This is a genomic window from Nonomuraea turkmeniaca (genome assembly GCF_005889735.1).
Classification (GTDB): Bacteria; Actinomycetota; Actinomycetes; order Streptosporangiales; family Streptosporangiaceae; genus Nonomuraea; species Nonomuraea turkmeniaca.
This window is the reverse complement of sequence record NZ_VCKY01000079.1, coordinates 1-41426: the sequence shown is the minus strand read 5'-3', so window position 1 is coordinate 41426 and position 41426 is coordinate 1. Positions and strand designations below refer to the sequence as shown.

Below are 41426 nucleotides of genomic sequence, written 5' to 3'. Positions count from 1 at the left end.
CCGGCAACGTGACCAGCAGGTTCATCTCCATCCCGACCACGTTGTAGAAGATCGCGGTGTTGAGCCCGGCGAGCACGCCGACCGCCGCCGTGATCCTGAGCGGGCCGACGCCCCGCCGTACGGCCCAGGCCACCGCCCCTCCGGCCAGCAACGCGATCAGCGGGAAGGTCGCCGGGTGCGCGATCAGGGCCTGCGGCGCGTTCGCGGCGTAGTCGCGCATCGGCTGGCCGATCGCCTCGGCGTACCAGCGGGTGGCGGCCGGTGCGAACAACGCGAGCGCGCCCTGCACGACGAGGAACGCCAGACCCGCCGCGGCCGGCCACTGCCAGCCCCGGGTCAGGCCGATAATGAGGCTCAGGGTCAGCGCTCCCACCGCGCCGAGCCCGAGCACCCGCGGCGCCACCCCCGGCAGCCAGCTGAAAACGAGCTCCGACACCAGGCCGAACGCCGACGTGGAGCCGAAGGTGGCCACGCCGACGGCCAGCGCCAGCCCCCACCGCTCGGCCCGGGTCCGGCGCAGCACGGCGAACGCCATCACCATGGCGAAGACCTCGACCTGGATCGACAACCCCAGCCCCAGGTGCGAGGGCGTCGCCCCGGCCGCGATGTCGAAGCCGTACAGCTCGTGCCACCACAGGTCGGAGCCCGCGTACACCAGGTTGCCCGACGCGCCGAGCCCGCCCACCAGGAACGGCCACGGCGCCCGGAACGTCCGCCACACCGTCACCGACGGGGTGCCGGTGACCGGCCCCCGCGCCCACGTCGACAGCAGCACCACCGCCAGGCAGGTCAGCCCGATGATCGCGGTCCCGGTGTAGAGCAGCAGGTGCGGCGCGGTCCAGAAGTTGTCGGGACCCACGTCCCCGTGCCACTGGCCGTCCCACACCATGCCGGTCAGCAGCACGGTGTAGCCGAACAGCAGGAACCAGGCGCCGGTCACCTCCCGGCGCGGGACCTCCCGCACATCGGGTGGGCTGGGTCTCGCGTACATCGCCGTCATGGCGTCTCCTCTTCTCCGTGTCCGACCAATGTGGTGACTTTGACGATCTCGGTGCCCGAGGGTCCGCGGACGCGGACGGCGATCTCCCAGGCGCCGGTCATGGTGAACAGCTCGCCGCGCGCCACGTACCGGCCTGGGCCGTCGGGCGCGGCGACGATCTCCGGGGTCGTGTGACCCATGTGGGGCATCACCGCGAACAGCGACACCTCCGCCGGTGCGGGGTCGACCTCGACCCGCGCCTCCACCGGCCCGGTGCTCGGCTCCAGCGCCACCGTGACCGCGTAGTGCGCGCCCCGCGCCGACAACTCGACGGGGCCGGTGCCGGTGCCGCCGCCCAGGATCCAGGCGATCCCGGCCGCGATCAACAGCAAGGGCAGGGTGAGGTACGTCCACCGTCTCATCGGGGGCTCGTTTCCGCCGTGACCTCGATGAGGTGCGGCACGGTGACGATCTCGTAGTTCCTGGCGTACTGGATCCAGGCCAGGTAGCGGCCCGGGCGGGGAAAGCTGAAGGTGAACTCCAGCCTCGGCCCGAAGCGGGCGACGGACTCGTCGGGCGGGTTCTCCGCGGCCATGGAGCCGGCTTCGTGTATGTGCCCGAGGTAGCCGCCGTCCTGGCTGCGGACGATCAGGTGGCCCGCCATGCCGAGCCACGGCTGCAGATCGGCCGTCCCGGCGTCGAGCGTGATCCGTACCGGCCGGCCGGCCACCGGCCTGGCCGGTACGGTGACCGGCGGCCCGGGACCGGCCGCCGGCCGCGCGGGCTCAGCGACCGAAGCGGACCCCCTCGGCTCACCGACCGTGAACGCGCCGGACACCAGCTGCCCGCCCGCGTCGGCCCGCTCGAACTCGGCGTACACGAGGTGGCGGCCCGCCTCCTCGGCCCGCAGCCGCACCTCGTACGTGCCCGGCCCGGTGCGGGTCGGATGTACGTGCCGGAAGTAGGCACCGTCCTGGCTGGTCACGACCATGTGGGTCAACGCCGCGTGATGCTCGACCAGGTCGTCGGCCGGCCGCCCGGTCGACCCGTCGTACAACTCCACCCGCAGCACGAACTCCGACCGGCGCGCCGGCCGCTCGGGCAGCACCTCGATCACCGGCTGCGCGTTGGGCCGCCCGAGCGGCGCATCCGCCGCGGGCGCGCCCTCCGGGACGGGCGGGCCGAACCACGAGGAGAGCAGTCCCGTGGTGAACGCGACGACGACCGCCACCGCGAAGCCGCCCCCGAAGCAGGTGGCGACCACGCGCCTCGACATCGCGGCACTCACCAGCGCGCCGAGCAACGCCACCGCGGCGCAGGCGAAGGCCGCGTACACCACGACCTCCCACAGCGGCGCCCGCGGCACCAGCACCGTGAACGGCAACACCGAACGCTCCGCGCCCGCACGCAGCTCCAGCTCGTGCGGGCCCACCCGAGCCACCGACAGGACCACCGGGTACATCCCCGGCCGGCCCGCCTCGACCCGCACGCTACCGGACGAGGCGCCGCCGCCCTCGACCGAGCGGAGCGCCAGGTCGAGCCGCCCGCCCCGACCGGGCCCGTGGGCGACCACATCGACGTGCAGCGGCGACGGCACCCGCACGCTCGCCCGCACCACGACGGTGATCTCCATGCCGGCGATCGTCTGGGCGAAGCGCACATCGGCCTCCCCGCTGCGGCCATGGGCCACCGCGGGCGCCGCCCAGGCGAGCAGAGCAGCGACCGCGAGCAGAACTGCGACAACACGTTTGAGCACGTCCGAGAGCCTAGGAAGGCACGGGTGCCCGGCACATCGGGCGCCGGCACTGACCTGCCTAGTTCCCAGGAACTACGCGCCGTTGAGCAGTGGCCTCCTCCTCGGAGAGTGGCTCCGGTCTTGACGACATATCAAACTGAACAGTACGGTTTGATACATGGAGGTCCGGCAGTGATGAGTCAGGACTCGGCGCGGAGCCGGGCCAAGCGGGCGCAGATCCACCAGGGCGCCACGAGGGTGTTCCTGGCCGAGGGGTTCGCCGGCGCGACGACGGATGCCATCGCGAAGGCCGCGGGGGTGTCGAAGCAGACGTTGTACGTCTACTACCGCAGCAAAGAGCAGCTCATGGTGGACGTGCTCGATTCCCTGTTGTCGCGGCTGAACCGGGACCACGCGGTGCTGGAGAGCGACCGGCCGGTGGGCTCGCTGCCCGAGTTGCGCCAAACGTTGACGGACCTGGCATGTGAGGTGCTGGAGATCGTCGCCGGCAGCGACTATCTCGCGCTGGCGCGGGTCATCATCGCCGACGCGCCCCGCGTGCCGGAGATCGGGCGGTTGTGGGCGCAGACGATCACCAGTGGCGTCCGGCACCTGGTGGCGGAGCTGCTGGAACGGGCTCGTGACTGCGGGGTGATCGACGTCGAGGATGTGGAGGCGGCCACCCGGTTGTTCGTGGGGGGCGTCCTGACCTACATCCTGCCGGACGGGATCGTGGCGGTCGACGGGCCGGTGGCCGCCCCGTCCCGCGAGCGGGTCGAGCGGATCGTGGACCTGTTCCTGCGCGCGATCACCATCAGCTGACCGGCCATGGGGTGAGAGGCGTGAACGCTTTCGCTTTGCTCCATAATCAAACTGAACAGTTTGGTTTGATAATTGCCGAGGCATCGGCGGAAAGGAAGGACCATATGACCTTCTCCTGGGGAGGGCTGACCGAAGGGCCCACCACGTACGCCGAAGAGCACCCGCCGGCGGACGCTGTGACGCACCTCAGCTCTGTAAAGGTGCTCAGCATGGACAAACTGGACATCGGCCCGCAGGTCGAGGGCGGTCCGGCGGTGTTCGCGACGCTGATGACCGAGAAGTTCAGCGGCGGGATCGAGGGGCTCGGGCACGCCGATCACGTCCGGGTCGTCCAGCCCGACGGCTCGCAGATCGTCGCCGGAGTCGAACGCATCGTCGGCACGGTCGACGGCCGGTCCGGATCGTTCGTGCTGACCTGCTACGGCTTCGGGGACCGGCCGGGGTCGGCGCAGGGCTACTGGACGGTGGTGCCGGGATCCGGCACCGGCGAGCTGGCCGGTCTGCGTGGACGCGGCGCGTTCACCGTGCGGCAGGAGCCGGACGGCAGCTGGCGGGCCGAGGACAGCTTCACGCACTGGTTCGAGCGATGACGACGGTCATGGCGGATGGAGGAGCACGCCCGGCGTGATCGCCTTGCTGCCCGTGCCCAGCGCGCTCGCGTCCGCTCTGACGGACTCCACCGTCCCCCTTCACGTGCTGGCCAGCGCCAGTCCAGGCGACCTCGAGCCCCCGCTCCGCCATGCCTAGGGTTGGGTCGCAGACCCCGGCCGGGACCGCCGTGATGGACCTGGCCGGCGGCCACATGCCGTACGCGGTCCAACCGGAAGCGACGGCGCCTGCGCCGCGCTGTCCTTGGCCGCTTCGTCCGGCCGGCCTCCCTCGGTACCCTGACCGGCGAGGAGTTGCCCCGCATCTCTCAAGGTGCTGACCAATCATGTCAAACAACGTCTTCACTTGTCGGTGGAGCGCCGCGAGCGCAGAAGGTGAGGCTGTTGTGTAGGCGGCCTTGCTGGATGCGGTGCTGTGCAGGGTCGAGGCGCCGGTACCGGCAAGGGCACGGCCAAGCACCGAACGCGCCTTCCCGGCTGCCACGAGCAGCCTCCTGATTCCGGCTGCTTCGGATCTTTGGATCATGACGTGATGGTCGGGATCCTGCCGGAGAAGATCCACGGCAACCGTTTCCTGGGGCTGCTGCACACCCGCCCGAACCCACTGATCCGGCAGACGTGCCCGCAGCTGCGTGGCGCTCGCCCGGTGGTCCGCCACCGGTGCCTGCCGGGTCAGCCGTGGAGTTTGGCCGCCTGCATGGCGCTCAGTCTGCGCACGTACAGAGCGGTGACGATCACCGTCGGCACGACGAGCACGTGCAGGGCCAGGTTGGCCCAGACGACCGGTGTGAATTTGTACGCCTCGTACTCGCCGGCGTCGTAGGTCCGTGTACTGAGGAAGTCCGTCCACTCGACCCAGAAGAAGGGCCAAGTCAGGAAGGTGACCAGCCACAGGGCCCACCACGCGTGCAGAAGACCAGCCGGGGACATCGGCCCGCTGTGCCCGGGCGGGCTGGAGGCGTGCCAGATGTCGTCGGCGATCTGCTTGGGAAGCCACAGGTTCCCGATCGGGATGAACCAGCCGTACACGGCCATGGAGGGGCGGTAGCGCAGCCGACCGGGTGCCAGCCGTTCGGCGACGGCTCGCACCCGGAAGAACCAGAGCTGCCAGCACACCGCCAGTCCCACGCCGGAGATGATCTGGGCCACCAACATGATGACGCCGGCTTCCTCAAGGGACTCCTGGATGTCGTCGTGGGTATCCTCCGGGAACATCCGTCCTGCATCGTCGGCAACGGCGAGCTGGTGGACCGCGGTGCTCACAGCGACCAGGGCAAAGAGGGCAAGCAGTACATAGAGCGCGATCTGGTACCCGGTGGCCGGGTACAGCGGTTTGCCGCCGCGCAGGTGGCGGCGTTCGTTGACCAGTAAGGGCTGCGATGCCCGCTGCAGGTGCGGGTGGTCGGCCGGCGGTGGGGTCATCGTTCGGGGACCGCCACCGTCCACGCCTGTGGCCGGGTGTTCGACGGCGGTCAGCGCCAGGGTCCGTCGTGCGGCGATGACTTGGGTGAGTGCCTCAGGCAGCCACCGCCCCTGGACGGGGCCGGCGCCAGGCGAAGCGAGCGCGGCGAGGTGGGCCAGCACCTGCTCCAGGTCGGGCCGGGCGGCGGGGTCCTTGGCCAGGCAGGCCGCCACCAGACCGGCCAGCGAGGCGGGCACCCCTGTCAGATCGGGGTCGGCGTGCACCACGCGGAAGACGACCGCGTGGACGGGACCCTCCCCGAAGGGGCCACGGCCGGTTGCGGCGAAGGCCAGCACGCAGCCGAGTGAGAACACATCCGAGGCCGGGCCGACCATCTGGCCGGTGGCCTGTTCGGGAGACATGAACGCGGCGGTCCCCAGCACGGCGGAGGTCTGGGTGTGGCTGGTGGCGTCCAGAGCGCGGGCGATGCCGAAGTCGATCAGGCGGGGCCCGTCCTCGGCGAGTATGACGTTGGCGGGTTTGAGGTCGCGGTGCACCACCTCGCAGGCGTGCACGGCGGCGAGCCCTTCGGCCAGCCCGGCTCCCAGCACCGCGACCGACTCTGCGGGCAGCGGCCCGTGGTCATCGATGGCCTGGCGCAGGGAGGGGCCGGGGATGTAGGCGGTGGCCAGCCACGGCGGGTCGGCGTCGGTGTCAGCGTCCACCACCTGGGCGGTGTAGAACCCGCCGACCTTACGGGCGGCCTCCACCTCGGAGGCGAAGCGGCGCCGGAAGTCCACGTTGTCGGCCAGTTCGGGGCGCACCACCTTCACGGCCACCAGGCGCCCGCCGGGGGAGCGGCCCAGGAACACCTGTCCCATCCCGCCCCCGCCGAGCCGTGCGTGCAGCCGGTAGGGGCCAATGTGGGTCGGGTCACCGTCGCGTAGGGGGTTGGCCATGGCACTGCTTCCGCGTAGAGGTCTTTGCCGGTCGGCGTTCATGATTTCAAAAGATGTGCTGTCCGGGGAACAGGGTTCAGAATGGGCGACGCCTTTGCGAGGGTCTGGACCTGATGGCTGTCACAGACAGTGCTCGTCGCCTGGGGCGTAGGAGGACATGCACCTGCTGCCGGACTCCCGGGTACTGGGCTGCCGGCACGAGGGGCCGCACGTTCCGGTTCATGTCCGCGTGGTGGGCCGCTCCCGGCCAGGCCCTCGCCGAACATGACTGATCTGGTGCTTCGGGAACGCCGTTCCGGCCCGCAGAGCGCCGGCGAGGGCGAGCACGAGCACGGCGGCGGCCGCGTGCATCCAGGCCATCGCGGTCCAGTTCATCGGCATGCGTGGCACGTCAGACGAATCGCCCGCGTGCCCCCCGGTGCCGGTGACGAGCGTGCCGACCATGATGATCATCAGGCTGGTCGCCAACGCCGCGGCGGCAGCCCGTCGCAGGGCACGGCGTTCGAAGCTGACTCTCCTGGCGCGCTGGCCGAGCTCACCCCCGCAGGAGCTGACGGAGCTGGCCCGCCTGAGCCTCGAATAGGGGAACATGCCCGATACCTTCGGATGATCGCCGCTTCTACCGTCTTGACCAAGACCAAAGGGCACAAGACGAGGAGCGTGGCGGCCATGGAACTGGCCATCGAGGTGGAGGGACTGGTCAAGTCCTTCGGCCGGGCCGGGGCCCTGGACGGTCTGGACCTGACCGTACGAGCCGGGGAGGTGCACGGCTTCCTCGGCCCGAACGGGGCCGGGAAGTCGATCACCATCAGGACTCTGCTGGGCCTGTTGCGGCCCGAGGCCGGCCGGGCGACGCTGCTGGGCGGCGACCCGTGGAGCGAGGCGGCCGAGTTGCACCGGCGGTTGGCGTACGTGCCCGGCGACGTGAGCCTGTGGCCGGGCCTGACCGGCGGCGAGGTGATCGACCTGCTCGGCCGGCTGCGTGGCGGTCTGGACCGGGTCCGGCGGGCGGAGCTGTTGGAGCGGTTCGAGCTGGACCCGCGCAAGAAGGCCAAGACCTACTCCAAGGGCAACCGGCAGAAGGTGGCGCTGGTGGCGGCGTTCGTCTCCGACGCCGACCTGCTCATCCTGGACGAGCCCACCTCCGGCCTGGACCCGCTGATGGAGGCGGTCTTCCAGCAGTGCGTGGCCGAGGAGAAGGCCCGCGGCCGGACCGTGCTGCTGTCCAGCCACATCCTGTCGGAGGTCGAGGCGTTGTGCGACCGCGTCACGATCATCCGCCGGGGCCGGACGGTCGAGGCCGGCCCCCTGTCCCGGCTGCGCGGCCTGGCTCGCAGCCAGGTCACCGCCGAGCTGGCCTCCTCACCCGAGGGGCTGGCCCGGATGCCGGACCTGCACGTGGTGCGCATCGAGGGAAAGCGCTGCTGCTCAGCCTCGCCTTCACCGCCGCGACCCTCGCGCTGTCCTACCGGCTGCGCGCCCGGCGCGACCTGGGACACGGTCTGATCCCCGAACGGCCCGGCCCGGCCGCCTCCGACCGGCTGCGCAGCCCCCTGAGCATTGCCTGGCGGCTGCAGAAGGGCCTGCTCGGCGGCTGGATCGCCGGATACGCGATCGCTGGGCTGTCCTGGGCGCTCTGGCCACCTCCATCGAGGAGGTCGCCCGGCAGGGCGCCGCCGTGGAAGAGTTCTTCCGCCGCTACACTGCCTCGCCCGAGGCCACCATGACCGACGCCTACCTGTGGCTGATCGCGCTCAGCCTCGGCTACGTCTCGGCCCTCTACCCACTGCTGGCCCTGCTGCGACTGCGCAACGAGGAGATCTCCGGCCGCGCCGAACTCCTCCTGTCCGCCCCGGTCTCCCGCGTGCGCTGGGTCGCCGGCCACCTGCTCTTCGCCCTGGCCGGAAGCGTCCTGATCCTCACCGCCGCCGGGCTGACCATGGGCCTGGTGGCGGGGACGCCCGGCAAGGTGCTCGCCGGCGCCCTGGTGCAGGTGCCCGCCACCTGGATCCTGGCCGGGGTCGGCGTCCTGGCCTTCGGCCTGCTGCCCCGCGCCGCGGCCGCGATCTCCTGGGCGGCCTTCCTGTTCGTCAACCTCTTCGGCGAGGTGCTCGGCCCGATCCTCGGCATCGACTACTGGATCGCCAAGTACGCCGTGCCCTACCCCAACCTGCCCGTGGTCATCTCCGGCGAGCCCTTCACGGTCACAGCCATTCTGATCATGACAGGCGTCACCGCCGTCCTCGTTGCGGCGGCCTTGCCGCCGTCAGGCGCAGGGCGCTCAGCTGAGCCGCAGGGACTGTCACGGAGAGATCCGCCTGGTGGCCCGGGCGGATCTCTCCCCACCCAGGTGGGCTTACCGCTCGGCAGACCCCATGAGGGGCCCAAGCCACCCGCTGGTGCCAGGATGGTGCCCTGGCCTGCACCGCGGCAGCCCTCTTCCGCCGCTTCGCGAACATCGTTGCCGAGGCGGCTCAGCCGCGCAGCGCCGCCCAGGATCCGTGATCGACCAGACGCAGCAGCGACGAGAGGCCGGCGTCGTCGAACGCCGTCTCCAGCTCCGTCCGGCCCTCGGAGAAGTGCGTCCACCCGTCGTAGTGAGCCGGGATGACCACGGTGGCGCCGAGCACCGCGGCTGCGGCCGCGGTCCGGCGGCTGTCCATCGACACCGGACGCTCCCGGAACTTGCCCGTGACGCGGGCTGCTCCGGCGTTGAGTACAGCTGCGTCGATGCCCGGGACGCGGCGGGAGATCTCAGCCACAGCACGCATGGAGGCGTTGTCGCCGCTCACGTAGACGGTGGGCAGGCCCCGGCCGGACAGGACGAACCCGGTGACCTCGCAGTTGATGTTGCCCGCTGCGTCCCGCTCGCCGTCTTCAGGGCCGTGCACTGCCGGGACCGCCAGAACGGCCAGTTCCCCACCATCGTCCGGGCGCGGCACCATGAAGGTCGTCCAGGGAGCCAGGCCGACCGCCGGAGAGCCCAGCCTGTCGGCCGCGCTGGGCACGGTGAGCACCACCGGCGCCGCCATGGCGAACGCGCGCCCCCGGTCGTCGAAGTTGTCCGGATGCGCGTCGTGGCTGACCAGCACCAGATCGACCGGCCCCAGCCGGTCCTCGGGCACCGCCGGGCCGAGCGTCTTGGTCAGGTAGCCGTGAGGGCCAGGATCATCAAAGGTCGGATCCACGACGATGCGAAGCCCACCGACATCGATGACAGTCGTGGGACCGCCCAGCACCGTCGCCGCGCAATCTTGCCGGGGCAACTCTTGATTCCTCGTCGCCGCGCTCGCATGCACCGAACAGGGCCTCCTACGCTGGTGGTGTCCTTGCCATCAAGCCTGGGCAGGGAAAGACGCACGTGAAACGCCTGCGCTCACAGATTCATGCTCCCGCATGTTCGGCTGCCGTAGGAGAAGACACACCGCCGCAGTGCGAGCGGATGAGGCCTGGCTGGACGAGAGGAACTGCAGATCAGCCAGTGCTCACCGCGCTGGGCTCATCGGTGGTTAATGAGCTCGGTCGCGGGGCGGCGGCGCCGAGAAGGGCCAGGCAGTTCGTCCACAGAGCGTTGAGGCGTTGTGTGTTGTTGTAGAGCTTGGCGAAGAGTACTTGGCCTTCAAGCTGGGCGACGACGGATCGCGCGGCCTCGTGGGTGTCGGCGACCGTGACCTCGTCGCGCTCCCGGGCTTCAGCGATGACCTTTTCGACCATGTCGACCTGCGCCTCGAAGATCTGCTGCAGGCGTTCGCGGAGGGCTTCGGTCTGGTTGCTCATCTCGAGCGTCAGGTTCCCGAAAAGACAGCCCGAGACGGTCCCGCAGCTTTGCTGGCCGGCGCGCTGGTCGGCTTCGGTGGCCTCGAACAGCTGCCGTAGCCGCTGGAGGGGCGGGTCGTCATTCTGCAGGATGCGGTGCCAGTTGCCGCGTTGGCCTGCCCAGTGCTCGTCGATGACGGCCAGGGCGAGGTCCTCCTTGGAGGTGAAGAAGTAATAGAAACTGCCCTTCGGCACGCCTGCCGCCTTGCAGATCTCGGCCACGCCCAACGCGGAGTAGCCACGCAGCTCGATGAGCGTCTGAGCGGCGCTGAGGATCCTCTCCTTGGCATCACTGGTTCGTCCCATGTTGGCAGTGTATGACCGGTCGTCTATTTTTACTAGACCGGTCGACTACTAGTACACTCCCGCAGCCACTCATCATGGAAGGCAGGCAGCATGACCGATCCGATGCGCGAGATGCTGAACCGCTGGAAGACCGCTTTCGACGGCCACCAAGTGGACGCGATGGCCGACCTGTTCACCCCCGACGCCCTCTTCCAGGGCTTCGGGCCCAAGGTCGTCGCCGGCCGCGACGCGGTGCGCGCGTACTACGAGGCGGTTCCGGATGACCGCACCGCCGAGGTCACCGTCCTGAGCACCTACACCATCGGCGACGAAGTGGCCGGCGGATTCGCGGATGTCACCTTCCGTGACCCGAAGGGCTGGGAAACGGCGGTGCACCTCTCGATGGTCCTTCGGCGCGATCCGGACACGTGGCGGATCCGCCAGTACCACGTATCCCGGGTCATCCAGGAAGGCTGATCCCACTCGGGCCTCAGCTCGGGGATGGTGCCTAGCTTTGACCTTTGTCGACCGGTCGTCTACCTTTTGGTAGGCGACCGGTCGGCTAGTAGCTAGTAGCCGTCGCCGACATCCTCGAACACCAAAGAAGGTCATCATGAGCAGCCACGGTCAGAAGGTCGCGGTCATCACCGGAGCGTCGCAGGGCATCGGTGCCGGACTCCTCGCCGCCTACCGCAAGCTCGGCTATGGCGTCGTCGCCACCTCGCGTACGATCGCCCCCGCCGACGACGCCGACGTCGTGACCGTCCAGGGCGACATCGCCGACCCCGCCACCGCCGAGCGCGTCATCGCCGCCGGCATCGAGCGCTTCGGCCGCGTCGACACCCTGATCAACAACGCGGGGATCTTCATCGCCAAGCCCTTCACCGAGTACACCGCCGACGACTACGCCGCAGTGATCGCTGTGAACCTGGCCGGGTTCTTCCGCATCACCCAGCTGGCCATACCGCACATGCTCGCTCAAGGCGGCGGCCACGTCGTCAACATCACCACCAGCCTGGTCGACAACCCCGACTCCAATGTCCCCTCTGTGCTGGCCTCGCTGACGAAGGGAGGCGTGCAGTCCGCCACCAAGTCCCTCGCCATCGAATACGCGACCCGCGGCGTCCGCGTCAACGCCGTCTCGCCGGGCACGGTCAAGACCCCGATGCACCCCCAGGAGACCCACCAGGCCCTCGCCGCCTTGCACCCGGTCCGGCGGATGGGCGACGTGAGCGACATCGTCGACGCGGTGGTCTACCTCGAGAAGGCTCCGTTCGTCACCGGCGAGATCCTGCACGTCGACGGAGGCATGAGCGCCGGCCACTGAGAGCCGCACGGCGTCGGCACGGTGATGCTCCTCCGGCGATCCAGGCGCCCGGCTGCGCGACCTCATCAAGGAGTGGCGACCGGCCCCTACCCGGTAAGCACCCATCGGCCGCGGTGCCCGCCGGCGCGGAAGGCGCGGTACGCGTACGCGGCTTCGTCCAGGGGCACGGTGCCCGTCCCGCCGGCGCCCCCGGCCGTCGCGCGATCGCCGTCGCCGGTGACGATCCGGACGACGTCGAGGTCGTCGCCGCGATCGTGGACGCGCTCGGCTTCGACCCGGTGATCGGCGGGCCGCTCGCCGAGGGCGTCCACATGGAGCCGGGGACGGAGCCGGTCGGCGCGAACGTCGAGGCGGCCGAACTGCGCGCCATGCTCGGCCGGTTCCCCGAGTCGCAGCGCGGCCGCGAGGTGCTTCGCGCGCGTGGCGGGGCAACGTCGCTGCCCCCGGGGCTCTGATCCGCGAAGGAACGGCCGTCAGTCCGGTCCTGAGCGGCGCGGACGGTGGCTCCCGGCAGGTCTGCGTGGCCACCCGGCGCCGCCCGCACGATGCCGATCAACCACCGAATACGACCGGGGCGGGTCGCCGGCGCTGGGGCTGGCCGCCTACGACGTTCACCAAGCGCAGGTGATCGGACATGGCGCGGCCAAGACCGGCATCGTCCCGTTCATGACCCTCGTCGGGAAGGTCACGACCGCCGAACGCCTGCGCGGTGGCCGAGGCGCGAACTGACCCTTGAACAGTTCGCTGAGCAGGAGGGACGCCAACGACCATCTCGCGTTGCTTCTCGTGGGTGAGATCCGACCGAGCGTAGGAACGGAAGCCGTACCGAGCGCAAACCTGCCGCAGGGTCCCAACTGCCGTGCACAGATCGGACATACCACCGATATACCGCTGTCTCCTAGCATTTGTGCGTTCGAGCACGGACCTAGGAAGGGCGAGGCACTCAAGTCATGCGGAGACGGTTTGGCAAGGCACACTGGCGCACCCTCATGGTGGGAATGAGCGCCGTGCTGGCGGCGGCGATCGCGACCGTCCACGCACCCATGGCGGCGACCGCGAACGCCCAGGGATCCGCGGCGGCCCAGCCCGGGGGGCTGAGCGCCTACGACAAGCTGGTCCTGTCGCACCGGCCTGTCTCATACTGGCGGCTGTCACACCCGTCCTACGGTACGGAGACCGACCGGACCGGCAACGGGTACAAGGGCACCTTCCACAATGTCACCAGCTCGGTCCAGCTTCCCAACCGGGACGGCGCCTCGGTCTTCGACGGATCCTCCGGATACTTCGAGGTGCCCAACGCCGACAAGTTCCACATCTCCACGACCGGCAAGTTCACCGTGGAGGCCTGGATCAGGCCGCACACCCTGCAGTTCCCCAACGAGGAGCAGTCCGGCTACGTCTACTTCATGGGGAAGGGCACGAAGTCGGGCAGCGGCGGCGACCAGGAATGGGCGGGCCGGATGTACTCCAAGGTGAACGACGAGGACCGTCCCAACCGGATCTCCGGATACGCCTGGAACCTCGAGGGCGGCTACGGCGCCGGGGCGGGCATCCAGCAGGACGTGCGGGTCAACGAGTGGATCCACATCGCGTTCACCTTCGACACCTCGGAAGGCGAGTACGGCAAGGTGCGGAGCTACCGCAACGGTGTGCTCGTGAGCTCGTCGAACTTGGTCTTCCGCCCCGGCGAACCTGACGAGGTCATCGTGCGGCCCAAGCCCGGACCGGCCCCCGTCCGAGTTGGGACCCGCAGCAAGGCGTCCTGGTTCAAGGGCGCCATCGGAAAGTTCGCGATCTACAACCACGCGCTCACGAAGAAGGAGCTCGCGACACACTATGCCGCGATGACCGCGGCGAACACGCCCGACTTCAACGCTGACGGCGTGGGCGACATCTTCTCGGCCAAGACCGGATCGCTGAACCTCTGGACCGGCAAGGGTGCCAACGACTTCTGGGGCAGAACGCGCGTCGGAGACGGCTGGGACGGCTTCACCCGGCCGATCGCGGGCGACTTCAACGACGACGGGCGCACCGACCTGGTCGCCGCCGAAAAGAGCACTGGCCTGCTGCACGTCTGGAACGGCGAAGGCGGCAACGAGTTCACCACCCCGGAGAAGGTCGGTCCCGGCTGGACACCGTACGGGGATACGCTGACGTCCGTGGGCGACATCAACCAGGACGCCCACAACGACATCGCGGCCACCCTCAACGGCACGCTCTACGTCTGGAACGGTCAGGGCGGCAACAAGTTCTCCGGCAGGACCACCATCGGCGCCGGCTGGAACAACTACTCCCGGCCGATCAGCGGCGACTTCAACGGTGACGCCATCGGCGATCTGGCCGCGGTGGAGAAAGCCACCGGAGACCTCTACATCTGGAACGGCGAAGGCGGCAACAGGTTCACCACCAGGACGAGGATCGGGCCCGGCTGGACACCGTACGCGGCCACGCTGATGTCCCTCGGCGATGTCGATCGGGACGGCCACACCGACATCGCGGCCGTCCACAACGACACGCTGTACCTCTGGAACGGCCGGGGCGGCAACCAGTTCGCAAGCGCGAAGGCCATCGGTCCCGACTGGGCGCCGTACTTCTGACCCCATCTCGGCACCGCGCCGCAGGCCCCTTCCATCCCGATCACGAGACAGCGAACCCCGCCTCTGCCCATCCGCAGGCGGGGTTTTCGCCTGTCAGAGCTACAGCGGTGGAACGTCTGAGGTAGCACGGCGTGGTTGCGTGCTCGGGGCGGGGTTCGGGAGTGCTGATCGCCACTGCCTACGCCGGCGTGCCCAGCATCGATGCCGGCCCGGACCACGGGTCGCAGGGCCGCCGACCTTCAGGCCGACGATCTTCGCTCGCGCCCCGGTCCGGCAGGGATTGCTCGCGATGATGAGGCGCAGCAGCACGACGGGACAGCAAGGGGCTGATCTGCACGAGCGGCGGGGAGCCGGCAAGGCAGGAAAGCAACGATAGTTGGCAGGAAGCGATATTGCCTTCGGAAACCGACTCGTTAGAATCGTTAACGTCTTAGGCCAGCCGGGGGCTGAGGAAAGATTTATGGGAGGGTGGTCGTGCGAAGCCAGCGCGTGATCGTCCGGCTCACGGTGGCACAAAGGCACGTTTCCCCGGGCCAGGGCCGGGGCGGAAACGATGAGCGGCTCGGAGGCGATCCGCCCTGAACTTACGGGCCGCTCATCGCCTTTCTGGCGGTATTTTTTTACGGCCGCTCTTCATGGAAATCTGGAACACGCGGGGGCGACCTTATGAATGACCTTCCGGCCGCCAGGACGGCCTCGTACACCGTCCTGTACGAGGGGTACGGCAGCGACGGTGTGGCGAGCACGGTCGGATATGTCCAGGACGGCGAGGTCCGCGTGGTGACCGATCCCGGCATGGTCAAGAGCCGGTCACTCATACTCGATCCCTTGCGGGCGCTGGGTGTGGAGCCCGAGTCGGTGACCGACGTCGTCTTCAGCCATCATCATCCCGACCACACGCTGAACGCGGCGCTGTTCCCGAACGCCAGATTTCATGACCATTGGGCGATCTACTTCGGTGACCGGTGGACCTGGCGGGACGCCGAGGGCTACGAGCTCACGCCGTCGATCAAGCTGATCAGGACCCCTGGGCACACCTACGAGGACATCACCACGCTCGCCGGCACTCCGGACGGGATCGTGGCCTTCACTCACGTATGGAACGACGCCACCTCCGCAGGGGACCGGCACGCCGTCGATCTCGACGCTCTGCACCTCGGCCGTCAGCGGGTACTGGCGGTGGCCGACATCGTCGTCCCCGGTCACGGCGCTGCGTTCATCCCAGACGCCGACACGCCCCGCTAGCGCCTGTCCTTGCGGCGCCAACTGGTATGGGAGGGCACCAGGCGGTGCTCGGCCGCCGCGGTTGCCCTTCCCGGTATGAGCTTGCAGGCCCGCACCGCGTTCGCTCAGCAGCGAATCAACGCCTCGTCGCCCATCGCCATCCCCTGTTGAACCGCGCCCGCTCGGACACCGCCTGGATGCGCGGCAACAGGCTGTCCGCTCCCCAGGTGACCGTCTCCCTCTCACACCCGCATGGGGTACAGGGTCGAGCGAAGTCTGCGTACCACCATCACTCTGCCCGCCGCGCCCGCAGTGCCCGAGCCGGTGCTGGAGCCGATCCGGGGCTGCTGGAGCCGCAGCCCGACCGCGTCTATACGCCGGAGCCATGGCCGCCCGTCATGCACCTTCGACGCGATCATCGTGTACCAAGGGGCGTTGCGGTGCACCACCACGGCCAGTCGATCCCGCTCGGCGATGCCACCCGCTCCCCGGCGCCTTACTTGAACTGGATGATTTGGAGATAGTTCCCGTCGGGGTCGGCGAACGTCCCGAAGCGGCCGGATGGGCGATCCTCGACGGGAACGAGCCAGTCCACGCCTGCCGCCCGCAGTTGCGACTCGACGGCGTCGAAGTCGTCGACGTGGAAGTTGAGGATCATTCGGCCCGGCTCGTCGTTGTTCGGACCGACATCGTCGCGCTGATCGATCACCAGCAGGAAGCCGCCCAGATCGATCGGCCCTTCCCCCTTATATGCCGGTGCGAGAGCCTTGCGGTACCAGTCACGCAGTTCTTCGGGCCGGGTGGTACCAAGAAGAATGCTGCCCGGTTTGGGAGTGATCATTTCAGATCTCCTTGTCGTTGTGCATGTGAACGGCTCGAGATGAAGACGCCCCAGCCGGCCTGATCGGCTCCAGGGGCCTGCCACGCCCGCCCGGGTGTCCCCGGGACGGCCGCGCGCATCGTGTCCGACCGGGTCCACCTCCCGGGCCGTGCCGGGCCGTACGGCAGGCAGTTCGATCGAGCGGCCCTGGCTCACCACAGGTCAACGCCATACCACCTGATTCGTGCTTCAGGACTCGGCGAGCTCGGGTGCCGGGGCGGGGGCGAACGCGCGCTCTAGCGTCTTGGCCGGGCTGTTCTGCCAATCGGTGGCGATGGCCTGCGAGGACATGGGGTCGGGGAAGATGTCTTCCTCCTCCTTTTCCACGCCGTCGAAGATGGCTTGCGCGACCGATTGCCGCGAAGCCTTGGGGATGTCGTATTCGCGGTTCATGTCGGTGTCGGTCGGGCCGGTCAGGACGGCGTGGACGGTGACGCCCTGGTCGGCGAGGAGCATTCGCTGTGCTTGCGTCAGGGAGAACGCGGCCGCCTTGGAGATCGAGTAGGCCGGGATGATCGGCATCGGAGCCACGGCCGCTATGGACAGGTTGTTGACGATGTTGCCGCGGGAACGGATCAGCAGGGGGAGGAAGGCCCGTGTCACGCCGTGGATGCCGAGAACGTTGACGGAGAGGTGGTGTTCGAGCGCGGCACGGTCGCTGAGATCGTCGGGGAGCGCCACGCCGGCGTTGTTGACGAGAATGTCGAGCGAGGGCACTGTCTGGACGGCCTGCTGCATCTGTGCCGCGTCGGTCACGTCGAGGAGCAGGGGTGTGACGCGTTCGTCCGGGTGGGTGAAGAGTTCACGGGTGCCGGCGTACACCTGCCGGGCACCCCTGCGCAGTGCTTCTTCCAGCAGCGCCTGCCCGATGCCTCGGTTGGCGCCCGTGATCAGGATGTTCTTGCCTGCGATCGTGGTCATCTCAGGCGCTGCTCGCCTCGGTGCCGGCCAGGTCGCTGGTCTGGGGTGAGCGCTTGGCGCGCTGCACGGTGGCGGCGTGCTGGTGTTCCGGGGCGTTGCCGTCCTCCTTCGGGTTCGGCTGGCCCGTTCCCGTGTTGATCAGGTTGCGCAGGCTGCCGTTGATGTAGCCGGCCCATGCGTTGGTGCAGACGTCGTAGCACTCGTACTGCGGGACCAGGCCGACATGCGTGAAGTGGACCTCGGCGCCGCCGTCCTTGGCGGAGATCTCGAAGACGACCTTGGTGTCCTTCCATTCGGTCTGGTCGTCGATGAAGTTGAAGTAGTTGTCCAGGATGTGCCAGGCGACCTTCTGCCCGGGCACGAGCTCCGTGACCCGGACTCTGCAGCGGTGGACGTCCTGGTAGCGGTGGACGAACTCGCCGCCGACCTGGTCGGTGACGCCCTCGACCCCTTGTGACCACCAACCGCGCACGTTGGTGATGGCCTCGAAGGCCTCCTGGGGAGTCCGGTCCACCGAAATGGTGGCGGTGTAGTCCTGCTTCTCGCTAACTTGCATCATGCAAGGCACGCTAGCTGAGATGCTTTCATGATGCAAGCATTTCCCCTACTCTGGGCACATGCTGGGAAAGACCTACGAATCACAGCAGTGTTCGATCGCACGCAGCCTGGAGGTGGTCGGCGAACGCTGGAGCTTGCTGCTTGTTCGCGACGCCTTATTCGCGGGAGCGACCCGCTACAGCGACTTTCAACGCAGCCTGGGCATCGCGACCAACGTCCTCAAGGCCCGTCTCGACGGTTTCGTCGAGGCCGGGATCATGTGGCGCCACAGGTACTCCGAGCAACCCGAGCTGTACGAGTACTTGCTGACCGACAGGGGGCGTGCGCTCGCGCCGGCGCTGGTCGCACTCGCCGAGTGGGGCGACATGTGGGCGACCGGCGGGGACCCGCCGCTCCTCTACACCCACTCGGTGTGCGGCACCGGCGTCTCCCAGCAGACGGTGTGCGCCGGCTGTGGTCGTGTGGACGACCCGACCGAGATCCAAGCCACGATCCGGCCCTGCACGCCTTCCGAAGGCATGCCTCAGCAGGCTTGACCCCTGGCATCATTCGCTCACGACCGGGAAGGTCCCGCCGAGGCGGCAATCCCGGCTGCGGCCACCGGTTCACAGGGATGTCCGCCTCGATCCCTCCCCGGCGTCGTGCCAGAAGTCGTCGAGCACCTTGCTGGGGCGCGCCGATGCGGGCCGGTGGCACCTCCTTCGAACGAGATGGTAGCGTGATGCTAGATAGAGTGCTTTCATCATGCATGAAACGGGGAGACGCATGCTGGGGCGGATGTACGAAGGCCAGGATTGCGCGGCAGCGCGGGCGCTGGAGCTGGTCGGCGAACGCTGGAGCCTGCTGATTCTGCGCGACGCGCTCTTCCGGCATTTCACCCGGTACTCCCAGTTTCAGAGCAGCCTGGCCATTGCGCCGAACATTCTGGCCAAGCGCCTCAACACTCTGGTCGAGGCAGGGATCTTCCGGACACATGCTCTGGAGTCCCGGCCGGGTCACCAGGAGTATCTGCTGACCGAGATGGGCCAGTCACTCAAGCCGGTCATCGTCTCGCTGACGCGATGGGGCGATCAATGGATCGGCCCGGGACCGGTGGAGTTCGTGCACCAGCAGTGCGACACAGAGGTTGAGCACGAGATTCAGTGTGCCGCCTGCGGCGATGACGTCGACTTGGCGGACGTTCAGGTCCGGCTGCGATCGCGTCAGCCGGCTGAATAGCGGTCCGATGGCATCCGATCCACGGGCGCGGCAAAGTGGCACGGTGCGAGCGGCGACCCCTCACGCACCAGCTGCTCGACACGTACCCACGGCTCATCGGTCGATGGAATGGCGGCCACGGCTCCGGGTAAATGCTCCCGGGATGGCTGGCGGATGGCTCCGCTCACCGAGCTCTTCTTGGTCAAAGCGACTCGGCGACTGCATGACGGAAGCGCGACGGGCGCATTTTATTGGCGAATTGAGTCGCTTCATTCGCCGCGCCGTCGCGTATGTGGCGATCGGATGCGGTTGGCCGCGGGTCCTTAGGGGGACAGGGTGCCTCGGAAAGGCCGGAAGTGGGGAATCCATGTCGTCGCGGATTACGGAGCTCCGCTTTGGTGATCACATCGGCGCCAGCAGCCTTCATGGCGCGACAGTGCCTGCACACGTCATCCGCTCCCACCCGATCCGGTCGAGGAGACCACCGTGACTGTGGTGCTGATCGAACGCCATCCAACCGGTGAGCTCGGTCAGGGTGGCGACGGCGGAGAACAGTTCGCCGCCGACCGCGGCGGTGTAGCGGCCGACGAGTGGGGGAGTGACGGCCCGGTCGACGTGATCGACGAGCCAGGAGAAGGCGTGACCGCCCGCGTGAGCCGCGCGCGATCTGGTGCCGTACAGACGCAGAGTGGCGTGGCCGTGGACGCGATGCCAGCCGGCCGCTCGGTCACATGCCGGCGATGAGTTTGTCCACCCGCTCGTCCACACTGCGGAACGGGTCCTTGCACAGGACGGTGCGCTGCGCCTGGTCGTTCAGCTTGAGATGCACCCAGTCGACGGTGAAGTCGCGGCGCTTCTCCTGCGCCTTGCGGATGAACTCACCGCGCAGCCGCGCCCGGGTCGTCTGCGGCGGCACCGACTTGGCCTCGAAGATCTTCAGGTCGGATGCCACCCGCTCCACCGAGCCGCGCTTCTGCAGCAGGTAGAACAGGCCGCGCTTGCGGTGCACGTCGTGGTAGGCGAGGTCGAGCTGCGCAACCCGCGGCGACGACAGCGGCAGATCGTACTTCTTCCGGTAGCGCTCGATGAGCTGGTATTTCGTCACCCAGTCGATCTCCCGCGACACCAGGTCGAGGTCGCCGGTGTCGACCGCGCGCAGCGTGCGCTCCCACAGCTCCAGCACCCGGTGCGCGATGGCGTCGCCGCCGCGCCGGTCGACGAAGTCCTTCGCCTTCGACAGGTACTCCTGCTGGATCTCCAGGCTGGAGGCCTCGCGCCCGTTGGCCAGGCGCACCCGGCGGCGACCGGTCATGTCGTGGGAGACCTCGCGGATCGCCCTGATCGGGTTCTCCAGCGACAGGTCGCGCATCACCGTGCCCGCCTCGATCATGCGCAGCACCAGGTCGGTCGCGCCGACCTTGAGCAGCATCGTGGTCTCGCTCATGTTGGAGTCGCCCACGATGACGTGCAGGCGACGGAACCGCTCGGCGTCACCGTGCGGCTCGTCACGGGTGTTGATGATCGGCCGGGACCGGGTGGTGGCGCTGGAGACGCCCTCCCAGATGTGCTCGGCCCGCTGCGACACGCAGTAGACAGCGCCGCGCGGGGTCTGCAGCACCTTGCCCGCCCCGCAGATGATCTGCCGGGTGACCAGGAACGGGATCAGCACGTCCGCCAGCCGCCCGAACTCGCCGTGCCGGCCCACACAGTAGTTCTCGTGGCAGCCGTAAGAGTTGCCGGCCGAGTCGGTGTTGTTCTTGAACAGGTAGATGTCACCTGCGATGCCCTCCTCGCGCAGCCGCTTCTCGGCGTCGACGAGCAGGCCCTCCAGGATGCGTTCCCCCGCCTTGTCATGCGTGACCAGTTCGATCACGCTGTCGCACTCGGGCGTGGCGTACTCGGGATGGCTGCCGACGTCCAGGTACAGACGTGCGCCGTTGGGCAGGAAGACGTTGCTCGATCGGCCCCAGGACACGACCCGCCGGAACAGGTACCGGGCCACCTCATCGGGGGACAGCCTGCGCTGGCCCCTGAATGTGCATGTGACGCCGTACTCGTTCTCCAGGCCGAAGATGCGACGATCCATTGCCTCACGCTACTCCCCCATCACGGTCTCGCCCAGGTCGTCCGGGTGGTCGGTGAGGAGTGGTGGTCGGCGTCGAAGGGTACGAACGCCGGCCGTCGGATCCGGCGTTTTACTGGTGGGGAGTCGCCTGTTCAACTATCGCGAGTTCTCGACGCCGAGGGGGCGCGGTAGTGACCTTCCGTGATACCTGCGGCAGCAGGTCGCTCTCGAACAGCAGGTGCGCGCGGAAGGGTGGAGTGGGCCTGACTATGTCGGTAGGGCCTCTTGGCTGGGCTTCCTGAGCAGGCTACCTGGGGCGGGCGGCAGTTGTGGGTGCGGGGTGCGCCGATGCGGCAGCGCGGGACCGCACCGCCCTACCTGGTCCGTGTTCACGTGCACCGCCCACCCACTGCAGCTCCCTGGGTCGGGACGCGCAGCACCGTGAACGTGAACCACGTCCAGCTCATCGCGCCCTTGCCCGGCGATGCCGTTGCCGCACGCCTTGTCGCGCCGGAAGTCCTCGCGGTCCAGCAGCAGGACGTCGGCCTGCGGACGCAACCGTTCGGCCGCAAGGCGGCCGCCGCGCCCGCTGGACCGCCACCGACGACGAGCACATCCCGCAGCTCTGTCACGTATCGCCCTACCCGGCCAGGTACCGGAAATCGCGTCCGGGAATTGAGTAGGGGGTACTCATGCCGTTCCACTGTTCCCCGTCATGTACTGAGCCCAGAGCAAATCGTCTGGGTAGGAGCGTCATGAATAACCTGAACCTTCCTCGCGCAATGGCCGTCGCCGCGGCCGTTCTCACCGCGGCGGGCATCATGCTGCCGACGGCTGCCACCGCCGACGCGGCTCAGCATGCGAAGTCGGCCGACTGCTACGTTAATCTGGGCACCCTCACCTCCGGCGCGGGCGGCCGGAACATCGGCGGATACCCTCCTCGGTACAAGTTCGACGCCAGCCCCTATTTGGGCGCCATCTACGATTCATGCGCCGGCACCATGAAGGTGTACTACGGCGGGTATAAATCAACTCATTACAATATTCGCGGCTACGGGAATCAGCGCGAGGTCCCTGGTGGATCGAAGCGGGTCACGACGTGGCATGTTTCGGGCTCCGAGCCGCGGGCCTATCCCTTCACCGTCCAGGCCTGCAACCGCGGCAGCGGGGGTGGCAGGTCCAGGTGCACCCAGTGGTCGCCGACCGTCTGGCTGCAGATCAACGCGGAAGTGGTGCGATGACTCACCCACCGTACGATCGCCGGACACGGGGTCGATACTCACTGTTGAGGTCACGTATTCAACTGTCGCTTACTCTTCTCCGCGCTCTTTCCAACGGTCACCGTGTGTGACCCGTGAAGAGTTGTCGCGTCGTCCGCTGCGCGTGTCGAGGTGTCGAGGTGTCGAGACCGATAGTTGATTACCAGCCGTCCCACCCTCGGCAACCCCACCAGGGACCGGTAAGATGCCTGAGACCGTATTCGTAGTCGTCGGCGCGCGGTTGACCGTGAGTAGCCCACACGAAGCATCGCGAGCCCGTGATCGGCCAATCGCTGATCTGTAGTTCGACGCCGGTGAATTCGTCCTCCTCTGCGAGAACGTGGCCGCATACCGGAAAGAGTCCTGTCCACGCGCAAACAGGAAGGTCCTGCGCGCCGCCGCGCAGGACGTCCTGGGCGAAGCGCTCCATGCTGGACTGGAAGAGGGCGAAGCGCGTCTTGAAGGGCAGGTCGGCGTCGACGGCAGCCCACAGCACCAAGACGATCAGGGGTAACGGGAGCCAGCCGAGGAATCGGCGCCGCACTGCGCTGGCGTCGTGTGTCAACGCCACGAGGAGGCGGACAGCCCAGTACAACACCAGCGGCACGAGAGCGAAGATCACTGCCACGCCGGATTCGGCATAGCTGAAGGGGACGCTCACCCACCAAGCAATGACGAGGTTGGTGATCACGACAGCACCGTGGCAGCCCCCTCCTGGTGGCTTGTTGATCACGGCGTCACCCTAGCGCTGGGTTAGCCGTGATCTCCAGAGGCGTATCTGCTCCATGCCCCGCCGAGCTCGTTGAGAAGTCGGGCGGTGGTCTTGTCGTGGTAGCCGAGGGCATCGGCGACGACCGGGGCAGGCATCTCACGGAGTTGCTGCCGGATGGCGGCGCCGCGGGCTGCCGCCGCTGGGATGCCGATCTCTCTGAGGAGCGCTGACAGATGGTCGGGACGGCAGGGCTGGCCCGCTCGGCGTCCAGGGAACATGGCGCGAAATCTTTCCCGCAGGCAGGGACAGCGATCGTGAGCACTGACGGCTCTGCATGGCCCAGGCGAGGAAAGTTCGTACCGGGCGCGGGTTGGCGCCTCCAGCAGCGAGGTCCGTCACCTGCGCCTGGACGACATCGATGCCGCCACGCGCGCCATCCGCCTCGGGCAACGCCCCAACGCCCCCACCTCGTGTCCCATCCGGTCAGCTGGAGCACCGTGCAGCGGTGCGTGGCGCACCGCGAGACTCAGCGCACCAGCAACCCGCATCTGATAGTCACCAAGGGCACCAAGCGGCCGGAGCCCGGCCCGACGCGATTTCGCGGACCCTTGCGGGACTGTTCTGGAGCCGGATCGAGACGCTGTCGCCGGGCATCAACTCGCTACAGCTGTCGCCGGCCCTGGCCCCCGCATGGAAAGAAGACCTGAGCGTCAAGAGACGAACGACCATCGGCTCCGACGGAGCCACGATCGAGGTCACCAGCACCAGGCTGAACGCCAAGGACGAGCTCATGCGAGTCCGAGCCCGCTACCTCGACATCGCCCCTGGGCCGCGGAGGAACCGGCCCGCTGGGGACCGTGGGTTGTTCCCTGCCCGATCAGCGACGACGAGATCCGAAAGGCCAAAGAACGCAAGCACCGCAAGGCACGGATGGACCGGCGCACTCGCGAGCGCCTTCCCGTGCTTCCCGTGCTTCCCGTGCTGGTCAGCACCGCCGACCGCCGCAGTAAGGCGACTGCCGGGCTTCTCGCGGCCGCTCAGGTCACCGAACCCAGTGAGCTCTCCACCGCATCCATCGAGACACCCGACCAAGTAGTCCAGGAAGGCGAGGAGGTCACGGTCATCGTCACTGACATCGACCTGCCACGACGCCGGCTCGCTCTATCGCGCCGCCGACGCTCGGCGCTCCAATGAGTACGCCGGCCGCATCCCCGCGACACGCCGAGGGCCCAAGGCCAACAGGATCAGTCAGTCACCATCCGTCACCAGGCTCTGAAACCGTCACTCCATCAGCCGATCAAGATCAGTTCGGTTAAAGCTGCCTGCGTTGCCCGCTCCACTGGCCGTCACCGAGCAACGCGACCGCATCGCCGAGATCCGCGACAACCTCGAAGCCCGCATCGCCGAAGCGGAACGCGAAGGCTGGCTCGGCGAGGTTGAAGGCCTCAAGGTCAGCCTCGCCGGCGCCCAAGACAAGCTTGCCCAGATCGACCGCCGCTCCGGCACCACCGTCAACCTCGGAATACCGACTCTCAGCACCAGGCGATGATCAGCAACAGGAGCATCTCGGACATCCAGATGTCGCACTTCTCCCACGTCGTCGGTCGCACCATCGCCGCGGATATCCCGTGACCACGGTCGGCGACAGAGCCGTGATCATCGAATTCAGAGAACTCCTGAACCACTCTTAAGATCACTCAAAAAAGCCTCCTCCAGGAAGAGCTCACTCATGCGCACCATTTACGTCGTCACCCATCCGGAGGCGACGCACCACGTCGAGGGGATCGTCGGCGGCTGGCATGATTCGCAACTGACGCCGGTGGGCCTCAGCGTGGCAGCCTCCATTGCTCAGGCGCTGCGGCCCCAGATCCCGGACGGCGTCGATGTGGAGCTCTTCTCATCGGATCTGCGGCGCACCCGGCAAACGGCCGAGAAGGTTGCCGAGCTGTTCGGCGTGAAACCAATCTTGGACCGCAGACTGCGGGAGAAGTCCTACGGAGAGGCGGGGGGAAGGCCACAGGAGTGGCTTGACCAGCGATTCGTCCCGCCGCCGGCTGTCGGGGAGCGGTTGGAACACGACGAGGGCGTGGAGGGTGCCGAGACCAGGGCGGTGTTGGCGCAGCGTATCTACGCTGCCATGGACGAGATCTTGCAGCGCCCGTGTGAACACCAGATCATCGTGACTCACGGTGGCTCCCTGACATTCGTCGTGGCGTCCTGGATCAAGATGCCGATCAAGGCGACTGGCTATGCCAGTTTCCGGGTGCCATCCGGCAGCATCACCACGCTGCGCGAAGACGACTTCTTCCACTACCGCACGGTCGTCAACCTCGGTGACATCCGCCATCTCGACTCCGCCGAAGCTGGCTGACCTTTACCTGGGCCGCTTCGACGGCTAACGAGGTGAGGTGCTACCGCTGAGGATCAAGTTTCTTAGTTCAGAGAATGCTGGTCAGCCCGGAACTGGCGGACGTCCTGTCAGCCATCATCCGCCGGGTACGCGGCCTATCTGGGGCCATCCCGCTGGCGCCGTTTTACGACGTCCGTGAGAAGGTCTGGAACCCGCCGATGCCACTGCTGTTTCAACGGCAGATCGGCGCCGAGCACCGGGCCTTCACCCCCACGTTCCTGCGCACGCTGCTGATCGGTGCGATCGCGGGCACCGGGCTCACCGACGCTGGCGGCGCACCGCTCACGTCCTCCCCGCACGACATTGAAGGATTCCAGGTCAGTCTGGCTGGCGCCGAGGAGAAGCTCCGCCAGCTCGATCGGGGCCACGGGCAGCATACGGCCGTGGACCTTGGCATCCCCACCACACGCGGTGATCGATGAACCCACGAAGGTGGGCTGCCGCATGGCCCTCAACCAAGATTGAGAACAAGTTCAAGAAGTGTGCATCAAACGCCCTTCAGAACACGATCAAGTGCCGCCCGGCCTGCAGGTCCCCAGTTCGGTTTGCCGCCGGGAAGGCCGCGATCTCCGTTCTGCCCCATGAGCATCAGGAAGAGGCTCTTCATAGCGGCCAGCCCGCGGGCGCGCCGGATCGCCGCCTCGTCCGCGTTCGCGTACGCGTCGAAGAACCGTGCGGTCGCGCCCGCCGGGAGCAGCACCCACGCGGCGCTGAGGTCCCACGCGGGATCGCCGGCGAACAAGTCACCGAAATCGATCACGCCCGAGAGCGTTCCGTCCGAGACGACGACATTCGCGGGATGGAGGTCGCCATGCACCCACACCGACGGGCCCTCCCACTCGGGGGCCGCGACGGCATCGGCCCAAACGGCCCGGACGGCGTGGACATCGCCGACGGCGTCGGGGTCAATAGCCTGCAAGAACTGCTCGAAGCCGCCCGTGCACCTCTTGGGGTGAGCGCCGAAGTGCGAACTGGCCGGGGCCTCGGCGGGCGCCTCCACATGGAGCGCCCTGAGGAAGCTCGCCAGCGTGTCGGCCGCGTGGGCGCCGCGGCTGATCGAGCCGTGGTCCAGCGGTTCGCCGGGAACCCACGTCATCACGGTCCAGTGCTTGGGGAAGCGCTCGGACGGCTCGCCGAACCGCACCGGGGTCGGCACCGGGAGCGGCAGGCGCGGGGCCAGCACAGGTAGCCACCGCCGCTCCTTGAGCTGGAGCTCCGGAGTAGGGTCCATGCGCTGCATGCGTACGGCCAACTCGTCCCCGAGGCGCCACATTTGGTTGCCCCAGCCGCCCGCCACCTCGCGGATGGCCAGCCCTGCAAGGTCTGGATGTTGCTCCTGCAGCAGGTCGCGGACCAGGTCTGCGGTGATCTCGATCTCGGTGTCGGTCATGCGAAGTCACAGTACTGGGGCGGCAGGCGGAGCGGATCTCGCTCTCCGGAACATCTCGCTGTGATTCCTCTGGCATCACCGATTCGGTTTCAGAGAGCTGCCGATCAGAGGCTTTGGGACGAATCGGCCCCAAAGTTCAGAGAAGCGTGCAGCCGTGCCGGTTCCTGCGCATCGATCCCGCCCAACTACCCCGCATCGAGGAGATGACCTGCAACGCCGAAGCCCGCCTGATCGAAAACCTTGGCGCGTGCCACCGTCGGGATGGTGAGGTGGCACGGTGACCAACCATGATGAGGCGGCTGCCCGACCGTTGACATTGGCTTGGGTGAGCCGGCACCTGGAGGTCGGCGAACGGATTGTCAGAACCGAGGCGTTGCACGGTGGCATCACCGCCGAAATGCGGAGGCTGACCATCGGCACGCGGGACGGAAGCACCCGTGACCTGGTGCTGCGGAGCTTCGTCGACCCGTTCTCCGTGGGACACGCCGAGGACTCGCTGGACAGGGAGGCCGCGCCCTGGCCCTGGTCACGGGGACCGACGTGCCGGCTCCTGGACTGGTCGCGGTTGATCCGACCGCCGCGCATTGCGAGTGTCCATTGCTCCTCATGACACATCTGGCAGGCCGGACGGTCCTCGACGATGAGGGATTGGAGACGCGCGTTCCTCTGCTGGCCCGTCAACTCGTGGCCATCCATGCGCTGCGGCCCGCCGAGCGGCCCCGGAAGTATGTGACGCTGATGACCGCCGACACCGTCGTGGTTCCGAAGGGCGCCGTCGCGGCGGCATGGGGGGCGGCGATCAACGTGATCCGCAAGCCCGCGCCGCCCTATGAAGGGCGATTCCTGCACCGGGACTTCCAACCCGGCAACGTGCTGTTCGACATGTCGCCCCAAGCCCGGCAGGTCCCCGGATCACCGGCGTCGTCGACTGGGCCGCGACCTCCTGGGGCCCGGCAGACCTCGATGTCGCGCACTGCTCCGCCAGTCTCGCGCTGCTGCACGGACCGGCGTGGGGTACCGCTGCCGCTGCCGCCACCGGTCATGACGGCGATCAGGCCGTCAAATCTGCCCATCGCTGCGGATTCTCCTTGCATTCGCCTGTATTACTTGCATGAAGCTAGTAGCGTGGGGGCGGTGGCATCATGCAAGCGAGTGGGCGGAGGTCTCAGATGCTGGGCCGGACATACGACGACCGCAACATCTCAGCGCGTGGGTGGGAGGTCGTCGGCGAGGGCTGGGGAATTGTGACCACGGGGGACGCCGCCGTCAGCGGGACCGAAGGACCGACGCCCCCTTGAAACCTTCACCACGATCCCCAGGGCTTCGGCACCGTGGTGGACGCCGGCATGCCGGTCCCGCCAATCACCGCACACGAAGGAGCGGGGCTGGGAGGCGGGGGCTCTCCGCGTTCAGTGCTGGCCGGATGGCGTGCTTGATGCCCGGCCACTCGGCGGTGAAGTCACGGCCCACCAGGTCGGGGATGCCACGGTAATCGCCTGCTGCGATGGTGGCCAGCCGGAACGCGCGGACCTCGAGCCGAGCCGCTGCCGTACTCCCGTGATCAGCCCGCTTGGTCAGTGACCCGCCTCGTATGGAAGGAGATTCCAGGGTGCTCATGAATGGATCACCGCCGTGGTCCCCGGTACGCCGAGACTGGCTACAGCGACACCCTCATGAAGGCCGCCAACCACATGGAGTGTCCGTCAGGACGCCGCGGACTCCTTTCCGCTCTGTGGTGGCCTATGCCCCCGCCGGGGTCAGCGCGTTCGGGCTGAGCGCTGTCAGCGGTCTCTTCGCGGACCGGAGCCACCTGGGACTACCGCGGTTCGACTTCTCCGTCTGCTCCGATAGCGCCGGTGTCCTGAACACTGACGTCGGCATGTGCATGCCGGTCCAGCATGGGCTGGAGGCGATGGCGAACGCCGACCTGGTCATTGTGCTGCCCACCGAGCGCCGCCCGCTTCCCCTGTCCGTGGCCCTCAACCAGGCACTGGGGGACGCATTTCACAGAGGAGTCCTCATCGCGGCCTACTGCGCGGGCTCGTTCCTGCTGGCCGAGACCGGCCTGCTCGACGGCCTGCGTGCCACGACGAATCGGTCCTTGGCCGCTTGCCTGGCCCTCCGTCATCCGACGATCACTGTGGAGACCGACGCTCTGTACGTTGACGAAGATCAAGTGCTTACGGGGGCCGGTGCGGCCGCCGGCATCGACATGTGCCTGCATCTTCTACGCCGCGAACACGGCGTGGCCGTTTGCAACGCCGTGGCCAGAGAGTGGATGGTCGCACCGCGTCGCGAAAGCGGACAGACACACTATGTTCCCAGCCCTTCGGAGATCGGCACCCGGTCGCTCGCCGACGACGAGGACGCGCGGCTGGCCGATCTGCTCGTCTGGGCACGCAACCGCCTGAGCCAGCCCTTCACGGTCAGCGAGTTGGCCAAACAGGCCTTGATGAGCGCTCGTACCTTCGCCCGCCGCTTTCAGGCTGCAACCGGCACCACCCCCTACGCATGGCTGACCGATCAGAGGCTTGATCTCGCGGAAGAACTGCTGGCGACCACGACCTTGTCGATTCAGGAGATCGCCGGTCGCGTAGGGTTCCGTTCCAACGGTGTGCTCCGCACCCAGTTCGTCAAGCGCCATGGCATCTCCCCGACCGACTACCGCCAGCGCCAACGGTCTGCGAGCGCGCAAAGACCACGTCAGTGAAGATGCTCCCGGGCGACGACCCGCCACAGCGGCCGAGTGCGCACCCGGCCACTGCCGCCTCGGCGGCCGTTGTCACTTTTTGAAGTCGCGTGCACGGACGTCCTGGGCATTCGCGGCTCTGTGCAGAGGACTGTGAAGCACCGGCTTGTCAGCAGTTCTCTGCGCTACGGTGCGTTTGTTCCGTACTGGCGTGCGCGACGGTGAGGTCCCGGTATGGATGGCGGGCAGGCGCAGATCATTGAGCGGGGCGTGCTGACAGCTCCGGATGAGGCATGGGACGTGGCGGTACGCCAGGCGGAGGTGATCGGCCGGCTGGCCGCCGGGCCGCGGGTGGGATTGGCTGCTGCGGACGCGGCGGCGGCCGAGCTGGGGGTCTCGCGGCGTCAGGTGTATGTGCTGCTGGGCCGGTGGCGCGCGGGTGAGGGCGTCGTGTCGGACCTGCTGCCCCGGCGCTCCAGCGGCGGCCGGGGACGAGGCCGGTTGCCGGCGGCGGTTGAAGCGGTGCTGCGAGAGGTAATCGAGTCGCGGTATCTGAAACGGCAGCGGCGCTCGGTGGCGGCGGTTCACCGGGAGGTCGTACGCCGGTGCCGGGCCGGTGGGCTGCCGGTGCCGGCCCGCAACACGCTGGCGCAGCGGATTGAGGCGCTGGATCCGGCGACGGCGGCTGCGGCGCGGGAGGGCGCCGACGGGGTGCGCCGCCTGCGGTCGGCGGGCGGTGACCCGCCGAAGATCGAGGGGCTTCTGCAGCAGGTGCAGATCGACCACACGCCGGTCGACTTGGAGGTGGTCGATGAGCGGCATCGGCTGTCGATCGGCCGCCCGTACGTCACTGCGGCGATCGACGTGGCCAGCCGCTGCGTGGTCGGCCTGGTGGTGACGCTGGAGGCGCCGTCGGCGCTGTCGGCCGGGCTGTGCCTGGCGCACACGGTGTGCGACAAGCGGCCGTGGCTGGAACGGCTCGGCGTGGAGGCGGTGGCCTGGCCTATGAGCGGCAAACCGCACGAGATCCACGTGGACAATGCCGCTGAGTTCCGCAGTGAGGCGCTGCGCTGGGGCTGCGCTCAGCACGGCATCACGCTGGCGTACCGGCCCAAGGGCATGCCGCACTTCGGCGGCATCATCGAACGGCTCATCGGCACGATGATGCAGATGGTGCACGAACTGCCCGGCACCACCTTCTCCAACCCGGCAGAGCGCGGCACCTACGATAGCCAGGCCAGCGCGGTGCTGACCGTCACCGAGCTGAACCGGTGGCTGGCCCTGGCGGTGGCCGCCTACCACGGCCAGGTGCACGGCGCACTGGGCCAGACCCCGGCCGGACGGTGGGCCGAAGGTGTCGCGGCCGGCGGCCGTCCGGCCACGGTGACCAGCGAGACGGCGTTCCTGGTCGACTTCCTGCCGGTGATCCGCCGGACGCTGACGCGGACCGGCTTCACCATCGACCACGTGCAGTACTACGGCGACGCGCTCAAGCCCTGGATCGCCCGCCGAGACCGGCTGGAGAAGTTCGTGCTGCGCCGCGACCCCCGTGACATCTCCCGGGTCTGGGTGCTGGACCCCGACGGGCACGCCTATCTGCCGGTGCCGTACCGGACGCTGTCACGCCCGCCGATCAGCGTGTGGGAACAGCGCGCCGCGATCGCCCGGCTGCGCGAGCAGGGCCGTGCCCAGGTCGATGAGAACGCCTTGTTCGCCATGGTGGAACAGATGCGGCAGATCACCGACGATGCGGCGGCCAAGACCCGCCGGGCCCGCCGGGAGGTGGAGCGCCGCTCGGCTACCCCCGCGCCGCGGGCGGCTGGATCGGCGCCCCCGCCGCCGGCTGAGGGGCGTGCGGACGAGGAGCCGGTGCAGCCGTTCGAGGTGATCGAGCAGTGGTGAGCAGCGAGCCGGAGTTCGAGATCGAGCTGGAGGTGGGGCCGGCGGAGGATCTGTCGCACCTGCATGAAAGCGCGCGGCCGGTGGCCCGGCTGCCCGCCGCCGAGCGGCTGGCCCGGGTGCGGGCGGATCGGTGGATCGGCTACACGCGCGCGACTCAGGCGCTGGAGCAGCTGCACACGTTGCTGGACTGGCCGGCCAAGCAGCGGATGCCGAACCTGCTGGTGATCGGGCCGACCAACAACGGCAAGTCGATGATCGTGGAGAAATTCCGGCGCCTGCACCCTCCGATCTCGCACCCGGACCGGGAGGAAATCCCGGTGCTGATCGTGCAGATGCCCTCCGACCCGCACGTGGCCCGCTTCTACACCGCGCTTCTAAGCGCGCTTGGCGCGCCGCTGCGGCCCCGTCAGCGGCTGGCGGAACTCGAGCAGCTCACGGTGCGGCTGCTGCGGCAGGCCGCCGTGCGGATGCTGGTGATCGACGAACTGCACAACGTGCTGGCCGGGCGCGGCGAGGCGCGCCGCGAGTTCCTCAACCTGCTGCGCTTCCTGGGCAACGAACTGAAGATCCCGCTGGTCGGTGTCGGCACCCGGGACGCCTACCTGGCGATCCGCTCCGACGACCAGCTGGAGAACCGCTTCGCCCCCTTCGTCCTGCCCCGCTGGGAGCCCGGCCAGGAGGCGAGCACGCTGCTGGCCAGCTTCGCCGCCGCCTTCCCGCTGCGCCGGCCCTCCCATCTGGCCACCCCGGAGATGACCGACTACCTGCTGACCCGCAGCGAGGGCATCATCGGCGAGCTGGCCGCGCTGCTCACCGAGGCCGCCGTCGCCGCGATCGAGTCCGGCGAGGAGGCCATCAACCAGCGCACCCTGCTGCTGGCCTCCTACGCCGGGCCCACCGAGCGGCGCCGCAAGTTCGAACGCGAGCTGGTGTGACGCCCGTCGGGGTGTCGGACGGGGTGCGCCGCTGGCCCGTTCACCCCGAGCCTGGCCCCGGCGAGGCGCTCACCTCCTGGCTCGGTCGTCTCGCCGGGCTGTACCGCCTGTCGGTCGAGCAGCTGCTGACCCACAACCTCGGCCCGGCATCGGACGAGTACGACCGCGGTGCGGACCTGGACTACCAGGTGCCCACGATCATTGTGCACGCGCTCGCCGCGCGGACTGGCGTCGAGGTGGGCCGGCTGCGCCGGATGACGATCTCCGGGTGCGTGCCGTGGCTGTCTGACACCCTGAATCCCCTCGACGGCCCGCGTGCCTTCGCCGCCTATGTCCGGCAGGACTCGGTGCTGATGCCACCGGGCCAGGCCGGATACCACGTGATCAACCGCTGGCTGCCCTGGTTGCCAGTGAGCGGCCGCCCTTGGCGGACGGCCCGGCACATCTGCCCCACGTGCTCAGCCGACCCCAGTCGCGGCGTCCTCCTGCTCGCCGCGCTCCCCCTCATGACCAGCTGCGTGGAACACGGCTGCCGCCTGGAGAATCTCCACGAGGTTCGCCGGGCCCACCGCTACGGCGAGCCGATGACCGCCCGCCCGGTCCCGGACGCCGTCGCCGCGCTGGACCGGCTCACCTTCGAGGGCATCACCACCGCGGCCGTCACGCTGCCTGGGCGGACAGTGCAGGTCGGGGAGTGGCTGCGGCTGCTGCGGACGCTGCTGGACGAGGTCAGCATGGTCGCCTCCCGGGCCGGCCCCGGCTCGGCCGCCCTCCTGCACCAGATCTGGGACGCCGCGGACTTGCCGTTCCGGGCGGGCCTGGCCTTCTGGCGGCCGTACGAGCGGCTGAGCCCGCCCCGTCAGGAAGCGATGCTGCAGGCGGCGGCCACCGCGGTGCAACTAGCTGCGGACGGGAGGATCATTCCGGGTGGCACGCTCGGCTCGGCGCTACAACCGGCTCCATATCGGCGGTAAGGCAGCGGGTGAGGTGGTCAGCCCCCGGCAGGCGCCGCTGCCGTGTTGGTGTCGTGTTCGCGGAGCATGCGCATGACGGTGGCCGGGGACGGGTGCCTGCCCTTCTTCGCGCCGCTGGTGATGACGAGCCGGGCGGCAATGTCGCGCAGGCTGAGGTTCTGCTCGCGCAGGTGCAAGGCCATGGACAGCATGGCGTCGTCGGTGACGGCGGCGCCGCCGATGGTCTTGCCTCGCCTGCGGGCGGATTCGTGGCCTTCCAGGGTGCGATCCCGGATGTACTCGCGTTCCATCCCCGACAGCGCGGCCAGCACGGTGAACACCACGCCGGACGGGTCGTGGGAGCCCTGCAGCTCACCGGTGAGGAACTCCAGGCCGATGCCGGCGGCGCGCAGCTGCTCGGCCAGGGCGGCAAGGTCGAGGCCGCGGCCGAGCCGCTTGTGCTCGTGCACCACGAGCGTAACCGCGACACCCGCCGATCGCAGCTCGCGGGCCAGGGCGACAGCCTTGTCGAGTTCGGGGCGGTTGGTGGCGCGGGTGGAGATCTTCTCGGAGAAGACGCGGGTGACGCCGACGGCCTGGAGCGCGTCGAGCTGGGTGTCGAGGGACTGGCGGACGGTGGAGGCGCGGGCGTAGCCGATGCGTACGTGCCCGGTTGGCTCGGCGCCCGCCGTGGCCGGGCGGGGCAGCTCGATCCACAGCGTGCCCGGCTTGCGGACAGCCGGGGTGGCCACGGTGAGCGCCTTGGCGAGCGCGGGCACGAGCCGGAAGCGGGCGGTGTGGTACTGGACGGCCACCTTGCCCTTGCCGGTCCGGCAGGGCGAGCCGGCCGGGGCGGCGCAGGAGGTCATCGGGGGGCGCGGGTCGGCTACTGAATGCCGCTCGGCGGCGGCCACCGGGCGCTCGGAGATGCCCAGGAGGCGCTGGGCGTGCTGCACGCGATCGCCCGGCCTGCAACACCGGCCTGGCCGGCGTCCTACGACGCGCCCCAGGTCACCCCGGCCATCGAACAGGTCACGTCACGCATCAGAAGCCTCCCTCGCCCGGGCTGCGGGCAACAGCCTTCTGCCGGCCGGCCTGAAATACCATGACGCGATCGTGAGAACGAGCAGGAAAAGCGCCGTGAGCGATTGATACCAGGCGTCGCCGGAGGCGACATGCGAGAACATCCCTCCTGTCAGCAGGAAGACGATGCCCGCGTACGCCCATTCCTTGATCAGTGGCCGCTTGGGGACAAGGATCGCCACCGCTCCCAGGAGTTTCCATATGCCGAGGAGCGTGAGGATGTAGACGGGGTAGCCGAGCTGGACAATGCCCCAAGCATAAGGAGGCGCCAGCGCCCCCTCGCCTTCTATTCTCAGCAATTGCTGGATGCCGGAGCCGATCAGGCCCGATGCGAGCACCAGGGTGGATCCCCAGTAAACGATCTTTTGAGTTCTCGTCATGTCCGGCACGCTAAAGGCAGTCCGCCGGGCCGCGCTTCTTCATTCCTGATCGATACATCGATCAGGAATGAAGAAGCGCGTATCCCGCGGCCACACCTAGGGTGATGTTGCAATTCACTGGTGAAGGAGGCACGCAATGCCCCTGCAGCTCGACGTCGTCGCTCTCGGGGCGCCCGAGGTAGACATCGCGCGCCGGTTCTACACCACCGCTTTCTCACCCGCTGTCACCGACGACGGCGATTCGGCGGCCCTCGACCTGCACGGCACGGGACAGGTCGCGCTGTCCGTGACCGAGTGTCTCGCCACGGCCGCGGGCACCACGCCGGCCACGTCTGGATTCCGCGGATACGTACTGACCTACACCGTCAACCAGCCCACGGAGGTCAAGTCCGTGATGGAGGTCGCCGCACGCGGTGGCGCGGAGGTGCTCAAGCCCGCGAAGAAGGCCCTTTTCGGGTCGTTCTCCGGAGCGTTCCAAGCACCGGACGGCGCTATCTGGAAAGTGGCCGCGGCCACCGGCAAGGACACCGGCCCGGCCGCGGCCGTCCCGCTGCCGACCGAGACCACGCTCATCCTCGGCGTCACCGCCCCGAAGGCGTCCAAGACGTTCTACGAAGCCGTGGGCATGACGGTCGACCGGGACTACGGCAGCAAGTACGTCGACTTCCACCCCGCCAAGGCGGCGATCAGACTCTGCCTGATGGAACGCGGGGTCCTGGCGAGGGACGCCGGCGCCGCCAAGGACGGCGACGGCTTCCCAGCGATCGTCCTCAACTGCGCGGCCCAGTCCCGTGACGAGGTCGACGCCCTGCTCGCAGCCGCGACCGCCGCCGGGGGCCGGATCACCGCCGCTGCCGCCGGGACACCCGAGGGCGGCTATGGCGGCCACTTCACCGACCCCGACGGGTTCTCGTGGAAAGTGACGCACTGAGCCCGGCCGTCGCCCGCGACCGAAGGAAAGGCAGATCAATGAGCGCCGCATCGAAAGACAAGAGCACGCCCCTCCGGGGAGGGCTTCTCCGAGCTGGAGCGCGCCGCCATCAAGGAGCGCGCGTCCGAGCTGAAGACCGACGCCCGCCGCGGCCGGAGCTCCGCCAAGGCGGCGGCCGACGAGCGGGACGTGCTCGCGAAGATCTCCGAGATGGCGGAGCCCGACCGCGCGCTGGCCGAACGGGTCCATGCCGTCATCACGACCACCGCTCCGGAGCTGGCGCCGAAGCTGTGGTACGGCCAGCCCGCCTACGCCAGGGACGGGAAGGTCATGTGCTTCTTCCGCAGCGGGCAGGTGGACAAGGAGCGCTACTCCTCGCTGGGGTTCACCGTGGAGGCCAACCTCGACGCCGACGACGGCATCTGGCCCACGGCCTACGCACTGACCGAACTGAGCGAAGCCGGTGAGGCGACGCTGAGGGAGCTGGTCAGGAAGGCCGTCTCGTAAGCTTCTCGGCCGGTAGCCGGCCCCTGAGCAGCAACCAATCGGTCAGTGGCGGTAGCGGGCTGACGGTCTCGGAACTGTTCCGGCTATGCCGCGACCTGATCGACATCCACGCCGTGCGCGACTGGTGCCAGGCCCGCGGATCCGCTCCTCTCTCCACTGTTACAGCGAGAGATCAAAGCACAACAGAAATCATTCTGTTAGGCCCTGTTAGGACGGGCCCAGCTCAGCAGGGTCCCTGCGGAAGAGCTACACCCATCTCCGTATGCGAACGAGTCGACCGATTCGATCTGCTCGCCCGAGCATGGTGTGGTCAGGGTCGTTCGTTTGAGAACTGAAATGGGGCGCGTACCGAACCGTCCGAGGCGACATTCAGGATCGAGTTACAGGTTGTGATCCAGTTGGCAGAGCGCCGCTGAGGTGGTTCTTCGTGTCCGCCTGCCGTGCTGGGATCAGCGATCCGTTCGGAAGCCATCGGCAGGCGGCCACCTCGCTCAGTGCCGTGCCGTCTGGCTCTGGCAGGACTACCGCCGCGCGCAAGCCTGACCTTGACGGCGTTCGCCGTGGTGGTCGTCATGGCGACTACACGCCGCAGTGACGATCACGATTGCATCGAGCCGTCAGGCGTGGGCGGCAGACCCGAGATGCACTTCGAATTCAAAGCAAGTAGGATCATGGGGTGAGTGACCCGGCACCTGGCCTGAATTCGGAGCAACTCGGTGCGTACTTCGCTCTGATGGAGGTCAGCAGCCTTCTTCAGTACGCGGTGGACGAGCACCTGCGCGCCGACGGTGACCTCAGTTACGTGCAGTTCCAGATCCTGGCGCGGCTGGTGGACGCTCCCGAGGGCAGGCTGCGGATGACGGATCTGGCCGACGGTGTCGTGTACAGCCGTAGCGGGCTCACCTACCAGGCGGGATTGCTGGACAAACGCGGCCTGATCACCCGCTCACCGTCGCCGGACGACGAGCGCAGTGTCATGGTGACTGTCACCGACGCCGGCCGGGACCTGATCGCCCACGTGCTTCCCGGGCATGTCGACCGCGTCCGGCAGTTGCTGTTCGAACCGATGACCGGCAAGGACCTCACCGCCCTCAGCACCGTTCTCGGTCGTGTCCGCGACCACATGCGCGCCACCCCGCCACGGTCCGCCAAACCCCGCGCCGGACGCAACCGAACCGACTGAAGGGCGGAGAGGGATGGACCGAGCACTGCTGGCGGACTTTCTCCGGGCACGGCGGGAGAGGCTGCAGCCGGAGGACGTCGGGCTTCCCCGTGGCTCACGGCGTCGTACGGGCGGACTGCGGCGCGAGGAGATCGCGGTGCTGGCCGGCATGTCGGCCGATTACTACAGCCGGCTCGAGCAGCAGCGCGGTCCGATGCCGTCCGAGCAGATGCTCGCCGCCCTGGCGCGGGCGCTGAACCTCAGCCCGAGTGAGCGGGAGCACTTGTTCGCCCTCGGCGGGCACTCGGCTCCGCGGCGCTCCTTGCGCGACGAGCAGGTCAGTCCGGCCATGAGGCGCATCGTCGAGCGTCTCTCAGACACGCCCGCGATCGTGTTGTCCCGGTTCGGTGAGACGTTGTTGCAGAACCAGTCGGCGGTTGCCCTGCTCGGCGACTACACCCGGTTCAACGGCATGTCCCGCTACCTGGTCTACCGCTGGTTCACCGACCCGGCGCAGCGCGCCCTCTATCCCCCCGAGGACCATGCCCTCCGCGGCCGGGTCTTCACCGCGGAGATCCGGGCGGCGTACACGGCCGACCCTGCGGGCACAGCCGGCGAGATCGTCGACGCGCTGCTGGCGGTCAGCCCCGAGTTCGCCGAGGTCTGGCGGCGGCACGAGGTGGATGTCACCCACCACCACGATCTGAAGCGCTACCGGCATCCGGAACTGGGCGAGCTGGAGCTCTACGGCCAGCGGCTGGTGGATCCCGACGAGGGCCAGGAGTTGCTGGTCTTCCTGGCGCAGCCCGGCTCACCGAGCGACGAGAAGCTCCAGCGCCTGATCACGATGAGCTGAGCCCGCCTCGTTATCCACGGACTGTTTGTCCGTGGATAACGGTGACATTCACCCGGCTTCCGGTTCGCGCCATGCTTGATCGGTCGGACCGGGAAGGTGGTGAGCAACGTGGACCGGGAGCTTCTGGAGCACTTTCTCCGGGCGCGCCACGATGAGGTTGGGGGTGATCATGCCGGCCCGGTCATGACGCGCATCGTCGAGCGTCTGTCGGACTATCCCGCGATGGTGTTCTCCCGGTGCGGCGAGGTGCTGTTGCAGACTCGTCCGGCGATTGTTCTGTTCGGCGATTACACCCGGTTCGGCGGAACGTCGCGCTATTTGGTCGACCGCTGGTTCGCCGACCCGGCGGCGCGCGAGCGCTACCTCGTCGAGGTGGGCGTCACCGGTCACTGGCACCTCCGACGCTACCGGCATGCCGACCTGGGAGAGCTGGAGCTATGCCGACAGCTTCTGGTGGATCCCGTGGAGCACCAGATGCTGCTGGTCTTCATGGCCGTCCCGGGCTCTCCAAGCGACGAGAAGCTCCGCCGCCTGACAGTCGCGGGCGACTAGGCCCCGGCGACTGTCGGCCGGCTCACACCGTACAAAAGTTGCTTCGAATTCAAAGCGTGCTATGGTCACGAAGTGCTTCGAAAACGAAGCACCTCACGATGGAAGAGACGAGGGCTTGTGATGAAGGCAGTACGTTTCCACGAGTACGGCGACCCGAGCGTCCTGCGTTACGAGGACGTCGAGCAGCCCGTCCCCGGCGCCGGGCAGGTGTTGATCCGGGTCGCCGCGACGTCGTTCAATGGGGTCGACGGCAACATCCGCGCCGGTTTCATGCAGGGTCCGATCCCGGTGACGCTGCCGCACACGCCGGGCATCGACGTGTCCGGCACGATCGCGGCGCTGGGCGAGGGCGTGACCGGCATCCAGTTCGGTGACCAGGTCATAGGGTTCCTGCCGATGGGGGCCGATGGCGCGGCCGCGGAGTACGTCGTCGCTCCGGCCGAGATTCTCGCTCCGGCGCCGACCAGCATCTCCTTGGCCGACGCCGCCGCGCTACCCATCGTGGGTCTCACCGCGTGGCAGGCGCTGTTCGACCACGCGAAGCTGGCGGCCGGCCAGCGCGTGCTGATCAACGGCGCGGGCGGCGCCGTCGGGGGCCACGCCGTTCAGCTGGCCAAGAACGCCGGCGCGTACGTGATCGCCACGGCCAGCCCCCGCAGCATCGAGCAGGTCAAGGCCACGGGTGCCGATGAGGTCATCGACCACACCACCACCGAGGTGGCCGCGGCGGTGAGCGATCCGGTCGACGTCGTGCTCAACCTCGCCCCGATCAGCCCGGAGCAGTTGGCCGCACTGCTCACCCTGATCCGTCCCGGCGGAGTGCTGGTGAACACCACGGTGTGGATGCCCGCCCCCAGCGACGAGCAGCGCGGCGTACGCGGCATCGACCTGTTCGTCCGCAGCGACGCCACCCAGCTGTCCCACCTGGTCGCGCTAATCGACTCCGGCGAGCTGCACGTCGACGTCGCCCAGCAGGTCCCCCTCCCGGAGCTGCCGGCCGTGCACGCCCAGGCCGCCGCGGGTGCGCTGCCCGGCAAGACCGTCATCGTCGCCCCCACCGCCTGACGCCGCCCAATAAGGCCGACCCGGCCACCTTCGAAGCACAACCCATGACAGGAGAAACCTCGATGTCTCACGACAATGTGATCACGGTGCTCGGCGCGACCGGCACGCAAGGCGGCGCGGTCGCGCGGGCGCTGCTGACCGACGGCGAATTCACCGTACGGGCGGTGACGCGCAACGCCGCGTCGCCCAAGGCGCAGACTCTGGCCGGGCTCGGCGCCCACGTGGTGGAGGCGACCCTCACCGACAAGGGCAGCCTTCGCCGGGCATTCGACGGGGCATACGGCGCGTTCCTGGTTACGCCGTACTGGGAGCACCGTTCCCCCACCCGGGAACTGGCCGAGGTGGAGAACCTCATCAGCGCGGCCCAGGCCGCCGCCCTGCGGCACGTCGTGTGGTCGACGCTCGAGGACACCCGCGAGGCGATCGCGGCCGACGACACCCGGATGCCGTTCATCGGCGACGGCTACCGGGTGCCGCACTTCGACTTGAAGGGAGGGGCCGCCGACGCCCTGTTCGCCAAGTCCGGCCTGCCCACGACGTACATGCTGATGTCCTTCTACTGGGACAACCTGCTCGGCCTGGCCAAGCCACAACGCGACCCGGACGGGACGCTGGCCTTCCATCTCCCGCTCGGCGACACGGCCATCGCGGGCGTCGCCTCCGACGACATCGGCCGGCTGGCGTTGCGCGTGCTGCGCCAGCCGTCGCAGACGATCGGCGCCACGGTTCCCGTGGTCGGCGAGTACCTGACCGGCGAGCAGATGGCGGCGGCGCTCAGCACGGTCCTCGGTGAGCCGGTGGCCTACCGCCCACCCACCCACGACCAGTTCCGCAGCGTCGGCTTCCCCGGCGCGGACGAGCTGGGGAACATGTTCCAGTACTACACCGAGTTTCCGGGGTCCTATCTCGGCCGCCGCGACCTCGACATCGCACGCGCGTTCGACCCCGATCCGCTCACCCTGACCGACTTCCTGGCCGCGCATCGTGCCGAACTCGCGGCCTGACCGACTTCCTGGCGACTCGGAGGAGCCCCGATGACCAGCACCGACCTCACTCCGTTCAGCCGCCCAGAACCGCCAACTATGCGCAGGCGGGCGCCTCCTCTCCAATGCTGATGCAGGGAGGCAGCAGGCGCCACCCCCCAAGTGCACGACGAAAGGCAACAGGATGAGCACACCCTCCCTCTCTCTTCCCGGCGGCATCTGGACTCTGGGTGACCTGACCGTCACCCGGTTCGGCTACGGCGCCATGCAACTGGCCGGCCC

At 68.4% G+C, this 41426-nt stretch carries 46 protein-coding genes; 29 read left to right on the top strand and 17 right to left on the bottom strand.

The window, feature by feature from the left end; all coding sequences use genetic code 11:
• From ETD86_RS23420 to ETD86_RS23410, 3 genes are all read right to left on the bottom strand, one after another.
• The coding region (locus ETD86_RS23420) for a hypothetical protein (RefSeq protein WP_138668297.1) at positions 1–1000 on the bottom strand (1000 nt) is incomplete at its 3' end.
• On the bottom strand, positions 997–1401 hold the full coding sequence (locus ETD86_RS23415) for a hypothetical protein (protein WP_138668296.1): 405 nt from the start codon (positions 1399–1401) through the stop codon (positions 997–999). The genes ETD86_RS23420 and ETD86_RS23415, both read right to left, overlap by 4 nt.
• The gene (locus ETD86_RS23410) at positions 1398–2735 is read right to left on the bottom strand and encodes a hypothetical protein (RefSeq protein ID WP_170223229.1); all 1338 of its coding nucleotides are present in this window, start codon (positions 2733–2735) and stop codon (positions 1398–1400) included. The genes ETD86_RS23415 and ETD86_RS23410 overlap by 4 nt, the downstream gene beginning before the upstream one ends.
• 174 nt (positions 2736–2909) lie before the next feature.
• On the opposite strand from ETD86_RS23410, the gene ETD86_RS23405 reads away from it, so the two are divergent.
• The 3 genes from ETD86_RS23405 to ETD86_RS59190 all read left to right on the top strand — a co-directional run bounded on the left by ETD86_RS23405 (position 2910) and on the right by ETD86_RS59190 (position 4283).
• Entirely contained in the window at positions 2910–3536 is a 627-nt protein-coding gene (locus ETD86_RS23405) for a TetR/AcrR family transcriptional regulator (protein ID WP_170223228.1), read from the top strand.
• A 104-nt stretch (positions 3537–3640) separates the two neighbouring features.
• Positions 3641–4126: a DUF3224 domain-containing protein gene (locus tag ETD86_RS23400; RefSeq protein ID WP_138668293.1), complete on the top strand. Its 486-nt coding sequence runs from the start codon at positions 3641–3643 to the stop codon at positions 4124–4126.
• Positions 4127–4160: 34 nt separating this feature from the next.
• On the top strand, positions 4161–4283 hold the full coding sequence (locus ETD86_RS59190; protein WP_281286950.1) for a hypothetical protein: 123 nt from the start codon (positions 4161–4163) through the stop codon (positions 4281–4283).
• A gap of 533 nt (positions 4284–4816) precedes the next feature.
• On the opposite strand, the gene ETD86_RS23395 is transcribed toward ETD86_RS59190, so the two are convergent.
• On the bottom strand, positions 4817–6505 hold the full coding sequence (locus tag ETD86_RS23395; protein ID WP_138668292.1) for a protein kinase domain-containing protein: 1689 nt from the start codon (positions 6503–6505) through the stop codon (positions 4817–4819).
• Positions 6506–6724: 219 nt separating this feature from the next.
• Entirely contained in the window at positions 6725–7096 is a 372-nt protein-coding gene (locus tag ETD86_RS23390) for a hypothetical protein (RefSeq protein WP_138668291.1), read from the bottom strand.
• A gap of 78 nt (positions 7097–7174) precedes the next feature.
• On the opposite strand from ETD86_RS23390, the gene ETD86_RS23385 reads away from it, so the two are divergent.
• The gene (locus ETD86_RS23385) at positions 7175–8011 is read left to right on the top strand and encodes an ABC transporter ATP-binding protein (RefSeq protein WP_138668303.1); all 837 of its coding nucleotides are present in this window, start codon (positions 7175–7177) and stop codon (positions 8009–8011) included.
• Positions 8012–8979: 968 nt separating this feature from the next.
• Here ETD86_RS23385 and ETD86_RS23380 read toward each other — a convergent pair.
• Entirely contained in the window at positions 8980–9771 is a 792-nt protein-coding gene (locus tag ETD86_RS23380) for an MBL fold metallo-hydrolase (RefSeq protein WP_211370259.1), read from the bottom strand.
• 208 nt (positions 9772–9979) lie between these two features.
• The gene (locus ETD86_RS23375; RefSeq protein WP_138668290.1) at positions 9980–10627 is read right to left on the bottom strand and encodes a TetR/AcrR family transcriptional regulator; all 648 of its coding nucleotides are present in this window, start codon (positions 10625–10627) and stop codon (positions 9980–9982) included.
• Between the two features lie 90 nt (positions 10628–10717).
• Between ETD86_RS23375 and ETD86_RS23370 the strand changes: the two genes are divergently transcribed.
• From ETD86_RS23370 to ETD86_RS23350, 5 genes are all read left to right on the top strand, one after another.
• Positions 10718–11083: a YybH family protein gene (locus tag ETD86_RS23370; protein WP_138668289.1), complete on the top strand. Its 366-nt coding sequence runs from the start codon at positions 10718–10720 to the stop codon at positions 11081–11083.
• A gap of 136 nt (positions 11084–11219) precedes the next feature.
• Positions 11220–11933, top strand: coding sequence for an SDR family NAD(P)-dependent oxidoreductase (locus tag ETD86_RS23365; protein WP_138668288.1), 714 nt, complete (start codon positions 11220–11222; stop codon positions 11931–11933).
• 113 nt (positions 11934–12046) lie between these two features.
• The gene (locus tag ETD86_RS23360; protein ID WP_211370258.1) at positions 12047–12388 is read left to right on the top strand and encodes an NAD(P)-binding domain-containing protein; all 342 of its coding nucleotides are present in this window, start codon (positions 12047–12049) and stop codon (positions 12386–12388) included.
• Between the two features lie 495 nt (positions 12389–12883).
• Positions 12884–14530 (top strand): FG-GAP-like repeat-containing protein, encoded by a 1647-nt coding sequence (locus ETD86_RS23355; RefSeq protein WP_138668287.1) that lies wholly within the window; start codon positions 12884–12886, stop codon positions 14528–14530.
• 666 nt (positions 14531–15196) lie between these two features.
• Complete coding sequence (locus ETD86_RS23350; protein WP_138668286.1) at positions 15197–15775, top strand: MBL fold metallo-hydrolase; 579 nt, start codon at positions 15197–15199, stop codon at positions 15773–15775.
• Positions 15776–15996: 221 nt separating this feature from the next.
• On the opposite strand, the gene ETD86_RS23345 is transcribed toward ETD86_RS23350, so the two are convergent.
• The 4 genes from ETD86_RS23345 to ETD86_RS23330 form a co-directional block, all read right to left on the bottom strand.
• Positions 15997–16206, bottom strand: a complete 210-nt coding sequence (locus tag ETD86_RS23345) for a hypothetical protein (RefSeq protein ID WP_138668285.1) — start codon at positions 16204–16206, stop codon at positions 15997–15999.
• A 44-nt stretch (positions 16207–16250) separates the two neighbouring features.
• Positions 16251–16595, bottom strand: a complete 345-nt coding sequence (locus ETD86_RS23340; protein ID WP_138668284.1) for a VOC family protein — start codon at positions 16593–16595, stop codon at positions 16251–16253.
• 228 nt (positions 16596–16823) lie between these two features.
• Positions 16824–17555 (bottom strand): SDR family NAD(P)-dependent oxidoreductase, encoded by a 732-nt coding sequence (locus ETD86_RS23335; protein ID WP_138668283.1) that lies wholly within the window; start codon positions 17553–17555, stop codon positions 16824–16826.
• 1 nt (position 17556) lies between these two features.
• Positions 17557–18114, bottom strand: a complete 558-nt coding sequence (locus tag ETD86_RS23330) for an SRPBCC family protein (RefSeq protein ID WP_138668282.1) — start codon at positions 18112–18114, stop codon at positions 17557–17559.
• Positions 18115–18172: 58 nt separating this feature from the next.
• On the opposite strand from ETD86_RS23330, the gene ETD86_RS23325 reads away from it, so the two are divergent.
• The 3 genes from ETD86_RS23325 (at position 18173) to ETD86_RS23315 (ending at position 20054) form a co-directional block, all read left to right on the top strand.
• The gene (locus tag ETD86_RS23325; protein ID WP_138668281.1) at positions 18173–18649 is read left to right on the top strand and encodes a winged helix-turn-helix transcriptional regulator; all 477 of its coding nucleotides are present in this window, start codon (positions 18173–18175) and stop codon (positions 18647–18649) included.
• A gap of 241 nt (positions 18650–18890) precedes the next feature.
• Positions 18891–19331, top strand: a complete 441-nt coding sequence (locus tag ETD86_RS23320) for a winged helix-turn-helix transcriptional regulator (RefSeq protein ID WP_211370257.1) — start codon at positions 18891–18893, stop codon at positions 19329–19331.
• A gap of 465 nt (positions 19332–19796) precedes the next feature.
• Positions 19797–20054: a hypothetical protein gene (locus ETD86_RS23315; protein WP_138668279.1), complete on the top strand. Its 258-nt coding sequence runs from the start codon at positions 19797–19799 to the stop codon at positions 20052–20054.
• Here the strand turns inward: ETD86_RS23315 and pafA are convergent.
• The gene (gene pafA, locus ETD86_RS23310) at positions 20038–21396 is read right to left on the bottom strand and encodes a Pup--protein ligase (protein WP_138668278.1); all 1359 of its coding nucleotides are present in this window, start codon (positions 21394–21396) and stop codon (positions 20038–20040) included. The two genes, ETD86_RS23315 and pafA, sit on opposite strands and share 17 nt — an antisense overlap.
• Before the next feature lie 734 nt (positions 21397–22130).
• Here pafA and ETD86_RS23300 point away from each other — a divergent pair.
• Positions 22131–22616 carry a hypothetical protein gene (locus ETD86_RS23300; RefSeq protein ID WP_138668277.1) on the top strand — a complete coding sequence of 162 codons (486 nt, stop codon included), beginning with the start codon at positions 22131–22133 and terminating at the stop codon, positions 22614–22616.
• A 178-nt stretch (positions 22617–22794) separates the two neighbouring features.
• On the opposite strand, the gene ETD86_RS23295 is transcribed toward ETD86_RS23300, so the two are convergent.
• The gene (locus tag ETD86_RS23295) at positions 22795–23325 is read right to left on the bottom strand and encodes a hypothetical protein (RefSeq protein WP_138668276.1); all 531 of its coding nucleotides are present in this window, start codon (positions 23323–23325) and stop codon (positions 22795–22797) included.
• A 62-nt stretch (positions 23326–23387) separates the two neighbouring features.
• On the bottom strand, positions 23388–23624 hold the full coding sequence (locus tag ETD86_RS23290) for a hypothetical protein (protein ID WP_138668275.1): 237 nt from the start codon (positions 23622–23624) through the stop codon (positions 23388–23390).
• 700 nt (positions 23625–24324) lie between these two features.
• On the opposite strand from ETD86_RS23290, the gene ETD86_RS57140 reads away from it, so the two are divergent.
• The 4 genes from ETD86_RS57140 (at position 24325) to ETD86_RS23270 (ending at position 26178) form a co-directional block, all read left to right on the top strand.
• Complete coding sequence (locus ETD86_RS57140) at positions 24325–24540, top strand: S1 RNA-binding domain-containing protein (protein ID WP_211370256.1); 216 nt, start codon at positions 24325–24327, stop codon at positions 24538–24540.
• A gap of 133 nt (positions 24541–24673) precedes the next feature.
• A complete protein-coding gene (locus tag ETD86_RS23280) occupies positions 24674–24895 on the top strand; it encodes a recombinase (protein ID WP_211370255.1) in 222 nt (73 codons plus the stop codon).
• A gap of 180 nt (positions 24896–25075) precedes the next feature.
• Positions 25076–25717 (top strand): histidine phosphatase family protein, encoded by a 642-nt coding sequence (locus ETD86_RS23275; RefSeq protein WP_138668274.1) that lies wholly within the window; start codon positions 25076–25078, stop codon positions 25715–25717.
• A 74-nt stretch (positions 25718–25791) separates the two neighbouring features.
• Positions 25792–26178 (top strand): hypothetical protein, encoded by a 387-nt coding sequence (locus ETD86_RS23270; protein ID WP_211370254.1) that lies wholly within the window; start codon positions 25792–25794, stop codon positions 26176–26178.
• A gap of 65 nt (positions 26179–26243) precedes the next feature.
• Here the strand turns inward: ETD86_RS23270 and ETD86_RS23265 are convergent, their stop codons facing one another.
• A complete protein-coding gene (locus ETD86_RS23265; protein ID WP_138668273.1) occupies positions 26244–27146 on the bottom strand; it encodes an aminoglycoside phosphotransferase family protein in 903 nt (300 codons plus the stop codon).
• A gap of 516 nt (positions 27147–27662) precedes the next feature.
• On the opposite strand from ETD86_RS23265, the gene ETD86_RS60145 reads away from it, so the two are divergent.
• The 5 genes from ETD86_RS60145 (at position 27663) to ETD86_RS23235 (ending at position 33646) form a co-directional block, all read left to right on the top strand.
• Positions 27663–28394, top strand: coding sequence for a phosphotransferase (locus ETD86_RS60145; RefSeq protein WP_425465651.1), 732 nt, complete (start codon positions 27663–27665; stop codon positions 28392–28394).
• A 484-nt stretch (positions 28395–28878) separates the two neighbouring features.
• Positions 28879–29856 (top strand): GlxA family transcriptional regulator, encoded by a 978-nt coding sequence (locus tag ETD86_RS23250; protein WP_211370252.1) that lies wholly within the window; start codon positions 28879–28881, stop codon positions 29854–29856.
• 213 nt (positions 29857–30069) lie between these two features.
• Complete coding sequence (locus tag ETD86_RS23245; protein ID WP_138668272.1) at positions 30070–31737, top strand: Mu transposase C-terminal domain-containing protein; 1668 nt, start codon at positions 30070–30072, stop codon at positions 31735–31737.
• A complete protein-coding gene (locus ETD86_RS23240) occupies positions 31734–32672 on the top strand; it encodes a TniB family NTP-binding protein (RefSeq protein ID WP_246148093.1) in 939 nt (312 codons plus the stop codon). Before ETD86_RS23245 ends, ETD86_RS23240 begins: the two co-directional genes overlap by 4 nt.
• Positions 32669–33646: a TniQ family protein gene (locus tag ETD86_RS23235; protein ID WP_138668271.1), complete on the top strand. Its 978-nt coding sequence runs from the start codon at positions 32669–32671 to the stop codon at positions 33644–33646. The genes ETD86_RS23240 and ETD86_RS23235 overlap by 4 nt, the downstream gene beginning before the upstream one ends.
• A 17-nt stretch (positions 33647–33663) precedes the next feature.
• Here the strand turns inward: ETD86_RS23235 and ETD86_RS23230 are convergent, their stop codons facing one another.
• Positions 33664–34581, bottom strand: coding sequence for a recombinase family protein (locus ETD86_RS23230; RefSeq protein WP_246148092.1), 918 nt, complete (start codon positions 34579–34581; stop codon positions 33664–33666).
• Positions 34582–34662: 81 nt separating this feature from the next.
• Positions 34663–35088 (bottom strand): DoxX family protein, encoded by a 426-nt coding sequence (locus ETD86_RS23225; protein ID WP_138668270.1) that lies wholly within the window; start codon positions 35086–35088, stop codon positions 34663–34665.
• Positions 35089–35224: 136 nt separating this feature from the next.
• Here ETD86_RS23225 and ETD86_RS23220 point away from each other — a divergent pair, with 136 nt between their 5' ends.
• From ETD86_RS23220 to ETD86_RS23190, 7 genes are all read left to right on the top strand, one after another.
• A complete protein-coding gene (locus ETD86_RS23220) occupies positions 35225–36019 on the top strand; it encodes a VOC family protein (protein ID WP_138668269.1) in 795 nt (264 codons plus the stop codon).
• Positions 36020–36208: 189 nt separating this feature from the next.
• The gene (locus ETD86_RS23215; RefSeq protein WP_342779298.1) at positions 36209–36526 is read left to right on the top strand and encodes a DUF1801 domain-containing protein; all 318 of its coding nucleotides are present in this window, start codon (positions 36209–36211) and stop codon (positions 36524–36526) included.
• Between the two features lie 676 nt (positions 36527–37202).
• Positions 37203–37709: a MarR family winged helix-turn-helix transcriptional regulator gene (locus tag ETD86_RS23210; RefSeq protein WP_138668267.1), complete on the top strand. Its 507-nt coding sequence runs from the start codon at positions 37203–37205 to the stop codon at positions 37707–37709.
• Between the two features lie 13 nt (positions 37710–37722).
• A complete protein-coding gene (locus tag ETD86_RS23205) occupies positions 37723–38544 on the top strand; it encodes a helix-turn-helix transcriptional regulator (protein WP_138668266.1) in 822 nt (273 codons plus the stop codon).
• 99 nt (positions 38545–38643) lie between these two features.
• Positions 38644–39096 carry an MmyB family transcriptional regulator gene (locus ETD86_RS23200; RefSeq protein WP_138668265.1) on the top strand — a complete coding sequence of 151 codons (453 nt, stop codon included), beginning with the start codon at positions 38644–38646 and terminating at the stop codon, positions 39094–39096.
• 120 nt (positions 39097–39216) lie between these two features.
• The gene (locus ETD86_RS23195; RefSeq protein ID WP_138668264.1) at positions 39217–40161 is read left to right on the top strand and encodes an NADP-dependent oxidoreductase; all 945 of its coding nucleotides are present in this window, start codon (positions 39217–39219) and stop codon (positions 40159–40161) included.
• Between the two features lie 62 nt (positions 40162–40223).
• Positions 40224–41165, top strand: coding sequence for an NmrA/HSCARG family protein (locus ETD86_RS23190; protein WP_138668263.1), 942 nt, complete (start codon positions 40224–40226; stop codon positions 41163–41165).
• Positions 41166–41426 lie beyond the last annotated feature (261 nt).

Coding starts and splice junctions, on each gene's coding strand:
- ETD86_RS23415 (WP_138668296.1), bottom strand. CDS start 1,401: ATGAGACGGTGGACGTACCTCACCCTGCCCTTGCTGTTGATCGCGGCC.
- ETD86_RS23405 (WP_170223228.1), top strand. CDS start 2,910: ATGAGTCAGGACTCGGCGCGGAGCCGGGCCAAGCGGGCGCAGATCCAC.
- ETD86_RS23400 (WP_138668293.1), top strand. CDS start 3,641: ATGACCTTCTCCTGGGGAGGGCTGACCGAAGGGCCCACCACGTACGCC.
- ETD86_RS23395 (WP_138668292.1), bottom strand. CDS start 6,505: ATGGCCAACCCCCTACGCGACGGTGACCCGACCCACATTGGCCCCTAC.
- ETD86_RS23390 (WP_138668291.1), bottom strand. CDS start 7,096: ATGTTCCCCTATTCGAGGCTCAGGCGGGCCAGCTCCGTCAGCTCCTGC.
- ETD86_RS23385 (WP_138668303.1), top strand. CDS start 7,175: ATGGAACTGGCCATCGAGGTGGAGGGACTGGTCAAGTCCTTCGGCCGG.
- ETD86_RS23375 (WP_138668290.1), bottom strand. CDS start 10,627: ATGGGACGAACCAGTGATGCCAAGGAGAGGATCCTCAGCGCCGCTCAG.
- ETD86_RS23370 (WP_138668289.1), top strand. CDS start 10,718: ATGACCGATCCGATGCGCGAGATGCTGAACCGCTGGAAGACCGCTTTC.
- ETD86_RS23365 (WP_138668288.1), top strand. CDS start 11,220: ATGAGCAGCCACGGTCAGAAGGTCGCGGTCATCACCGGAGCGTCGCAG.
- ETD86_RS23355 (WP_138668287.1), top strand. CDS start 12,884: ATGCGGAGACGGTTTGGCAAGGCACACTGGCGCACCCTCATGGTGGGA.
- ETD86_RS23350 (WP_138668286.1), top strand. CDS start 15,197: ATGAATGACCTTCCGGCCGCCAGGACGGCCTCGTACACCGTCCTGTAC.
- ETD86_RS23340 (WP_138668284.1), bottom strand. CDS start 16,595: ATGATCACTCCCAAACCGGGCAGCATTCTTCTTGGTACCACCCGGCCC.
- ETD86_RS23335 (WP_138668283.1), bottom strand. CDS start 17,555: ATGACCACGATCGCAGGCAAGAACATCCTGATCACGGGCGCCAACCGA.
- ETD86_RS23330 (WP_138668282.1), bottom strand. CDS start 18,114: ATGATGCAAGTTAGCGAGAAGCAGGACTACACCGCCACCATTTCGGTG.
- ETD86_RS23325 (WP_138668281.1), top strand. CDS start 18,173: ATGCTGGGAAAGACCTACGAATCACAGCAGTGTTCGATCGCACGCAGC.
- ETD86_RS23320 (WP_211370257.1), top strand. CDS start 18,891: ATGTACGAAGGCCAGGATTGCGCGGCAGCGCGGGCGCTGGAGCTGGTC.
- pafA (WP_138668278.1), bottom strand. CDS start 21,396: ATGGATCGTCGCATCTTCGGCCTGGAGAACGAGTACGGCGTCACATGC.
- ETD86_RS23300 (WP_138668277.1), top strand. CDS start 22,131: ATGAATAACCTGAACCTTCCTCGCGCAATGGCCGTCGCCGCGGCCGTT.
- ETD86_RS23290 (WP_138668275.1), bottom strand. CDS start 23,624: ATGTTCCCTGGACGCCGAGCGGGCCAGCCCTGCCGTCCCGACCATCTG.
- ETD86_RS23275 (WP_138668274.1), top strand. CDS start 25,076: ATGCGCACCATTTACGTCGTCACCCATCCGGAGGCGACGCACCACGTC.
- ETD86_RS23270 (WP_211370254.1), top strand. CDS start 25,792: ATGCTGGTCAGCCCGGAACTGGCGGACGTCCTGTCAGCCATCATCCGC.
- ETD86_RS23265 (WP_138668273.1), bottom strand. CDS start 27,146: ATGACCGACACCGAGATCGAGATCACCGCAGACCTGGTCCGCGACCTG.
- ETD86_RS23245 (WP_138668272.1), top strand. CDS start 30,070: ATGGATGGCGGGCAGGCGCAGATCATTGAGCGGGGCGTGCTGACAGCT.
- ETD86_RS23225 (WP_138668270.1), bottom strand. CDS start 35,088: ATGACGAGAACTCAAAAGATCGTTTACTGGGGATCCACCCTGGTGCTC.
- ETD86_RS23220 (WP_138668269.1), top strand. CDS start 35,225: ATGCCCCTGCAGCTCGACGTCGTCGCTCTCGGGGCGCCCGAGGTAGAC.
- ETD86_RS23205 (WP_138668266.1), top strand. CDS start 37,723: ATGGACCGAGCACTGCTGGCGGACTTTCTCCGGGCACGGCGGGAGAGG.
- ETD86_RS23195 (WP_138668264.1), top strand. CDS start 39,217: ATGAAGGCAGTACGTTTCCACGAGTACGGCGACCCGAGCGTCCTGCGT.
- ETD86_RS23190 (WP_138668263.1), top strand. CDS start 40,224: ATGTCTCACGACAATGTGATCACGGTGCTCGGCGCGACCGGCACGCAA.